Raw genomic sequence first — 53,206 nt, forward strand, 5'->3', positions numbered from 1 at the left:
GGACATCCAGTCGATCGCATTGACCATGACGCCCGGAACGGTACCGTTGTATTCTGGAACCAGCCAGAGAACGGCATCAGCGGCAGCCACTTTGGCTTTGAATTCTTTTACAGCGGCAGGAGCTTCATTCTCAATATCCTGATCGTAGAAGGGCAGGTCGCGAAGGCTCAAAATTTCAAGCTCAAAAAGGTCTTTATACCGTTTTTGAATATATTCGCCCAGCTTACGGTTATAGGATTCTTTGCGGATACTTCCGACAATAGCAGCTACTTTCATGGTTATTACCTCCAAGGATTCATTTGAAATATGTAAATCAGATTTGAATAGTACAATAAATATTATTATTTATTTATTATATTTAGTCAACATAAAAGTTTAGAATATAGGCAAAAAAATTCCCGGAAAAGACATTTGTCCCGGGGGAAGTAAGAGTCAGGGGCGATTGAGCTGCTCAAGCACCTGCTCCACTTTTTTCAGATGCATAGACATCCGTTCCTTGGCTGCAGCCGCATCGCGTTCCTGAACTGCGGCCACGATAAGGCGGTGCTCCTCCGAAAGCCGGCTTAGCTCGCTTTGGTCAGCGAATACCCATAATTTGCGGCTCTCCCGCATCACAGAACCCATGGATGAAAACAAGGATTCGAGGGTTCTTTGGAGCAGCGGGTTACCGGACGCTTCGGCAAGCGCGACGTGAAGCCGGATATCCGCCTGCTCCAGCGCTTCCTCATCTTCAAGCTTTTCCATTTCCTCGAGTATCGAGGAGAGTGCAGCCAAATGATGGTCGGACCGGCGCTCAGCAGCAAGCGACGCACTCTCCGTTTCCAATATGTAGCGAAGCTCAAGCCAGGCTTTGAGCTGAGGGAGATCGCTGATCTCCGGCAGCTGCCATATGGAGGAGGGCGGCGGACTTGTCTGAAGCACGAAGGTGCCTCCGCCATGCCGCACGTCAACCCAGCCATGAGCCTTTAACGACATGAGGGCCTCGCGAATGGTTGAACGGCCTACCTGGTAATTCACAGCCAGCTGCTCTACGGATGGCAGGCGGCTACCTATCGGATACTCGCCTTGGAGGATTTGATCCCGTATGGCATCGGCCACGACTTCGTAAGCTTTTTTTATAATCACAAGCGCACATCCTTTGTATGGTTGTCAAACCGGCAGCCCTGCGGTAAGCTCATCCCCAGCTCCTATCTCAAATGGGCGATAAAGAGAACCGCCGGCCTGGTTGCGGACAGGCTTTGCTGATAACGGATTTCCCGATATCAAGGGAAAATCTTTTCACAGCAGGATTGACACGTTATGAAAGCGAATTCTATAATAAAGTCATCAGATGACCTGATTAAAATTATACATGAAGGTTCCAAGAGAAACAATATCCCGGGAGGTTATATCCAGTGCTATCCTCAACTGTTCGAGAGCAACTGCAAGGCATTGTCGGGCCGAGCTGGTTTAAGGACGATACCGAATCCCTCGTCTCCTACAGCTACGACGCGACGCCGTTATATCAATCACTGCCGGACGGAGTTATTTTTCCATCGTCCACGCAGGAGGTATCCGCGATTATGAAGGTGTGCGCACAGAACAAGGTTCCCGTTATTGCCAGAGGAGCCGGCAGCAATCTGTGCGGAGGCGTCGTACCGGTACAAGGCGGACTTGTCATGGTGATGACGAGAATGAATCGGCTGTTGGAGATCGATCAGGACAATTTGACGGCAACGTTCCAAACCGGCCTCAATACGAAGCAGTTTCACAATGCGGTTGAGGCAACGGGATTATTTTACCCTCCCGACCCCAGCAGCATGATTATATGTACGATGGGGGGCAATATTGCGCTCGGCGCTGGGGGCCTTCGCGGATTGAAATACGGAACGACCAAGGACTATGTGATCGGGCTGGAAGCAGTGCTGGCCAATGGAGATATTTTACGAACAGGCGGCAAGCTGGTGAAGGACGTCGCCGGATACGATTTGACCCGATTGCTGGTCGGGTCCGGAGGAACGCTCGCCATCATTACCGAGGCGACGGTGAAGCTGGTCCCCAAGCCGGCCTTTCGGCGGTCCATGGTCGCCATTTATAGCGATCTGTCCTCCGCAGCACGCTCGGTTTCGCAGATTGTGGCCAACCGGATTACGCCGTGTACGCTGGAATTTATGGATCGCGCGACGATTCGCGTCGTCGAGGATTTTGCCCGCATCGGCCTTCCCGTAGATGCCGAAGCGATACTGGCAATTGAGCAGGATGGCGATGAGAGCCTGGTGGAGCGGGATTTGCAGCTGATCGAATCGATTTGCCGCCAGGAAGGCGCTATAGAGGTCAAGGTAGCCTCAACTCCGGAGGAAGGCGCCAAGGTCATGGAGGCGAGACGAAGCGCATTGGCGGCTCTGTCCCGTTTGCGCCCCACGACGATCCTGGAGGATGCAACCGTGCCTAGATCCAGGATTGCTGAGATGGTCTTGGAGGTTCAGCGAATTGCCGATAAGTATAACGTACAAATCTGCACGTTCGGCCATGCCGGCGACGGGAATCTGCATCCTACGGCGATGACCGATGCGCGCAATAAGGAAGAGATTCATCGGGTGGAGCAGGCCTTCGAGGAAATATTCGAGGCCGCCATTCGGATGGGAGGGACGATAACCGGGGAGCATGGCGTCGGCATGGTGAAGGCCCCGTATCTGGAGTGGAAGGTCGGCGCTTCGGGCATCGACATTATGAAGCGTTTGAAGGAAGCCTTCGACCCGGATCAGCTGCTGAATCCCGGCAAGCTGTTCGCCGAGACGCGCAAGCGGATTGTATTTAGCGATGCGTCCCATGGCGACCGCCACGAGGCTCAAGAAGAAACGGCTGCAGGAAAGCAGGAGGGCCGCTATCCGCAGAAGGAACAGACGGCGAAGCCGGCCGGTCAGGAGGAGGCGTAATATGGCGATGACGGAACGGGAAGCCTCTCACCAGCACAAGCTTGCGGAGAGGCTGAAGCTTACGCTGGACACGGACCAGCTGACCAATTGTATGCGATGCGGCTTCTGCCAGACGGCCTGTCCGACCTTCAATGAGACGGGGCTGGAGGCTGCGTCGCCAAGGGGACGAATTGCTCTCATGAAAGCCGTGTCGGACGGCTTTATGGAGCCCGACCGCCGCTTCCAGGAGCAGATGGACCTGTGTCTTGGCTGCCGTGCCTGTGAACCTGCCTGCCCGTCGGACGTGAAATACGGCCAGCTTATCGAGCAGGCGCGGGAGGCTATCGCTTCCGAAGCGCAGCACCCTTGGCACGTGAAGGCCATCCGCACCTTGTTCATGGAACGGCTGTTTCCTAACCATAGCCGGATGCGGCTGCTGGGAGGGATGCTTAAGCTGTATCAGCGCTCCGGCTTGCAGAAGCTGACGCAGAAAAGCGGAATCATGGGCCTGTTCCCCGAGCATATGAGGCAGATGGAAGCGATTCTGCCGGAAGGGTCCTCCGACGGCGTGATCCGCGCCTGGGAGAAGCTCGGTCTGCCGGCGGCCTGGGAAGCGACCGCAAGCGGCGAAGGCCGCATGCTGGTCATCCCTCCTGCCGGCGGCGTCAAACGCGGCCGCGTCGGGCTTTTTCGCGGCTGTATCATGGATGTGCTGTTCACGTCGACGAACGTGAACACGGTCCGGCTGCTCCGCGAGGCAGGCTTCGAGGTCGTCATTCCGACCTCGCAAACCTGCTGCGGAGCGCTGCACGCCCACGCGGGCGAAACGGCGTCGGCACGCCGCCTCGCCCGCGAGAACATCGACGCCTTCCGCGCAGCGGGCGTCGATTATGTGGCGAGCAACGCCGGCGGCTGCGGCGCGAGCCTGAAGGAATACGACCATCTGCTTGCCGCAGAGGAGTCGTATTCCACGGCGGCGGGCGAGTTTGCCCGCCGGGTCAAGGACATCGCCGAGCTGCTCGTCGATGAGGGGCTTCCGCTGCCGCTGAAGGCGGTGCAGCGGGAGAAGCCGCAGGTGGTCACCTATCAGGATTCGTGCCACCTGCGCAACGTCATGCGGGTCCAGCAGCAGCCCCGCACCCTTCTGCAGTCGATTCCGGGCGTCCGCCTGAACGAGCTGCAGGGCGCGGACCGTTGCTGCGGCTCGGCCGGTATCTACAATCTGACACAGCCGCAGATGTCTGCGGATGTGCTCGATCACAAGATGGAGCATGTGGATGCCACACAGGCGCAATATATCGTCACGGCCAACCCGGGCTGCCTGCTCCAGATGAAATGGGGCATTGTCCGTGCGGGCTGTGAGGATCGAATGAAGGCCGTGCATCTGGTCGACTTGCTGGCGGAATCTCTGGACGCGTCGGACGCCAAGAGCTAACCGGTATCCATATCCCAAGAAAAAAAAGCTTACCATCCGGTAAGCTTTTTCTGCTTTTGTCAAAAAAGTCAAGAAGCTTGTACCAGAATATCGGGCCTTAATCGCGAATAACTTTTAGTAAACGAGTAAGATTCTGCCGGAATACTGAATGTTTCATGATATTTCGGTGTATAATGGAACTATATGAACCTATTATAGTAATATATATCTATAGCAATATACCTATTTGAAGGAGGAAGAACGAATGGATCCCATTTCATCTCTGTCTGAACTTTTGGCGGAGCAAAAAGCATCATCGTACATCGAGATTCCGGGCGCAGTTTCCAGGACGTTCGGGCAAACGACATTGTCCACAACGCTGCCAATGAGCAAGCTGTTTTCCATTTATGAAGTGGATTTGGAAGTGCAGCGCGCCATTGTTCCACAAAATTTATCCAAGCTGATGGACTATATCATGCTGTACCTGGATCATCAGCAAGGCATTTATTTTCCGGGGATTATTCTTTCGGCGCGGGGTGCCGGAGAATATGATGCCGATCAGCAGGTATACCGGCTTCAAGCGATTGAAAAGCTGTATGTGGTAGACGGACAGCATCGTCTGGCCGCCTTCCGGAGAATTATGGAAACGCTGCAAAGCAATATGGCCCGCGCCAAGGACCGCAGAGAATACGACCGGATGGAAGAAATTACGGATAAGCTGAGCAAGCTGTACACGTTCCCGATGTCCACGATGATTTATCTGGATATTAACGCTCGCCAAGAACGCCAGCTGTTCTCCGACATCAACAAGCTTCCGCGTAAAATCGGCGGCAATCTGGCCGTGCTGCGCGAGCAGCGCAGATTTTACCATGTGCTGGCGACGCATTTGGCGGCTGAAGCCCCGGCGATGAAGCAAATTACGGTGGATATGTTTACGGAGCGGGGCAAAGGTCCGGAGTTTTTATTCTCCTACCACCTGCTGGTTGAAATCCTGTGCGGCCTGTTCGAAGGTCGGTTGAAATCGGCTGCCCGCAACAACGGCTACTATTTCAGCGACAGTGAGATTGAAGAGCATTTCAAGCTTGCTTCCTACTACTTCGACGTCATGCTTCGTTACTTGCCGGAGCCTGAAAAGGGCGAGCTGTGCTGGACGGAAAATCTGCAAATCGCGATGGCTCTGTTCTTCCATGACGAAGTGACCAAGACAGGGACCTTCAACCGCTACGCGCTGGAATATACGATGAAGATATTGCCTCATATCGATTGGAATGCGATCTACGTAGGCGATGAGAAGGATCGGCTGCCTAGACGTTCGCGTATCATGAAGGCTTACCAATACATTAAGGATTTCTTTCAGGAGCATCACGTGTTCTTGATTCGCGATAAGGAGGACGTCGGCTAATGGATGGACTTTGCCTTAAAATGACGATTCACCCGTTTTGTGAAAAATTCGGATTGGCCACAGTGGCTATTCAAGTGCAGGATTTGCTGAACTATACGACGATTGACCCGATGGTTCAACGCAAGCTTAGCGCCGGCCAACGCCGCAAAATATCCAATTACTTGCAGGAGCGGGAGCTGGACCGCGTCTTTTTCGGACCTGTTACGCTATCCCTGCGTGAAGTAAGCTCCCTTGCCAAAACGGACAAAGGCTTGTTCCTTCGTCCCGGCTCCAAGCTCAGCATTTTGGACGGCCAGCACCGGATTCTGGCTCTTGGCTATGTTAACGAGCAGCTGCTGAAGGAAGTGCGCAGCCATGAGAAGAAGGCGGCAGCTCTGAAAATCAAGCAGCGCCGTATGCCAGACAGTGAGGAAGTAAGGCTGGAGCTTGAGCAGATGGAAGGGCTTGTCGAGCAAATCGAACGCCGCCGTCTGGAATTGGTGGAGAGCGAGCTGGCTGTGCAAATTTACATCGGCTTGAGTGAAGAGGAAGAGAAGCAGCTGTTCGGCGATATTAACTCCAAGGTGCAGCTTGTCAGCAAAGAGCTCGGCCATTCGTTTGACAGCATCGATCCGCTGAACCTGGTGATTCAGCAAGTCGTGGATCATAATGTATTCCTGAAGGGTGCCGGTGTTGAACGCAGAGGAAACCTGACTTCCTATAATAAAAACTTCACTTCGTTCAGCTGGCTGTATTCCACAGCTACTATGCTGTTTACGGGAAAAATGCAGCCGTCCTACGAAATGGCGCGCAAAATCCGTCAGGACCCTTCGACGCATATTGAGATTCTTCATCAATACTTCAGCACACTCTTGCCATTAATGCCGGAGCAGCCTGGACTGCCTCAATACAGCTCGGCCAGCCGGGCCATGCAGGAAAGTATCGCCCTGTATGCTCATAGACATCTGTTTGTGGACGGGAAGTATACGAAGAACTGGACGTCCTGTCTGAGCATCTTTGAGGGCTTCGACTGGACTCACGAGAATGAGCTGCTGATTGAACGCTTCGGCACTCTCGATAACGGCAAGCTGAATCTGATTCATGAGAAGTCGCTGCGCAAGCACGGCAAGCTGGTACAGCTGTTCCGTGAAATGCACGGCGAGCCTGTCGATGCCGGAGACGAAGCATCGACAGCATAAACCCGTTAAAGCCAAAAATCCGTGAAGAAACGTTCCTGTTTCTCACGGATTTTTTTTCATTTTCTATAAGCCTATAAGCCGGTTTGGGCGAATATCACATCCGTTATTCTACGGCCAATCTCCTGTAGGTGCAACAGATTATTTCGCATCGGCCGCACAGCGGAAGCCCATATTGCCTGCGGAGCTGTCCGGCGTATTGGAGCTGCGCGCTGCGACCCGGTAACGGTTGCAATAGGATTTATGACATAAGTAGGAGCCGCCCCTCATGACGCGGGAGGTGCCTTTTTCCGGACCTTTAGGATTCGTGCGGGGCTCGTTAAGATGCCAGGTCGGGCTGAACCAATCAGCGCACCATTCCCAAACGTTGCCCGCAACATTGTACAGTCCGTAGCCGTTGGGCGGGAAGGAGCGGACAGGTGCAGTTCCGGCATAACCATCGCTCATATTGTTTTTCTCCGGGAACTTCCCTTGCCAAATGTTGCACAGATGCTCCGTGCCCGGTTTGAGAAGATCGCCCCACGGATAACGCTTTTGCTCCAGACCGCCCCGGGCGGCGTATTCCCATTCCGCCTCCGTCAGCAGCCGTTTGCCCGCCCAACGGCAGTAGGCATGGGCGTCGTTCCAGGAAACGTGGATGACAGGGTGGTCCATGCGGTCCTCGATGGAGGAATCCGGCCCTTCCGGATGGGCCCAGTCCGCCCCTTCGACATTCCACCACCAGGGGGTCCGCTGCACGACATGCTTTACATTCGCAGCCGTTTGCTCCGATACGAACAAATGGAACACGAACGACCAGCCGAACTTTTCTGCTTCCGTTTGGTAACCGGTCTCTTGAACAAACCGGGCGAATTCGGCATTGCTGACGGTGCAGGGATCGACGTAGAACGGATCTATGGTGACAGGTCGGACAGGCCCTTCGCCGTCTTGAGGGAACCCCTCCTGATCATCGGTTCCCATCAAAAACGTCCCGCCCTCCAAATAGATCATGCCTTCCAGAGGGTCCCGGGAAGAATGAGCCCCTGCATCCCCGGCGCTCTTTTGGAGACTGTCCAGAGATATCGTCTGCTTGTCGGATGGGACCTCATTTCGGCTGGTGGAGCAGCAGGATGGCTTGGATGTTTCGTTCATTGGGTTGTCCTCCTTAGAGTTTTTGCGTATGCAAAAACTAGCATCGAAAGCATACGCTAAGAGTTTTGTGAAGCAAAAACTGGCTACGAAAGCATACGCTAAGAGTTTTGTGAAGCGTATTCCTATTTAAAGCTCTGTAAGCTGATTGATGACCATAATAGCCGCACCGGTAACAAGCGCTTCCTCACCAAGATGCCCCAGGCTGAATACCACCTGATAAGCCGGGTAGTAATAGGTGTTGCGAATGGCGACCCGGGTAGCGATTTGAAAGAAGCTGGGATCGCTGCTGATCAGGGATCCGCCCAGAATCACCTTTTCCGGATGAAGGATGTTAATCAGGTTGGACAAGCCGATGCCGAAATAAGTGGCTGCCTGGGCGAAGATTTCTACTGTAAGCGGATCATGCTCCTTGAGGCCTTCCAGCAAGTGCATAAAATGAATGTGCTCCGGGTTGCTTTCCTTATAACGGAGGGAGGTTTCCCTTCCTTGCTTTAACCGGGAGCGCGCCTGCTGCTCCAATGCATGAATGGAAGCATAGGATTGCAGACTGCCGTAATTGCCGTGGTCATCGACTCGGGGCCCGTCCGTTTGGATAATCATTTGGCCGATGGAGCCTTCCATATCTACAGCCCCATATACAACCTTGCCGTTGGACATCATGGCAGAGCGTATGCCCACCCCTGCATGAACATAGAGCAAATGTCGGTAATCACGGTTCCGGTCGGACCAGGATTCACCCATGATAGCCGTGTTAGCCCCGTTATCCAGCAGCACCGGGAATCCCAGACGGCCCTCCAGATACCCGCAAATCTCTACGTTGCGCCAGCCGGGCGCCGAGAAATATAACGGCTCCAGAATGATGCCGGATGACCGGTCCAATGGACCGACTGCCCCGATTCCCATACCGAGCACAGCCTCGGCGGCGATATTGTGCTCCTTCATCATCCGCTCGGCTGCTTCGGCGATTTCCTTCAGCAGCCGGGAAGGCGTCATAGTCTCATCCATGACCCAGCTTTGTACACCAAGCTTGTTCATGTGCAAATCGCAAAGGATCAGCTTGGAGTTCATCCTCGATATATCCAGCCCGAATACATAGGCTGCCTGAGGATTGGTTTCGTATAATATGGGCCTGCGGCCTCCGGTGGATTCACCGAATCCGGCCTCTACCAGCCAGCCTTGTGCCGTCAGCTCCTCCAACGTACGGGTTAGCGTACTGCCCGTCATTTGGCTTTGCTCCAGCAGTTCGATCTTGGACACAGTCCCCTGTTTGCGGATCCGTTCGTAAATCTCTTTATGCTTGCGGCTGCCGATCCTTTCATGAATAGGTAACAAGCTCATCGATAACCTCCAACCTATCGAAATCAACCTTGGCTTTCTTTAAGCATAAATTATACACCAGTTGTAAAGGCTTAACCATAGCATAAGGCTTGCCGCCTGCTCCGGCAGCAAATGACCGGATTGTGACATCCTTATAAAGTTTGGTAAGATAGGAATAATGCGGTTCGGATGAGCAACGTCCGTAGTTTTTACTGCAATGGGTTCAAGCAAGTGGAAGGAGACAGGAGAACAACATGTCAGATTGGTATCGAAAAAGCTTCGGGGACGATTATTTGCTCGTCTACAAGCACCGGGATATGGAAGGGGCATACCATGAGGTAAAGCGGATGATTGAATGGCTAAAGCTGCCCCAGGAGTCCAGTGTTCTTGATTTATGCTGCGGGATGGGGCGTCATTCCATGGCGCTGCGCGACTTCGGCTACAAGGTGACGGGAGTCGATCTATCCAGTGTTTTATTAATGGAAGCGAACAAGCTGAATGTAAATAAAGAAGTGCGGTTTCTTCAGGGGGATATGCGGAATGTGCCGTTGACGGAGACGTTCGACGCCGTTGTCAATTTATTTACTTCGTTCGGTTATTTCGAGCATGATGAAGAAAACGAACGGGTGCTGAGAGAGATATATCGCCTGCTTGCGCCGGAAAGCAAAGGGAAATTTATTATCGATTATATGAATCCGGATTATGTGAAGCAGCACCTGGTGCCTTTTTCTTCGAGGATGGAAGGCGGCATTACCATTGAAGAGAACCGCAGGATTGAAGACGGCTTTGTTAAGAAAACGATTGTCGTCAGAGACTCGGATGCCGTGGAAAGAACTTATTTGGAGCAGGTGAAGCTGTACGGGCTGGAAGCGTTTCGGGAGATGCTTGACCGATCCGGCTTGGAAGTAACCCATGTTTACGGAGATTATCACGCTTCGGAATATGACCGCAATGAATCCAAAAGAATGATTTTTGTCGGTCATAGAAGAGGGTAGGAGCGAAGATATGAACTCATATACGATTCACAACGAGACATACATCCAGGTGAAAGTTCCTCTGCCCTTTCCTTTGCGCTGGGTCAACAGCTATCTGATTCGCGGAACGAACGGCTATACCCTGGTCGATCCGGGCCTGCATACTGAGGCATCGGTACAATGCTGGGAGGAGGTCTTGCGGGAGCTGAGACTGGACTACAGGGATATCGAGCAAATCGTGCTTACCCATCATCATCCCGATCATTATGGGCTTGCCGGATGGTTCCAGCAGCGTTCGGGAGCGCCTGTTCGGTTATCCCAGGCCGGTTATGACCAGGCTCGCTTGCTTTGGGGAGACAAGCAGCCGATGACCGCAGCCCTGCTCTCGCTCTTTGCAGCTCATGGGATGCCGCAGGAGCTGGCGGGACCAATGGAAGACAATCTGGATACCTTTGTCGAGATGGTGTCTCCTCAACCGGAGGTATCTTTTATCACGATCGGAGAGCCTTTCCGGCTCGGAGACTTGACGTATGAGACGATACATACGCCCGGCCATGCTTTGGGGCATATTTGCTTCTATCATGCCGATACGAAAGCCATGCTGTGCGGGGACCATGTTCTACCGCAAATATCCCCGAATGTTAGCTATTTGCCGGGTATCGACGAAAATCCGCTTGCCAGCTTCCTGCAAAGTCTGGAGCAGATGAAGCAGTACGAGGTCGAGTGGGCATATCCCGGCCACCGGGAACCGTTCGCAGCCTGGGGCAAACGTACTCAGGAGCTGATCAAGCACCACGAAGAACGGCTCGAGCATATGCGCGGTCAATTGGAGAGCCCTCAGACAGCATACCAGGTTTGCCGAAGGACCTTCGGCGACCGTCTGACTCTGCATCAGCTTCGTTTCGCATTGTCTGAAACCCTGGCGCATTTGATCCATTTGAATTCGGAGGAACGGGTCCGGCAGATAGAGATGGACGGAATGATCTATTATCAAACCTTATAGATAGCCAATAGCTGAATGGAAGCATCCAAGCCTTGAATGAAAGGGCTGGATGCTTTTTTTTACGTATCATGCCTACAGCTGAGTTCCCGAAACCGCTTCGAAGCAAGTCCCCGCATTGTGGCAGGGTTTTGTATGGATCGAATGGTGTCGATGTTTGTACTCTTCATGATATGGCAATAATTGAACCTATATCCCCGTCTTCCCTTAAATTCCGTTCAAGAAAAGCACAGCCAGCATCGTGAGGAGGCGTTTGCATGTCCATATTGAAGTGGTTCAGGACGAAACAAAAAGGTAACCAACCGGCCGGCGGACGACAAACTTCTTCCGCTCCGACGCCATCTCCGGAACGCAATTCGACCGCAACCGTTAACGGCAATATGGAGGATACGCTTCAATTCATTAACAAAGCTTTAGGCGAGAATGACGATTTTTTGATTCGGCGTTTTCATGTGTTTGGACGGTTTCAAGCGGTAATGATGTATTTTTCCAATATGATTAATCAAAATACGGTGAATACGGATATTTTAAAGCCGTTAATGCAGCCACCTGTCTATTTGGAGCCTAAGAGCATCGAAACTCATCAGCTCAAGGAGATCCTGCTGAACGACGTGATGTATCACAGTGAAGGGAAGCTCGAAAGCCATCTGGACAAATTGGTGGACGGCCTGGTGCGCGGGGAAACCGTGGTAGTAGTTCAGGGGCTTGACGAGGCGTTGTTAATCGGGACACGCAATATTGATAAAAGATCGATCGATCAGCCGGCAACGGAAATGGTCATCCGCGGTCCACGCGAAGGCTTCATTGAGCTCCTTGGGACGAATATTGCGCTGATTCGTTACAGGCTGCAATCGCCTGATTTTCGGATGCATACGATGGAAATCGGCAAAAGAACAAAGTCCAAGGTCGCCGTATGCTTCATGGACGGGATCACGAACCCGGAGCTTGTGCAGGAAGTGAAGAAAAGGCTGTCCAAGATCGATACGAGCTCAGTGCTTGATTCCGGCGTGTTGGAGCAGTATATCGAGGATAATCATCTGTCTCCATTTCCGCAAGTACAGTATACGGAGAGGCCCGATAAAGTCGTCGCCAATATGCTGGAAGGCCGTGTTGTCATCATGGTTGACGGTTCTCCAATGGCCTTGATGGTTCCGACGGTGTTCAGCCAATTGTACCAAACGGTAGAAGATTATAATGAAAGATTTCTGCTCATGAGCTCCATACGAATGGCGAGGCTCGTTGCCCTCGTCTTTTCGTTAATATTTCCGTCCTTGTATGTTGCCGTCATTTCCTTTAATCCCGAGCTGATTCCAACCGAATTTGCCGTAGCAGTAGCCGGCGGCCGTTCCGGCGTTCCTTTTCCGGCCATCATCGAAGTGCTGATTATGGAGATTTCCATGGAAGTGCTTCGGGAGGCGACCATCAGGCTGCCACAGCAGGTTGGCGGCGCCTTATCCATTGTCGGCGTACTCGTCATTGGGCAGGCGGCGGTATCGGCGGGATTTTCCAGTCCGATTACGGTCGTCATTATTGCGTTGACTACGATTGGCTCCTTCGCTACACCTGCTTATAACGCTGCGCTCGCTTTGCGTCTGCTGCGGTTTCCCCTCATTATCATGGCCGGGCTGTTCGGACTTTACGGCATTATGATCGGGCTGATTTTAATAGCCAACCATCTGCTCTCGTTGAAGTCCTTCGGAGTTCCGTATTTGAGCCCGCTTGTCCCCGGCAATTTCAAAGGGATGAAGGATCTTTTGTTCCGAAGTCCGCTTTGGTGGTTTAAAAGCAGGCCGGAGATGCTGAAAACAATCGATGATACCAGGACTGCTCCAAACATCATGGATGAGCTGAAGAACACTTCTGAGAATGTATTGGATCCATTGAACCAGAGAAAGAAGGAGCGGTAACCATGTTCTATCGTCAGATCACAAAGATTCAAGCGACAACGATTCTGGTGAGTACGATCATTGGAGTCGGGATTCTTCCCTTACCCCTGTTCGCCGTACGTGAAGCGGGGTCTGCAGCTCCATTGGTCACCTTGCTCGGGACATTGCTTGCTTTTACAGGCTTATGGCTCATTACCATTCTCGGCATACGATTTCCGAACCAGTCCATTGTGGAGTACAGCCCTGCTATCATCGGCAAATGGCCCGCAGCCGTCGGCAGCCTGTTGATCATCGGGTTCTTCGCTGTTTTGACTTCCCTTACAGCACGTGAATTCGGAGAGGTAGTCATTACGGCAGTATTGAAGAGGACGCCTTTGGAAGTGACCGTACTGGTCATGCTGCTGCTTTCTGCTGTCTCGACCCGGCAGGATATGAGAACCTTTGCTTACATCCATAATTTTTACTTCCCCATGCTTCTTGTACCGGTTCTTTTGATCGTTGCCCTTTCTTTAAAAAATGCGGATACCATTAATCTTCAACCTGTTTACGGAAATTTCTCCGGCAAGATCATATCGAGTATTTTTACCGTAGCCGCCTTGTTTCAGGGCTCCTTTATTATGACGATCGTCATTCCCTCCATGCGGCAAGCTCATTTGGCTATGAAATCCAGCCTTTGGGCTATCCTGATCTCCGGGGGGCTGTACATCACGATTGTAGCGGCAACGATCGGAGTATTCGGCGCCGAAGAGACCAAGCTGCTGCTCTGGCCTACCTTGGAGCTGGCCAAGACGACCTCGCTGCCTGCGAATATTTTGGAGCGGTTGGATGCGGCGTTTTTGGGGGTATGGGTAACGGCGGTGTTTACAACGCTATTTTCCAGCTATTACCTCACCATTCGATCCTTGAGCAATCTGTTCGGCTTACGCAACCATAATCTTTTTTCTTATTTTGTTCTGCCCTTCGTGTTTATTTTGGCGATGCTGCCCGAGAATATTTTGCAAATGTACGAAATTATTCAGAATGTAGGCCGGGTAGGACTTTTTGTAACGATTGCCTATCCGGGATTGCTGTTGATAATAGCTATCCTCCGCAAGAAAAGAGGGGATCAGGTTGGTCAAGGTGCCGATAAGAATCCTTAAGCTGGGCATCGGGCTGCTGCTTATCCTTCCTGTCTTGACCGGATGCTGGGACCGATTGGAGATCGAGGACAGAGCTATTGTGCTTGGGGTTTCGGTGGATTTGGCCGGTCCTGGGGCCGAGTCAGAGGAGGAGGAGGTTGCCCACCTTCACGACAAATTTCCAGCTCCTGAGAAAAGCATGATTCGCGTCGCGGCGCAGATAGCATTGCCCGGTAAAATTCCGCTTGGCCCCGGCGAATCCGGAGTTTCAGGCAAGGGTTCAGGGGACACCGTATGGGTCATTGATGTGGTAGGCCACACCATTGACGATGCGCTGATGAACTTGCAGCAGCAGCTCTCCGCGAAGCTCTTTTTCGGGCATTTGCGCGTGATCGTAGTATCGGATGCGTTCGCGCGAAAAGGACTGCAAAATTTGAATGATTATTTCAGACGCAACACGGAGGTCCGGCGAACGGCCTGGATGATGGTTTCCAAAGGAAACGCCGAGCAGCTGATGAGGGCCGCCCCGAAGCTGGAACGCGTTCCGACGCTGTACTTGTTGTCCACCCTGGATGGAGCTGTTAGGGCGGGCAAATTTCCGACGGATTTCGTTGGTGTTTTTTGGAGCAACGGCTCCAAGAAAGGGCAGGAAGCCTTCCTGCCTTATATTGAGCTGATGAAAGCGGGAAATGTGGAGCTCAAGGGAATGGCGTTATTTAAAAACGACAAAATGATAGAAACCACAGAGCCGTTCGACATCGCCGCTTACATGGGAATTAAAGGCCTGAATCCCGCAGGGTACCGGGCGTTTATTCGGCTGGATGATAATCCGGCCAAGACGGTTACGGTATTTGCCAGCAGCCGCAAATCCAAGTTGAAAGTCCGTATTGTAAACGGTATTCCCCATTTCCAATTGTCCGTTTTTACGGAAATCAATCTGGAGGAGAAAATGAGCGAGGCCATTTACACAAATAACTCGGCGGTGCTCAAAAAAATCGAGCAAGAGGATATGAAATCCTATAAGAAGGCTATTGAAGGATTGATAAAAAAGACCCAAAAATCGGGCTCGGACATTTTTGGCTTTGGCGAGTTTGTTAGGGCCAAGGAACCCAAATACTGGAATGAAGAAATCAATTCCGAAGAAAACTGGCAAAAAATGTATAAAGAAGTGACTGTAGATGTCGAAGTGGTATCAAGAATGCGCAGAGTTGGAATGAAGGCCAGATAAGCGGTGCCGGAAATCAAGACATAGTCGGATGGAGGGAAGGGGCCTTGCTGATTTCTTATTCGAGCTATCTAATCTACTCCGTCCCCCTATTGTTAATTACAGGGCTCTATATACTGGTTATCGATGTCAAAGGGTATGAGATGGAATCCTGGACAAAAGAACAGAAAGCGGCGCGTATCCTCGGATGGATCAATATTACCCTAGGTATTTTGTTAATAGGGGTCAATTGGTTCGTGGATTAAGCGAATCAGGGAGCCGGTAAGAGGACGGGCTGTCCGGACGGAAAGATAGAAGGAGGAACATATGTGTTGACAATCGGAAAGGGCTGGCTTCTCATAGGAGCGGCGTTATGGCTGCTGACAGGCTGTTCGGCGGAACATCATTCGGAGAAGGTTATGACGATGTCACCGAAGGATATGGACTCGCCGGTGCTGGCTGTTGATGTTACGGATCAAGGAACTATGAAGATCACGGGGCTGCAAGGTATCAGGCCGCTAGGGGATGCGGGGGAAAAGCAGGTTGTGCTGGTGGGGGAGGCTTTTGTCGCCCGCAACGGGCTTCCGCTTGGAGGCAAGCAGCTGCCGCGTGAGCTAAGTCTGCCGAGTCAACGGCCGCTCATCGCCTTGGTAAAAGGATCTGCGGAAGCGCTGCTGAATCAAGAGCGTGATATGGGGCCATGGCTGCCGGAGCTTCGGCTCTTGGATGACCTGATACATTCCTTTCATTCCTATCGGGATCACGGCCCTCGGGATCGCTTCCTTCCATCTGTTACTCCCGCCGGCGATTCAGGACAAGTCCTCGTTCAAACGGCCGTCATGCGGGGGGATAAACCGGAGGCATGGTATACCCGGGAGGAAATGCAGCTTTTATCTTGTCTGGACGGCCATCAGGGGATAGGAGTTCTTCCGGTTAAGGAGCTAAGCGGCTTGCACCGGATGGATTGCCGCGTCCAATGGAGCGGGAACGGCGATCTCAAATCACCCAGGCTTCATGCGAAAGTTACGGTTGTATTGAACGACGGTCCAGCCCTCGATAGCGGGGGGCGAGTGTCAGCGGAAGAAGCATTGGAGCAGCGGCTTACCGAGCTGCTCCGCCGCCAGCAGGCGCAGCGGATCGATCCATTGGATATCGGGCGAGTGATCAATTCGCAATACAGAGGAGTGTGGACAGCGGATCGTTGGCGAGCTGCATTAGCAAGAGCGGATATTCGCGTAGATGTTCGCATCACATCCTAGCCTTTGGTTAAGCGGCAAAGGCCAGAGCTGCCGGATAACGGAGCTTCTGGCCTTGTCCTGCGAGCTTACGGCTGGTCTCTATGCCCGGCTTGCTCTCTCTCCGCTTCCTTTTCCGCTTGCTTGCGGTGGGCGATACGGCTGCTTGCCGCGGCAGCGATGGCCCCGACAATATCATCCAGAAACGTATGCTTGTGCGGTCCGTTTTTGTCGTTAAGCATTTTCAAAATGCCGGGCTTTACCTTGTCCACGTAACCGAAATTTGTGAATCCGATACTGCCGTACACATTCACAATCGATAAGGCCAGCACCTCGTCACAGCCATAGAGTCCCTCGTCGTTCCATATCATGTCTTGAAGCGGAGGGAGCAGCTTGCCTTCTTCTGCAAGGATATCCAGCTGGATACCGGTTAATATGGCATTTTGGACCTCCCGCTTTTCAAGTACCCGCTCTATGCTCTCTATACATTGGTCTATAGACAAGTTTGGATAGTAGTCCTTTTGCAGGAAAAAGGTCAATTCTGCGATATCGTTCAAGCTTACTCCTCGCTTGGTTAACCATTCTTTTGCCGCTTCGGCGACTTTTTGCGAGTCGAGATTATATGGCATACAGGAAGTCCTCCTTGTGGAACAAATGGGATTGAATTAAAACTGAAAGTAGTTTTTGCCTTGTCGCTTGGCTTGATACATCGCTGCGTCGGCAGAGTTCAGCAAAGCGTCAGCCTCTTGACCATCCTCCGGGTAGACGGCCGTGCCCATGCTGCAGCGATGCGAACGGTATATGGATCAATGAAAAATGGCTGGTCGATCGCGTCCGCGATTCGCTTTGCAATGCCGTCGATCTCTATCGACATCACCTCTTCAAAGGAGTGATCCAGATTCAGGCTGGAACCCCGTTACATTCATGGGCCGTGCAACCTATTTTACCACAAGGTACGGATTCATTTCATTAAAGGGGAGGAACCCCGAATGAGGACAAATTGTTGTCATAAAACTTGTCTCCTCCTCGTATAGTGGGAATAAGAGAAAAAGGACAAACAACCCTTTTATTCAAGGAGGAATCATCCATGAAACAGTACAGATGGACGCAGTGGGCGGCGGTAGGAAGCATCGTAGTGCTGCTCACCTCGGGCTGCTCGGTTTTGGGAACGAAGGAACATTCGCAATCGATCGATCCTCCGCCTACCGGAGCCGATGCCAGTGCCATGACGGCCAAGCCCGTAACCGCACCGGTGATTCAGAACCCGATGCCCGTAACGGTATATGCCAAGGACAGCAACGGTTTGGTAGTGCCTGTATCGCTCAATGTAGAAAGATCGGTGGAGGTAGCCAAAAAAGCGCTGGAAGCGATGGTGGATGACGGACGCTCCAATTCCCAGCTGCCAACAGGCTTCACCCCGCTGATTTCCAAAGGTACGCAGATTAAAGGAATAGATATCGTGAAGGACCAGAAGCTGGCTATCGTCGATTTCTCCGAAGCTTTCACAAGCTATAACGTACAGGACGAGCGTAAAATATTGGAGGGAATTACCTGGACCTTAACCGGTTTCCCTTCCATCGAGAAGGTGCAGCTGCGCGTTAACGGAAAAGAGCTGAAGGAAATGCCGGAGGGAGGCACTCCTATGGACGAACCGTTGACTCGAGCCATGGGGATTAACCTTGAAAAGCCGGAAGATGTAGAGTATGGTCAATCCACACCCGTAACACTCTACTTCCTTGGCCAAAATCAGGATAATTACAAGTATTATGTCCCTGTAACCCGCCTTGTCAAACGTACGGATAATGTAGCCCAGGCCGTAGTTGAGCAGCTGATTGCCGGTCCCGATAGCAAAAAAGGGCTTTCGGCCGTCATGACGCCGGGGGCCGAGCTCAAGCAGGTGAAAAAAGCGGATGACGTTATAACGGTCGATTTTTCCGATAAAGTGCTGGGACCCGATAAGAAAGCCCCTGCGGATGCGTTAAAAGCGGTCGTTCTTTCCTTAACCGAAAATACAGGCGCTGCGACCAAGGTTCAGATTACCGTCAACGGCGACAGCAAGGTCAGCGCCAGCGATAACCAGAGCTACAGCAAGCCGGTCCTCCGTCCAGCCACGGTCAATCCGCAGAAAATGTAGCGTAGCGAGAAGAGGGCCGAGAGGCTCTCTTCTTTTGCCTTATGGCCCTGTTTATTGCGGACAGGACGGACCTCGGTGAACTACGTACCCTGGCAGCCGGAGGGTACAATTGGAAGTCGATGAGCCACTCTGGTACAATGGTGGATGTCAGAAAACCCGGAACCGGGGCTTTGCCTGAATTTTGTTCCCTATGAGCGGAAGGAAGGGCGAGTTCGCGTTGTTTCTTTGGGGGAACTGCATATAGCATGAAGGAGGCAATAAAATCAGTATGAGAAGCGACGGGAGAGCAACGAACCAAACACGTCCTGTTACTATTACGACCCATTACAATAAGCACGCCGAAGGCTCGGTGTTGATTGAGGTAGGAGATACGAAGGTCATTTGTACGGCTACCGTCGAAGAGAGAGTTCCTCCTTTCATGAAGGGTCAAGGGAAGGGCTGGGTCACAGCGGAATATTCGATGCTGCCTCGGGCTACCCAAGTCCGTAATCAGAGGGAGTCCGCCAAGGGGAAGCTTGGGGGACGGACGATGGAGATTCAGCGTTTGATCGGCAGAGCCCTGCGTTCCGTAGTAAATCTGGAAGCTCTCGGAGAACGCTCGATTACCCTGGATTGCGACGTGATTCAAGCTGACGGGGGGACCCGCACTACCTCCATCACCGGATCGTTCATTGCAATGGCTTATGCCATCGATAAAATTGCCAGGGAAAAGCATTTGCCGAAATACCCGATTACCGATTTTCTCGGTTCCGTCAGTGTAGGGATAGTGAATGGCGAGCCATGTCTGGATTTGAACTATGAGGAGGATTCCAAGGCGAAGGTCGATATGAACGTCGTCATGACCGGACTCGGCAAATTCGTTGAGATTCAAGGAACCGGCGAGGAAGCTCCGTTCTCCCGTCAGGAGCTCGATGAGCTGCTGGCCTTGGCGGAAACCGGCATTCAGTCGATGATCGCCGAGCAAGTAACCGCTTTGGGACCGGACATTTCCGAGCGCATCAGGAGAGCTGCACATGAAGAATCTCGGGTCTGAGATCGTCGTTGCTACCCGGAATGCGGGGAAAGTCAAGGAGCTCGAGCCGCTGTTCCGGCAAAAAGGGATTGAGGTCAAAAGCCTCCTCGATTATCCGGATATGCCGGACATTATCGAGGATGGAGATACGTTCGCCGCGAACGCGCTTATCAAGGCCCGCGCCATAGCCTTGCATCTGGGGATTCCGGCGCTTGCCGACGATTCCGGCCTGTGCGTAGACCGATTGAATGGCGAGCCCGGCGTCTATTCAGCCCGTTATGCGGGGGAGCCCTCTAATGACGAGGCCAATAACAGGAAGCTGCTCGAAGAGCTGTCCAAGCTTCCTCGCTTCGACGGGGAGCAGACGAGATCATTGAGCCCGGCGCGTTTCGTATCGGCGATCTGCCTGGTGGATGCCGGAGGGCAAGTGGTCAGCGCAGTGGAAGGCAGCTGCGAAGGCGAGATTCTTTCCTCACCGCGGGGAGATAAAGGGTTCGGCTATGATCCTCTGTTCTACATCCCGGCAATGGATAAGACCATGGCTGAGCTGAGTATCGATCAGAAGAACGCCATTAGTCATCGCGGAAGGGCTATACAGGCGTTATGGGATGATCTTGAGAATAAGTAAGAACGGCAAAGGACCGGCGCGTTCCTGCGTGTGATTCATGCAGGAACGGAACCGATCCTTTTCATCGTTCAGTGCTTTGCAGGCGTTTATTAGAGCCATCAGTCATTGGCCTCATCTTACGGTAACTTTATAATGACGCAGCCAGGTATCCACCTGCGCGAGATAAGCGAACAGCTGCGGACCGGTCATCAGCTGGCCGAACCAGGGGAGATCGAACTGGCTGGCGTCCCCTTCCGCCAATGCGCGGATTTTGGGCGCGTCAATGAATTGCAGGATCGGCGAGCCGGGATCATCCAGAATGTCGAGCACCCATCTTTGAACCGCCGCCAAATAGCTGGGATTATGAGTTTTGGGATACGGGCTCTTTTTACGTGTCAGGACGTCGTCCGGCAGCACGCCGCGGAGCGCTCTGCGAAGGATGCCCTTCTCCCTGTCCCCGGACGTCTTGATCTCCCATGGAATGTTCCAGACATATTCGACCAGCCGATGATCGCAGAAGGGAACGCGGACTTCGAGACCGACGGCCATGCTCATCCGGTCTTTCCGGTCAAGCAGGGTCGGCATGAAGCGGGTAATGTTCAGATAGGACATTTCCCGCATCCGGTTCTGCTGCTGATCCTCGCCCGCAAGCCTCGGCACCTCGGACAGCGCTTGGCGGTAGCGCTCCTGCACGTACTGCTCGGGCTTAACCCAATTGACCAGCTCGGGTGAAAGCAGGCTAACGCGTTCCCGGGTTGCCAGGGACCAGGGGAACGTATTGGCGTTTAAGGCTTCTGAACGATGAAACCAGGGATAGCCCCCGAATACTTCATCGGCGGCTTCGCCGGAAATGGCCACAGTCGCATCCTTTTTGATTTCACGGCAGAACAAGTACAAAGAACCGTCGACATCCGCCATTCCTGGCAGGTCACGGGCGAACACGGCCGTCTTTAATGCTTCTACCAGCTCCGGCGTATCGAATTCGATATAGTGGTGCTCGGTGCCGAGAAATTCAGTCATTCTTTGTATCCATGGGGCATCCGAATTAGGCTGAAATGCATTGGCTTTAAAATGCTTGTCGTTATCTACATAATCGATAGAATAAGTATGAATTGTGCCCATATTATGCTCTTGGTAATAATTGGCTGCGAACGTCGTCAATGCGCTGGAATCCAGACCCCCTGACAATAGGGTGCAGATGGGAACGTCCGATGCCAGCTGACGCTCTACCGTATCCTTGAGCAGCTCGTGTATCCGTTCGGCGGTGGTATCGACATCGTCTTCATGCGGCTTGCTTTCAAGCTTCCAGTAGGCGCGGATTTGCATGCCGCTGCGGTCAACCGTCATGCAGTGTCCCGGTTTCAGCTCAAACATGTTGCAATAGACCCCGTGCCCGGGCGTACGCGCCGGTCCGACTGCGAAGATTTCGGCGAGTCCCTCGCCGCTGATTTGAGCGGAAAAGTCCGGATGTGATAAAATCGCTTTGGGTTCGGACCCAAACAGCAGGCGCCCGTTCGAATAGGAATAGAAAAGAGGCTTAACGCCCAGTCTGTCCCGCACCAGGTATAACGATTGCTCGAGCGAGTTCCATACGCCGAAGGCAAAGATGCCGTTTAACCGGTCCACGCATGCGCGTCCCCATTCGATATAGGAGACGAGAAGCACCTCGGTATCGCAGGTTGTATAAAATTTGTGGCCGCGCTGCTCCAGTTCCTTTTTGAGCTCGGGAGCATTGTACAGCTCGCCGTTATAAACGATAGAGAACGTGTTGTCTCCGTATTTGCGGACCATGGGCTGTGCGCCGTTAGCCGGATCCATCACGCTCAAGCGGCGATGTCCTAGCGCGCAATGCTGTGTAATCCAAGTTCCGGAGGCGTCAGGCCCTCGATTCGTCATTGTATCCGTCAACTGCTCGAGAATAGACGGATACTGAGTCAAGTCTTTTTGCCAATCAATCCATCCCGTTATTCCGCACATGGCCTTCATCCCTCTCCTGTTGTTTCTGTTCTGCAAAATGACAAGCTTTTCGACAGCGACAGCATGATGCTAAAGGTTATGCCAGGCAGAATCGTAAAATGTCTGTCCTTCCAAGAGGAAAAGATAGACAAAAATGAAAATACCGTTTACACTATGCGTTAGCGGTCCAAATTCAAGAATCGATGCAAGATGAATAGAACAAGTGCGATTATCCCACTCTAACCTTATGGAGGCACGAGGGGAAGAAGTTGTTATCAAGCGACGCTTCTGTTTATCTTCTTGGCCAATACGGCCTTATGCGGTGCTAACGGATATCGGGCTAAAGGATGATTTAACTCAAAGTTGCCGGAAAGCTGTAAAGCCTACCGAACCGATCAAGAAGAAGAGGTGGTCATACGTTATGAAGAAGACGAAGTTATCCAAAGCACAAGTCCAATACAAAGAGGCCAAAGAGCACTTTGAGAAAGTGAACGAGGCTTTTCAAAATAAGCTGGCTACCGTTCAGCTGCTGGGTGTTGTCAACCAGGAGAAGGTAGAGGAGCTGATCGAGCAGACAGGTCTTCATACGGCTCTGAACGAGCTGGGAGCTGCCGAGAAAGCACTTCTCGCATGGTCTCATGAAGCGATTCAGAACGAAAAGGATTATTTGCAAAATAAGGATGCCGTGGACAAGATGTATGCCTTTATCGATCAGGATCCAAACATTAAAGCCAAATTAATCCAAGCGGCTATGAAAATTTATTAATACGTTAGCACGTTTGACAGCGGGAGGACGTTCCTTCCGCTGTTTTTGCTGTTGGGTTACCGCTGATTTTGCTTTCCGTCCCCGAATGGGGTACACTGACGTTCATAAGAAATTCCTTTTTATAGAGGCTTTGGTTTAGAAGTCGGTTAGGTGGTGTGCTTTTGTCCGGAAAATCGAAGGATAACGTGATTCTATTTCCTAAAACAGTTGAATTTTATCAGTTTGAGCTAACCCGGATGCTGGAGACGGAGCGATATGGCGAAGCCATTGAGCTGCTGAGCTTTCTGCTCTCCTGTCAAAGTCCGGATGAGAGAGCGAGTGAGGAGTGGCGGGCCCTGCTGCAATGGCTGCAGACCATGTTTCCCGATGCCCTTGCCGCAATGCCGGATGGAGAGCAAGAGGACTATACCGAGCAGGATTTGCTTCGGGAGCATGTGGCCGCAAAGGCAAGAGAGGACAGAGGCTATACGGACAAATTGCTCGGGATGCTGAGTGAGTCCGGATCCATGGAGCATCAGCTGCTTGCTTTGGGACAATTGGCGCTTCTGGACGATCCGGGCATTAACGGGAGGCTGGTTGAATGGCTGGGTTCGGAGGAACGGCATCCCATGATTCAGTATAAAACATTGCAAACGCTAAAGCTTCGCGGAATGTCCGGCATGCTGCGGCTGCCTAAAAACGGGGAGACGCTTTTTGTCGAAATAGAGGATACGCCGTCCGATTTCGATCAATTCCCGCCGCAGATCAACGAAATTTTGGAACGGATCCGGGAAAACAGCCAGACAGGCCATCCGGCCTTGGCTTATTTTGCCGAAGAGACCTGGAACGAATTTCTGGCTTTCGTATACGGCACCCCGATTTACAGGCAGATGCTTCTGATGGAAAACGAGAACGTTGACGCCTGGGCCGCCGCATTTCATCTGGTCCTGCTGGAACGGGTTTTCGACAGTGGGGACCGGGAGGAAATATTCGAGCTGTATGGCATTACCAATGAGCTGATGTTCCAGTGGGAACAGGCATATCGCATCATGCAGCAATTTGCCGCGGCGACGTTTACGGCGAGACTTCATGATTGAATATTTTTTTCGATGAACTGCAACTTGAAAACATGAAGGTATATGTTATAATAGAATGGTTATATTGACGACCTTGGGACAAGCATAACACCCTTATTCGTCAGAACGTGAAAATTGTGATGGATAATTTTTGGAGGGGAAAGCATAAAATGAAAGCAAGCTGGGAAAAAATAGAGAAGAACGTTGGAGTTCTTGATATTGAAGTGGACGCGGACAAAGTTGCCGACGCACTGGACAGAGCATTTAAGAAAGTAGTAACGAAAGTCAACGTTCCGGGTTTCCGCAAAGGGAAAGTGCCTCGTCAAATCTTCGAAGCTAAATTTGGCGTTGAAAGCTTGTATCAAGATGCTTTGGATATCGTAGTTCCTGAAGCTTACGTTGAAGCGGTGAACGAGACAGGAATCACTCCTGTAGACCGTCCTGAAGTAGACGTTGAGCAATTCGGCAAAGGCCAAGCTTTGAAATTCAAAGCTAAAGTTATCGTTAAGCCAGAAGTTGAGCTTGGCGAATATAAAGGTCTTGAGCTTGAAGCGCAAGATGCTGAGGTAACCGCAGAAGAAGTAAACGAAGAGCTGAATAAATTGCAGCAGCGTCATGCTGAGCTGGTTCCTGTTGAAGAAGGTCCTGCGCAAAACGGCGATGTTGTATCCATTGACTTCGAAGGCTTCGTTGACGGCGTAGCATTCGAAGGCGGCAAAGCTGAGAAGTATTCTCTTGAGCTTGGCTCCAACAGCTTCATTCCTGGTTTCGAAGAGCAAGTGGTAGGCTTGAACAAAGGTGAAGACAAGGACATTACCGTAACTTTCCCTGAAAACTACCATTCCGAAGAGCTGAAGGGGAAAGAAGCAGTCTTCAAAATTCACCTTCATGACATCAAACGCAAAAACTTGCCGGCTCTTGACGACGAGTTTGCAAAAGACGTCAGCGAATTCGAAACTTTGGAAGAATTCAAGCAAGATCTTGAAAGCAAGTTGAAGCAGCGTAAAGAAAGCGAAATTCAATCTAAAAAAGAAGCGGATGTAGTTGAAAAAGCAGCTGCAAACGCAACAGTGGATATTCCGCAGGTAATGATCGAGAACGAGTGCGAGCAAATGCTCAAAGAGTTCGAGAACCGTCTGTCCAGCCAAGGCATGAACCTTGAATTGTACTACCAGTTCACAGGTCAAAACGACGACGTGCTGAAAGAACAAATGCGCGGTGACGCGGAAAAACGCGTTAAGAACAACCTTGTTTTGGAAGCTATTGCCAAGGCGGAGAACCTGGAAGCTTCCGAAGAAGAGCTTAACAACCAACTGCTACAAATGTCCCAATTGTACCAACGCTCTGCAGATGAGCTTCGCGCGATTCTGGAAGCAAACGGTAACTTGGATAGCATGAAACACGATATCGTTATTCCTAAAACCGTTGGCTTCTTGGTTGCTAACAGCAAATAATAAGCATCACATAGGAGGTAAGGCACGTGTCCATATGCGTGCCTTTCTCTATAGGCAAGGTTTCGTACCCTTGTCTTTAAGTTTAATACATATTGTAACAACGGTTTGTCCGTGGCATCCTGCGCTTTTGCGGCATAAGGAATCGGACACGCTTTGGCTCTTCCACATTCAACATACGACCAACGTTGTAATGCAAGTACATAGGATACACCTTGACTCTGCGATGATTTTCTGCGGCATGGAATGGCAATGCTAAGCATAGGCTAGTTTTTTTATGCTGAGCATGCGGGAGATTCGCGAAATGTTATTAAACGTGCTACAATGTATTTTGCAAGTCAATTTTTGAGCAAAGGGGTTGGAACAATGGGTCTGATACCTATGGTTGTTGAGCAAGAAGGACGCGGGGAGCGCTCCTATGATATTTATTCCCGCCTATTGAAAGACCGCATTATCTTTATCGGCAGTGCCATTGACGATGATGTTGCCAACCTCGTTATTGCGCAGTTGCTGTTTTTGTCCGCGCAGGATGCCGAGAAAGACATTTCTCTGTACATCAATTCACCGGGCGGTTCGGTAACTGCCGGAATGGGTATATATGATACAATGCAGTTCATTAAACCCGATGTATCTACCATCTGTGTAGGTATGGCGGCAAGCATGGGCTCCTTGCTGCTCACCGCAGGGGCAAAAGGCAAGCGTTTTGCGCTTCCGAACAGCGAAATTATGATTCATCAGCCGCTTGGCGGCGTAAGAGGCCAGGCATCGGATATTAAAATCCATGCAGACTGGATTATTAGAACCAAGCAAAAGCTGAATCAAATTTATGTAGAACGTACGGGGCAGCCGCTTGAGAAAATTGAGCGGGATACAGACCGTGACAATTTCATGAGCGCTGAAGAAGCCAAGGAATACGGGCTTGTTGATGCGGTTATCACTCGTAACGAATTGAATGGATAAGGAGTGATTGCATGTTTAAATTTAATGATGAAAAAGGTCAGCTCAAATGTTCCTTTTGCGGAAAATCTCAGGAGCAAGTACGCAAATTAGTAGCTGGACCAGGCGTCTATATATGTGATGAATGTATCGAGCTTTGTACGGAAATTGTTGAGGAAGAGCTTGGACATGAGGAAGAGCTGGACCTTAAGGATGTACCGAAGCCAAAAGAAATCCGCGCTATCCTGGATCAATACGTTATCGGACAGGATCAGGCGAAAAAATCGCTTTCCGTTGCAGTGTACAACCACTACAAGCGGATCAATTCCCAGCAAAGCAAGCTTGAGGAAGTTGAGCTTCAAAAAAGTAACATCGTCCTGTTAGGTCCTACAGGCAGTGGTAAAACACTTCTTGCTCAGACTTTGGCCAAAATTTTGAACGTACCTTTCGCTATTGCCGATGCTACGTCTTTGACGGAAGCCGGCTATGTAGGGGAAGACGTTGAAAATATTTTGCTTAAGCTGATCCAGGCGGCGGATTACGATGTTGAAAAAGCGGAACGCGGCATTATTTATATCGACGAAATCGATAAAGTAGCACGTAAATCCGAGAATCCTTCCATCACACGTGATGTTTCCGGTGAGGGTGTGCAGCAGGCGCTGCTGAAAATTTTGGAGGGCACGGTTGCTTCCGTTCCTCCTCAAGGCGGCCGCAAGCATCCGCATCAGGAATTCATCCAGATCGATACGACGAACATTTTGTTCATCTGCGGTGGTGCATTTGATGGTCTGGAGCAGATCATCAAGCGCAGAATCGGTAAGAAAGTGATCGGCTTCGGTACCGACGGGCATAAAACGGATTTGAAGCCAGGAGAATACCTGTCGATGGTGTTGCCTGAAGACTTGCTCAAATTCGGTTTGATTCCCGAGTTCGTGGGCCGTCTGCCAGTCATTTCTACTCTGGAGCCGCTTGATGAAGCTGCGTTGGTACGGATCTTGACTGAACCTAAAAACGCGCTCGTGAAGCAGTATCAGAAGATGCTGGAGATGGATAACGTTTCTCTTGAATTCAACGACGAAGCCCTCGAGGAAATCGCGCGCGAAGCCATTAAGCGCAATACCGGCGCCCGCGGCTTAAGAGCGATCATTGAGAGCATCATGCTGGATGTCATGTATGAAGCTCCTTCCCGCACGGAGGTTTCCACTTGCGTTGTAACGAAAGAGTCGATCCAATCCAAGATCACTCCGGAAATTACAAGCAAGGACGAGAAATCCGTTAAGAAAAAAGAAGAGAGCGCATAAATAACTAAACCATACGACCTCCAATCCGGGAAAAAGCCATTAATTGGCTTTTTCCTAGAGCGGAGGATGTTTGGTATCATGGGAGAGATCGAATACATGTTTCACAGAACAGAGACTATCCCGGTTAGAGTTGGGGATTTAACGATCGGCGGCAGCAATGAAGTCATTATGCAGAGTATGTGCACAACCAAAACGGCCGACGTCAAATCGACCGTTGCGGAAATTCATCGATTGCAGGACGCAGGCTGCCAGCTGGTTCGTGTCACGGTCAACAACAAGGAAGCTGCTGAAGCGATTAAGGACATCAAGCGTCAAATTCAAATCCCGTTGGTAGCAGATATTCATTTCGACCATCGTTTGGCGCTTATGGCTATCGAGAACGGAATCGATAAAGTTCGCATTAATCCGGGCAATATCGGACGCCGCGAAAAGGTTGAAGCTGTCGTTAAAGCCTGCAAAGAACGGGGAATTCCTATTCGGATCGGGGTTAATGCAGGTTCGCTTGAAAACCATCTTCTGGAGAAGTACGGCTACCCGACACCGGAAGCTATGGTAGAAAGCGCATTGTACCATATCGGCATCCTCGAGGAGCTGGATTTCCATGATATCATCGTCTCTTTGAAAGCCTCCGACGTTCCGATGGCTATTGCTGCTTATACGCAAGCTGCCTCGGCGTTCAGATACCCTTTGCATTTGGGCATTACCGAAGCCGGGACCTTATTCTCCGGTACGGTGAAAAGCTCCGCCGGCATTGGTGCCCTGCTCAGCATGGGGATCGGCTCTACGCTTCGTATCTCGCTTAGCGCGGATCCGGTAGAAGAGATTAAGGTAGCCCGGGAGCTGCTCAAGACGTTCGGTCTGATCAGCAATGCGGCGACCCTGGTATCCTGCCCTACCTGCGGCCGTTTGGATATTGATTTGTTCTCTATTGCTAATGAGGTGGAGGATTACATCTCCAAGATTAAAGTGCCTATCAAGGTTTCTGTCCTTGGCTGCGCCGTAAACGGACCTGGCGAGGCAAGGGAAGCCGACATCGGGATCGCTGGGGCTAGAGGCGAGGGGATGCTGTTCCGTTACGGTGAAATGATCCGGAAAGTGCCCGAAGCCGAATTGCTTAGTGAGCTTAAGAAGGAAATTGACATTATCGTAGAGCACTATGAGCGGACTGGAGAAATTCCGGGCAGAAACAAACATTCAGCACATGCTTAATAATAACAAGACAAAGCAATGTTTCTCTTCGCAGAGACATTGCTTTTTTAATTTTTACATGAATATCATTTCAATGCGGGTTCCATGAATAGGTTTTCTTCTGGATACAAATAACAAGGAGAGTGCTTCTAACTATTCAGGAGGAAAGTTCTATGAATCAAACAACGAAATGGGTTGTTATGTATTTTGTCGCTATTTGCATGCTGCTTGGACCAACCGGTATGGTTCGGTCGGAGGGAGAAGGGGCCGGTCCGAAGAAAATAGCGATTGTTATTGATGATCTTGGCAATGATATGCAGGGCACGAAGGAAATTATGGAACTGCCGGTACCTTTCACCGTTGCCGTTATGCCGTTCTTACCCACAACCAAACGGGATGCGGAATGGGCTCATTCCCTCGGTCATGATGTGCTTGTACATATGCCCATGGAGCCGGTCAAAGGCAAGAAAAGCTGGCTCGGCCCAGGCGCCCTAACGACCGATTTATCCGATGAGGAGATCCGGCGCCGCGTCATAGCGGCTATTGAAGAGGTTCCTTACGCAATAGGCATTAATAACCATATGGGGTCTAAAGTGACGGCAGATAAAAGAATGATGCGCATTGTGCTGGAGGTGTGCAAGGAAAAGCATATGATCTATCTGGACAGTAAAACAACTCCCAAAAGTGTAGTCCCGATGGTGGCACAAGATCTGAATTTCCGCACGTTGGAAAACAACATTTTTATGGACGACATTTACACGCGCGAGCATATTGTAAAGCAAGCCCTGAAGGTTCTTAAGCATGTGGACGACCACGATACTACCGTTGTCATAGGTCATGTAGGGCCTCCAGGGAAGCATACCGCGGCCGTCTTGAAGCAGACGATTCCGTCGATTCAGAAAAAAGCGCAGTTTGTTACGATTTCGAAGCTGGTCTCCTAGAGGGGCCAGCTTTGTATGCCATACAGAGTTTCTCGACATGATGGAGTTCAAGCCTGGGGCCCCTTGCCAAGTATTGAATAGCTCGAAGTCTGAGACCAGTTGTTTTCACCGCCGTATTTTGTCATGAATGATCCGTTCAGTCCGTGGCTGCTGAAGGTAGTTAAGAATTCCGTCGGCGATGGCTTGAGCCAGCTCCTGCTGCCTCTGCGGCTCGGTCATTTGAGCGCGGTCCTGCGCATTGGAGATAAACCCCATTTCACAGATAACGGCAGGGACCTGAATATGCTTTAATATATAAAACGGCTTGCCATGCGTGACGTGTCCGGACGTGCCGTACAGCTGATTCAAGGAATTTTGGAGACTGACGGCCAGCCTTTTGCTCGCATCGGACTTTTGATGCAGCACGATAGCGCCTCGTTTACTGCTCTTAGAGGACCAATTCACATGAATACTGACGACGGCTTTGGGACGGATTTCGTTGGCCAGGTGGCTTCGTTGTGCCAGATCCTTCAGATGCCGGGATCGGGACCGGAACCAGCGGTTCTCTCCGCTTAAGGCATAGTCCTCTATGCGGTTCATAAGTACCACCTTTCCCTTTTGCCGCAATAGGTCATAAATCAACCTCGATATTTCCAAATTAATATCCTTCTCATAAAGTCCTCCGTACAGAGTACCGCTGTCGACTCCGCCGTGACCAACATCGATCAGCACGTCCACATTGGAGACGATCGGATTTTTCGCAGCTTGATGATGGTCTGATCGTGCGTCTAATGGCTGATTGGAAGTGAAGAAGATCACGGAAAATAAAAGCAGGAACACGGCCAAGCGTCGCATAAAACTACACTCCTTAAAGTTTTCGTAGAAAACTGGCATCGAAAACATAGACTTTACGATAAAACTTCCCTCTTATGGTTCTCTCCCATTACGTTCTCATACGGTCCAGAAAACTTTCTCATAACCGTATGAATCCGCCCTTTTAAGGGGAATACTACCAGGTATATGGAGCTTATTCGTTTGGTGCGGAAGGCGAACTTGATCACATAGGAGGGGTTTTAATGAATATCAGTGTTATCTTGATGATTATTCAACTATTTTTTGCCGTTGTCATCGGTATGTATTTCTGGAATTTATTGCGGAATCAGCAATCCAATCGAACTGCTGTGGATAAGGAGTCGAAGAAAGAGCTCGAGAAGCTGAGAAAGCTTCGCTCCATTTCCTTGAATAAACCACTGGCCGAAAAAACGAGACCCAGCACCATGGGGGATATCGTAGGGCAAAAGGAAGGGCTTCGCGCCCTGAAAGCGGCATTGTGCGGGTCCAACCCGCAGCATGTTATCATTTATGGACCTCCGGGAGTAGGGAAAACGGCTGCGGCGCGTGTCGTTCTGGAGGAAGCTAAGAAAAATCCGGAATCTCCCTTCCGCCAAGAGGCGAAATTTACGGAGATTGATGCGACGACAGCCCGGTTTGACGAAAGAGGGATTGCCGACCCGCTGATCGGTTCCGTTCACGATCCGATTTATCAAGGAGCGGGAGCCATGGGAGTGGCCGGGATTCCGCAGCCGAAGGCCGGCGCCGTGACCAAAGCGCATGGAGGAATCTTGTTTATTGATGAGATCGGCGAATTACATCCGCATCAAATGAATAAATTATTAAAGGTGCTTGAAGATCGTAAGGTGTTTTTGGAGAGTGCTTATTACAACTCGGAGGATATGAATATCCCGGGATATATCCATGATATTTTTCAGCATGGACTGCCGGCGGATTTTCGCCTTGTAGGCGCGACGACGCGTAATCCCCAAGAGCTGCCTCCTGCCATACGCTCCCGTTGTATGGAGATATACTTCAGGCCTCTAACACCGGACGAAATCGGTACAATTGCTTTGAACGCTTTGAAGAAAATCGGTTTGCCGGAAAACGGGGCCGCCGTGGAGGTCGTCAAGAAGCACGCGACCAACGGCAGGGAAGCAGTCAATATTATTCAGCTGGCGGCAGGGATGGCTTTGACAGACGGCCGTAAAGAAGTATCGGCTTCCGATGTGGAATGGGTGATCAACAGCTCGCAAATTCCTCCAAGACCGGAACGCAAGATCGGGTCGAAGCCGGAAATCGGCTTTGTTAACGGACTCGCCGTCTATGGGCCGAACCTGGGGACACTGCTCGAGATCGAGGTTACAGCTATTCCGGTCGTTCAGCCGGGCAGCGGCAAATTTACCATCACGGGTGTCGTAGATGAAGAAGAGATGGGCGGAGGGGCCCGCACGATCCGCAGAAAAAGCATGGCGCGCGGCTCCGTTGAAAATGTGCTTACCGTATTGCGCAGATTGGGCATCAATCCGTACAATTACGATCTGCACATCAACTTCCCGGGAGGCACTCCGATAGACGGTCCTTCCGCAGGCGTATCGATGGCAACGGCCATAGCGTCAGCTATCAAGCAAATTCCGGTGGATAACCATATCGCCATGACCGGTGAAGTGGGCATTCATGGCAAGGTGAAGCCGGTGGGAGGCGTTGTCGCCAAAGTAGAGGCCGCATTCCAGGCAGGGGCCACCAAAGTCATTATCCCCAAAGAAAATTGGCAGGAAATATTCGGGGGTCTTAACGGGCTTGAGGTGATTCCGGTTGAATCGGTAGATGAAGTGCTGCACCATGCTTTAGGAATTGAAGTTTCCACGCTAACCGAAGCCTCCGGAATACAGCCGGATGTGATGCCGCCTGCATCGGTAACTGTTTTGCACGCTGATGGGCTAGAGTAATCATCTGCCTTCAGCGTTTCTTTTTTGTCGGTGCGAGATAAGTTGACAAGCCGATTGGTGTTTTTAAATCAATTTTGCTAAAATGTTAACTACAGCAATTGGTAATGCTGGCGAAGCAAGGTCGCTTAAAAAGGCGGATTGTTGCGAAGTCAACTTTGCTGAAAGCAAAGTTCACAGGAGGTGCTCCAGGATGGGACCGAACAAATTAAAGGTGCGGCGCTTGCCGTTGCTTCCTTTGCGGGGATTGCTCGTTTACCCTAGCATGGTGCTGCATCTGGACGTAGGCAGAGAAAAATCAGTAAAAGCACTGGAGAAGTCCATGGTGGATGACAGCATGATTCTTCTTTGCTCCCAATCGGAAGTTAACATTGAAGAGCCTACAACAGAAGACATATATCGCATCGGAACGATTGCCAAGGTAAGGCAGATGCTGAAGCTTCCTAACGGCACGATCCGGGTATTGGTCGAGGGAATCGTTCGTGCGGAAATCAGCGAATTTTTAACGAATGAGGAATACTACGAGGTTCAAGTCAAGGAGCTGCCTGAACAGGAAACTTCAGATCCGGAAATCGATGCACTGATGCGTACCGTTCTTACCCAGTTTGAGCATTATATTAATTTGTCCAAAAAGGTAACCCCGGAGACGTTAGCCGCCGTATCCGATATCGATGAGCCGGGCCGGCTGGCTGACGTGATTTGCAGTCATTTATCGTTAAAAATTAAGGACAAACAAGAAATTCTTGAAACCATTGATGTTAAGGACCGGTTGGAAAAGCTGCTCAGCATACTTAACAACGAACGTGAAGTATTGGAGCTTGAGCGCAAAATCAGCCAGCGGGTCAAGAAGCAGATGGAGAAAACCCAGAAGGAGTATTACCTTCGTGAGCAAATGAAGGCGATACAGAAGGAGCTGGGGGATAAGGAAGGCCGTGCAGGCGAGGTGGAGGAGCTGCGCAGCCAGCTTGCAGAAACGGATGTTCCGGAGAAGGTCAAGGAAAAAATCGAGAAGGAAATCGATCGGCTGGAGAAGATGCCGGCGACCTCGGCTGAAGGCGGCGTGATCCGGAATTATATCGATTGGCTGCTTGGCCTTCCATGGTCGAAGTTCACCGAGGATGATCTGGACATCAACCGCGCCGAGCAAATCTTGAACGAGGACCATTACGGGCTAGAGAAGCCGAAGGAACGTGTGCTGGAATACCTGGCCGTTCAGCAGCTGGTAAAGAAGCTTAAAGGGCCGATCCTGTGTCTTGTAGGGCCTCCCGGGGTAGGTAAAACATCGATCGCCCGCTCCATCGCACGGTCTTTGGGACGGCAATTTATCCGTATCTCGCTAGGGGGCGTACGGGATGAAGCGGAGATTAGAGGACATCGCCGCACTTATGTCGGTGCGATGCCTGGCCGTATTATTCAAGGGATGAAAAACGCAGGCTCCGCCAATCCGGTGTTCCTGCTCGATGAGATCGATAAAATGGCGATGGATTTCCGCGGAGACCCGGCGGCGGCGCTGCTGGAGGTTCTTGATCCGGAACAAAACAGTACGTTCAGCGATCATTACATCGAGGTCCCTTACGATCTGTCCAACGTTATGTTTGTCACAACGGCCAATGCGGTGCATAATATTCCGAGACCGCTTCTTGATCGTATGGAGGTGCTCTATATTCCGGGCTATACCGAGATCGAAAAGCTGCATATCGGACGCAATTATTTGCTGCCTAAACAGCAGAAGGACCATGGTCTTAAAGACGATCAGCTGGTAATTGAGGAGCCGGCGCTTATGCGGATTGTACGAGAGTATACGCGGGAAGCGGGAGTCCGCAATTTGGAGCAGCAAATTTCCGCGGTATGCCGCAAAGCGGCCAAGAAGGTCGTATCGGGTGAAGGTGAGAAGGTCATCATTGGCTACGATGATGTCAAGGAATACCTTGGACCACCCAAATTCCGCTTTGGCGTAGCCGAGGAATTCGATCAAATCGGTGCGGTTACCGGCCTTGCCTGGACGGAGGTCGGCGGCGATACCCTCGTCATCGAGGTTACGGTCATGCCGGGTAACGGCAAGCTGACGCTGACGGGCAAATTAGGCGATGTGATGAAGGAATCGGCGCAGGCAGCATTCAGCTACACCCGTTCCAGAGTGGGGCAGCTGAACATTCCGGCGGACTTTCATGAGAAGTTCGATATTCATATTCATATTCCGGAAGGAGCTATTCCTAAGGATGGCCCTTCGGCCGGGATAACGATGGGGACGGCGCTGATCTCCGCCTTGACGAATATTCCTGTTTCCCGCGAAGTGGCGATGACAGGAGAGATTACGCTGCGCGGCCGCGTGCTCCCTATCGGCGGGCTGAAGGAAAAAAGCCTTGCCGCTCATCGGGCGGGCATTCGCAAGGTCATTATCCCTAAAGATAATGAGAAGGATATCGAGGAAGTACCGGAAAGCGTGCGCAAGGAGCTGACCTTTGTTCCAGTTTCACATATGGATGAAGTGCTTGAGCATGCATTGGTCAAACCCGTAGGGGTATAAAGAGGCGATTTCGGCCTCGATGAAGGAAAGAGTGAAGGAAAACATGAAGGTCAATCAGGCTGAGTTTATTATCAGCGCGGTTGGTCCGAATCAGTATCCTGCGGACGCCTTGCCTGAGATTGCTCTGGCAGGGCGTTCTAACGTAGGAAAGTCATCACTGATCAATCGGATGATCCAGCGTAAAAATCTGGCTAGAACAAGCTCTAAGCCGGGAAAAACACAGCAATTAAATTATTATAAAATTAATCAGGACTTATTTTTCGTCGATTTGCCAGGTTATGGCTATGCCCAGGTTTCCAAGTCCAAGCGTGAAATTTGGGGCAAGTTTATCGAGATATACTTGCTTCACAGAGAATTCTTGAAGCTGGTGCTGCTCGTTATCGATTTGCGGCATCCGCCTTCCAAGGATGATCAGGCAATGTATGCTTGGCTCAAACACAACGGAGTGCCTCTATGTGTCGTCACGACCAAGGCGGATAAAATATCCAAGGGCCAGTGGCAAAAGCACGTGAAGATTGTTAAGGAAACCTTGCAGATGGACAAGAACGATCCTTTCGTGTTGTTCTCGTCCGAGCTCGGAATAGGCAAGGACGAGCTTTGGGGCGTCATTGAGAGCAAGATCCGTAACGGCGAAGCGGCTTCAACTCCGGACGAGGAGCCTGTAGAAGTCCAGCCGGAATAATCCTGCCAACTATCCTGTAAAGACAAGTTACCCACCGCAGCGGGCTTGCTTTTATAGGATAGTTTTTTTATTTAGAAGGACCACTCACACCAAAAAGAAAAGCCTAACCCTGATCCATAAGGTCTGGACTATAAGGAACTTTGACTGGCCGTTATCGAATATAATATGTCCCAGGGAAGTTGATAACTTTATAAGGGAAACAGAGGGATTTATATGAAAAGGTTGAATCCTTCCGTGATTAAAGCAGTTTTTTCTAAAATTCACCGGAATTCAATGAATGGATGGCAGGAATATTAAATATTTATGTAGTATAATGTATATAGAACAAGAGAATATAGGTTTGGCTTTATGTTTCGAAAACAAAGAATCGAGGGATTTTTATGGCAATTAGGTTAGCGACCAAATACGTCAAAACCTGCCTACAGTTAACGGAAGCCGAGATGGCCATGTTTATTCAGATGTTTGTCGATCATCAAGCCTCCTTGCAGGTGAAAGTGCTTGAAAATGGAAATCAAGAGGTGGTTTTGCTGGACAACGAAGCGGGACAAGAGATCGTCCTCTCGTTCGAAAGACAGTTCAACATGTATGTTTGCCGTGGTACATGCAGCATCACGGACAAAAATCTGGTTCAATTGATGAGAAAGGCCGTTTCAACCTTTAAAGGAAGTGCCATTGTTCACCGAATTTATGAATCTTATACGATGATTTATGAATATGACCGGGGCACGGTAATGAAAATTGTGGAACGCAAAGGGCAAACCGATCGTCTGATCTACGAGTATAAGGATACTGTCGGAATGCTGGAGAAAATGTTCCGTAAAGTGGAGGTAGAGCAAGAAATAATGACCATAAAATCTCAGATCAATGAATTGCTCGACCTGAGAAACGACATACAAGAAGCAGCCGTACGCGAACAAATTGATGACCGTCTTCGTAACCTGACGCATCGCTTATTCGTACTCGAAGCTTAACTATATAGAAGTCAAAGGGCTTTTCCGTTGATGCGGAAAAGCTCTTTTAATTTTGTCTCGATAAACATATAGGCGTTATTTCCCCGAAAAAAATCCATGGCTCCAATACACCTGAGACAAGTCTGTAACATATGTTAGACAATGTGCAGCGCTCGCAGCAAAGAAAACTAGGCATTGGCAAAAAAAAGTATTGCTTTTATTCGGAATAGATGTTATTTTTATTTTCGTTGAAAACAAAATAGGAACCAGGATTCACTCAGGACATTGAATGTTGCGAGAGATTATTCCCTCGAGAAGTGAATGACGTAGGTCCTAGCGGATGAAATTTTTCAAACATTTTATTCCTAGGAAGGGGGACCGAAAGATGGAATACTCAACTTTCGGAAGACACGTTGCTGTTGATACTTGGGGAGTTGATTTTGAACTTCTCAACAATGCAGAATGGTTACAGGCGCAAATGGTAGAAGCTGCGGAGGCATGCGGGGCAACTGTGATGTCTGTTCAATCCAAGCAGTTTGAGCCGCAAGGTGCAACAGTGCTAGTATTATTGTCGGAAAGTCATCTCTCCATTCATACTTATCCTGAGAAAGGTTTTGCCGCATTGGATTGCTATACTTGCGGTGAGACAGTAGATCCTCAACTTGCTATTGATTATATGATTTCGGTTCTGAAGCCGGCAACGGCGCATGCAAAGAAGCTTGTTCGCGGCATGGGCGAATTGACAGTAGAGACACCGGAATTAAAGCTAGCTCAAATGACAAAATAATAACGTTAAATGGTAACCACGGAGAAATCCGTGGTTATTTGTTTGCCTAGCCCCCCATACAATGAATAAGTAAAGCTTGTATTACGTTTTAACCGAAGCTTGAGGAAGCTCATTGGACTTGGGGGGAGTTCGGGATGAAACGAAAACGCAAATGGATTATGTACGCCATCTTGGTTTTTTTTGTTGTTTGGCCGGTATATCAGATTATAGGTATGGTAGGTGCTCATTCGGAAAAGCAGGATGCGGGCAAGCTCCTTTACCAGGTTTCGTTGTTTCAAATGGAGCTGTTAAGCAGCTACTTGCACGATATTGAGAAGGTGAAGGATACGGAAGGGTTGAATCCCTTACGTCAAGCGATCTATACGGCCAACTTTACGCATCAGCATCTTGTGCTTGCATATGGCGAAGATCAGCTCACCCCGCTTGAAAGCTTGTCGCAGCTGATGCAATACGTTCTCCGCCTGCAAATAGGGGGTCAGCGTCCGCTCAAGGGCGAAGAGGTTCAGGCTTTGCTGGAGGTGCGCAAGCAGTTCGATGACCTGTACGATGCCTATGGGAAGCTCCTATCCTCCCGCGGGGATGTAGTAGGTTCTCAAAATCAAAGGCTGCAAAAAGATGATAAAACGGTGAACGAATTGCTCCGTAAAAAGCTGCTTCAATAGGGTGAAACATGCGTATATTGTATAAACGAAACCATTTTAGCTGAAAATATAGAAAATAGTTCCGGTTGATAAGCTTTGCTTTCACATATTATACAAAAAATTTGTCGGAGCGGCTTGTCAAACTGTGCTATAATGGGATCTAGATTAAGAAGAGGAAGGCAGGTGACACATATGCATATCGTTGTGGCGGGCTTGAACTACCGAACAGCACCGGTAGCGATCCGCGAGAAATTTACATTTTCCGATGCAGATCTGGCGCCGGCTCTGAAAGAGCTCAAAGAAACGAAAAGCGTAATGGAATGTGTCATTGTGGGCACCTGTAACCGTACGGAGCTGTATGTAGTTGTCGATCGGGAACATTTGTGCGATCATTATTTGCGTGGCTTCATTGAAAAATGGTTTGGCGTTCCGCGCGAGCAGTTCAATAAACATCTGTATGTTTATGAAAACGAGAAGGCGATCAATCATTTATTCCGCGTGACGAGTGGACTGGATTCCATGGTTATCGGGGAAACCCAAATTTTGGGCCAAATTCGCAATGCATTTTTACTATCCCAGCAAATGAAAACTACGGGGATTTTATTTAATACCTTGTTTAAACAGGCGATCACCCTGGCCAAACGCGCGCATACGGAGACGGGCATCGGGGAAAATCCGGTCTCGGTCAGTTATGCCGCTGTTGAGCTTGGTAAACGCATTTTCGGAAGCTATGACCACAAGAAGGTAATGATCATCGGCGCAGGCAAGATGAGCGAGCTTACCGTGAAGCACCTTTATTCCAACGGCGCCGATAAGGTGATTGTCGTCAACCGCACTTTGAGCCGCGCTCAAGAGCTTGCCGGCAAGTTCCAAGGAGTGGCCAGCTCCATGGATAAGCTGCTCGACTATCTGGAGGAAGTGGATATAGTTATCAGCTCCACGGGCTCCTCAGAGATCGTATTAACGAAGGATCAGGTTGCGGCCGTGCTTCAGAAGCGCCGTTCGCGCCCTTTATTCATGATAGATATTGCCGTTCCAAGGGATTTGGATTCTTCCATCGGAGAACTGCCTAACGTATTTTTGTACGATATCGATAATTTGCAATCCATCGTGAACAACCATCTGCAGGAACGCCGCAAAGCGGCTCTGGTCATCGAGGATATGATAGAAGAGGAGATGGCCGTGTTCGAGCAATGGACGCGTACGCTGGGGGTTACACCGTTAATCCAGGCGCTGCAAGCGAAAGCAAGCTCCATCCATGAAGAAACTATGGATAGCCTGATGAAAAAGCTTCCCGATCTGGATGAGCGTGAGCTTAAAGTGATTCGCAAGCTGACGAAAAGCATTGTGAATCAAATGCTGAGAGACCCAGTGATTCGGATTAAAGAGATGGCTGCTGAACGTGACGGGGAAGAAGCGCTCGATTATTTCACCAAAATATTTGCACTGGAAGATCAACTGGCACAGCAAGAACAAGTGGAGAAGAACGTGAACCGTCAACAGGAAGTGAGCGAGACTCGTGATCGTTGGAAGGAAGAAATTTTGACGAAGGTTTCATTGAAGCCTGCCGATGCCTTGGCTAAAACGTAGTTTGGAGAGGTGCCATGGTCGCGAAAAGCTGGTTGTACGATGTCATTATTTATATATACGCCCTGAGCCTGCTGTTTTACTTCTCGGACTTTGTAGGTCCGAACCGAAGCGCAAAACGGATGGGGACAGGGTTGCTTTCTTTTGTTTGGGTTCTGCAAACGATGTATTTGGTTGTTAACCTGGTTTGGCATGACCGTTCGATGGCATTTTCCATGTTTGAAACGCTGTTTATGCTATCCTGGCTGCTTGTAACGGTTTCGCTTGTAGTGAACCGTTTTTTTCGTATCGAGCTGTTTGTGTTTATTGTAAATATGATAGGGTTTACCGTACTGGCGCTTAATTTTTTCAGCAATCCGAAGGTTTCGCCGACATTGGCCAACTGGAATGTGAGCGATGAGGTGTTGTTCATCCATATCAGCTTCTCGCTGGGAAGCTATGTAGCCTTTGTTGTGTCCGGTGTTTTCTCGGGCATGTACTTATTCTTACATCGTCAATTAAAGGAGAAGAAGTGGTCGAAGCTTATGCAGAGACTTCCCAGCCTGGATAAGACGGATTATTACTCCTTCGTATCTGTTGTCATCGGGACACCGCTATTGCTGTTCGGCATGTCGCTCGGGGTTGTCTGGATCTCCTTGCAGCATGATTTGTCCTTGTTCTTTGATCCTAAAGTTATCAACTCATGGTTTGTCCTGCTTGCCTATATCTTTTATCTGTTCCAGCGCATTCTGCTCAAGACGCCGGGTTATAAGCTGGCATTGTGGAATCTTGCCGCATTTTTTATTATGGCTTTAAACTTTGTGTTCGCTAACTTCTATTCCTCGTTTCACCAGTGGTCTTAATAGTTCGGGCAAAGCGAGGGGGCAAAGCAGTGAAATGAAGAGAAGAAAAACGTACTACCCGTTGATGCTTCAGGCAGAGGACAAGCCGTGTGTTATAATAGGCGGTGGATCGGTAGCCGAACGGAAGGCTGAGGCTTTGCTTGAGGCAGGGGCAAGGGTAACCGTCATCAGCCCCTCTTGTACGCCCCGATTGGAAGGCTGGGCTCAGGACGGAACTATAAATCACATCCCATCAACCTATCATCCCGGAATGCAGGAGCTGGCCAATGCGCTGTTAGTTTTTGCCGCTACGAATCGTTCGGAAGTGAATGCAGCCATACGTATGGAAGCGGAAGCGATGGGCAAGCTGGTCAATGTGGCGGATGATTCGGAAGGGAGCGGGTTTATTGTGCCCGCGACAGTTCGCCGCGGGAGGCTGCTTATTGCAGTTTCGACAGCGGGAGCAAGTCCGGCAGCAGCCCGTAAAGTGAAGCAGCAGCTAGAGGAGACGTTCGGCGATGAGTATGAGGCGTATTTGGACCTGCTTCAGGAATTGCGGGTGTTTGTCCAAAGCATCGTCGAGGACACGGCCGTACGCCAACAGTGGTTCCGGCATATGCTGGAATGGGAGCTGCTCCCGTTAATCCGTTCTGGACGGCTTGAGCCTCCGGATCGTCTGAATTTGATGGAGATCATTCACAAAGATCCGACAACAGAAGGAATGGAACGGGTTAAAGATTGGCTTCAAAGCCGGTTACCTTCTACGGGAGGGACATAGCATTTAAAGCATCCGCTATGAAAGAGGAAACGCTCTTGGCACCAAATATTATTTTGATCATGGAGAGGGCTGACATACATGCGCAAAATCGTAGTAGGAACCCGGCAAAGCGCTCTTGCATTAACCCAGACCGGTCAGGTCGTAGAGCAGCTGCGCGAGCTGTCCAAGCAGCTTGGGATCGAATGCGAGTTTGAACTGAAAAAAATCGTAACCAAAGGCGACCGCATTCTGGATGTGACCTTATCCAAGGTGGGGGGCAAAGGCCTCTTTGTCAAAGAGATCGAGCAGGCGATGTTCGACGGAGAGATCGATATCGCGGTACATAGTATGAAAGATATGCCGGCGGAGCTGCCGGAGGGATTAAGGATAGGCGCGGTTCCGCGCCGCGAGGATGCTAGAGATTGCCTGATTTCCCGTGAAAGCCGCGGATTGGACGAACTTCCTCAAGGAGCCAAGGTAGGGACCAGCAGCTTGCGCCGTTCCTGTCAGCTGCAGAACTACCGTCCCGACTTGCAGATTGAATCCATTCGGGGCAATATTGATTCGAGATTGAAGAAGCTCGAGACGGAAGGCTTTGACGCCATTCTGCTGGCGGCCGCAGGCTTGCACAGGATCGGCTGGCAGGATCGGATCAGCGTCTATATTCCAGCTGAGATTAGCTTGCCTGCAGTAGGGCAAGGAGCACTATGCATCGAGTGCCGCAGCGACGATGAGTTCGTCCTTGGACTGCTCAAGCACTACAATCATGAGCCTACCGCTTTGGCCGTAGCGGCTGAAAGAAGCTTTCTTGCCAGATTGAACGGAGGCTGTCAGGTACCTATCGGGGCTTTTGCAAGCCTCGGGGATGAGGACGGCAATCCGGCTATTACTTTGACCGGAATGGTAGGCTCGCCGGACGGCAAGCTGCTTTTGAAAGAAACGATGACAGGCACTGACCCGGACAAGCTGGGCCGCCACGTAGCGGAGGCTTTAATTGGTCAGGGAGCCGAAGATATATTGGCGACAGTGAGGAGTTGAGCCGAGGTGAGCAAAGGTGTCGTATATCTCGTAGGAGCAGGGCCAGGAGACCCTAAGCTCATTACGGTACGGGGACTGGAGGCGATTCAACGAGCCGATGTCGTCGTATACGACCGGCTGGCAAGTCCTAGATTGCTGAAGCATATGAAGCCGGGCGCCGAGAAAATTTTTGTCGGCAAGCTGCCCGATAAGCACATGATGAAGCAATCGGAAATTAATCAGCTGCTTGTTGATTTAGCGCTGCAGGGCAAGACGGTAACCCGCTTGAAGGGCGGGGATCCGAGCGTCTTCGGACGTGTGGGAGAAGAAGCGGAGCTGCTCGTGGATAACGGGATTCCGTTCGAGATCGTACCGGGAATCACATCTGCGATCGCGGTGCCTGCTTATGCGGGAATCCCGGTGACGCACCGGGATTTTACCTCCTCTTTCTCGATAGTGACCGGGCATGAATACCCGAATAAAACCTATAGCAGCATCAATTGGGATAATTTATCGCAAGCGTCGGGCACGCTCATTTTTCTTATGGGCGTAGCAAATCTGGAATTCATATGCAGCCGTCTGATCGACGGCGGCAAGTCGCCCTCCACTCCGGTCGCGCTGATTCGCTGGGGAACCTGGATGGATCAAAGAACGTTAACGGGTACCCTAACGGATATTGTCGACAAGGTCCGCGCAGCCAACTTCCAATCTCCCGCCGTCATCATCGTAGGGGAGGTTGTGAAGCTTCGCGAGAGGCTGGCTTGGTTCGAGAAGAAGCCCTTGTTCGGGCGGCGTATTCTCGTCACTAGAGCAAGGAGCCAGGCGAGTGAGCTGGTCCAGCTGATTGAGGAGCTTGGCGGCGAGGCGATCGAATTTCCTGTTATCAGGACCCAGCCTCCTTCGAAGCCGGAAGCACAGCAGAAGCTTGACGACACGCTTACTCAGCTATCCCGTTTTGAGTGGATCTTTTTTACAAGCGTCAACGGGGTGGACTATTTCTTCCAGCGGCTGCAAAAGAACCGTGTCGATGTAAGGACAATGAGCAGCGCCCGGATCGTGGCCGTAGGACCAAAGACAGCGGAAGCATTGGCGCAGCGGGGGTTAGTTGCCGAGGAGTTGCCTGCCAAGTTCCAGGGAGACGAGATGCTCGCCGCCTTTGCCAAGGAGCTGAGACCAGGTCAGCAGGTGCTGCTGCCTACGGCCGATATCGCGAAGGAATACATCCCGGCGACATTAAGACAAATGGGTCTTCAAGTAACGGAAGTAGATGTCTATGAAACGGTTCTCGATACGAGCGGAGGCTCGGAAATCATTGAGCTGTTGGAACAGAATACAATCCATACCATAACGTTTACAAGTTCATCGACCGTAACGAACCTCATTATCGCTTTGCAGCAGCTAGGCGCAGACAAGCCCCTTGAACTGCTGCAGCCATGCAAGATTGCCTGTATCGGGCCTATGACGGCCAAGACCGCGGAGGAAGCGGGCCTTAAGGTAGACTACCTGGCCGAGGAAGCAACGGTTGCTTCTTTGGTCCAAAGCATGTACAGCCAGGCATAATAGGGAACAATCAAGATAAAGGTTAAGGAGGAAGCAGCATGGGATTTCCTATGGTACGCAACAGAAGATTACGCGGCTCCAAAGCACTACGCAATTTGGTAAGAGAGACAACTTTATCGGTTCATGATCTGATCTATCCTATTTTCGTTACACACGGCTCTCAAATCAAAGAAGAAATCAGCTCTATGCCGGGTGTATACCACTTTTCGCTGGATACGCTGGAGCAAGAGCTGAAGGAGATTACGAGCTTGGGCATTGAGGCCATCATGCTGTTCGGCGTTCCCGAGCATAAGGATGCTCACGGCAGCTCGGCATATGACGATAATGGCATCGTGCAGCAAGCGACACGCCGAATTAAAGAGCTCCATCCTGATCTGCTCGTGATGGCCGACAACTGTCTGTGCCAGTTTACAGACCACGGCCACTGCGGCGTCGTTCATGTTGACGAGAAAACGCAATGCGCCGAGATTCTTAACGACGAGTCGCTGGAGCTGCTTGTCCGTACGGCGGTATCGCAAGCGAAAGCGGGGGCTGACGTTATCGCTCCTTCGAATATGATGGACGGGTTCGTAGCGGCTATTCGCCAAGGCTTGGACGAAGCAGGGTTTGAGAATGTGCCGATCATGTCCTATTCGGTTAAATACGCTTCGGCATACTACGGACCATTCCGTGAAGCTGCACATTCGGCGCCTCAATTCGGTGACCGCAAAACGTATCAGATGGATCCGGGAAATGCACGCGAAGCGCTTCGTGAAGCGGAGTCCGATGTGCTTGAAGGCGCGGATTTCCTGATGGTGAAGCCTGCTATGGCTTACATGGATATTATTCGCACCTTGCGCGATCAGTTCGAACTGCCGCTCGTTGCTTATAATGTCAGCGGTGAATATTCACTGATTAAAGCGGCCGCGCAGCAGGGCTGGGTAGACGAACGTTCTATTGTTATGGAAACGATGATCGGCTTCAAGCGCGCAGGCGCCGATTTGATTATTACCTATTTTGCTAAAGACGTAGCCCAATGGCTGAAGGAACAGCAATAGTACGGGGTTCGGGAAGAAGCAAGAGCTTTTCATACTGACTGCGGTTAGTGGAAAAGCTCTTTTTTTCTCGCCGCGTCGCGGTTCTTGTCATACTTTTGTCGGATTCTACGATAGGCAATCGGTTGTTAGAGGTTGCCAAATAGGGCATAATGTTAATAGATCATAGGAGTTCGCGGAAAGAGGTATAGAGGATGAGCTATAACGATAATTTCATTAAAGCCTGTAAGAAGCAGCCTGTAGATACGCTGCCGGTTTGGTATATGCGTCAGGCAGGACGTTCGGACCCGGATTACCGTAAAATTAAAGAAAAATATAGCCTTCTTGAGATTTGCAGGCAGCCTGAGCTTGCTGCGGAAGTCACGATGATGCCGGTCGAAAAGCTTGGCGTCGACGCGGCTATTTTGTATTCGGATATTATGAATCCGGTTGCCTCGATCGGGATTGATTTTGACATCGTTAAGGATGTTGGACCCGTTATCCATAACCCGGTCCGTACGGCAGAGGATGTGGACAGACTTCGCCCGATTCAAGTGGAGCAGGATTTATCCCATATTATTAAAACGATCGAAATTCTTGTGGCGGAGCTTAAAGTTCCTCTCATTACATTCGCCGGTGCACCATTTACCATCGCCAGCTATTTGGTCGAAGGCAGGCCATCCAAGTCCAAGGACTATCTGCACACGAAAGCTCTGATGTATGGAGCGCCCGATGTTTGGTTTAAACTGATGGATAAGCTTGGAGATATGATCATTACCTATTTGAAGGCACAGATTGCCGCAGGAGCCAAGGCGGTTCAGTTGTTCGACAGCTGGGTCGGGGCTTTGTCTCCGAGAGACTTCCAAACCTATGTGCTGCCTACGATCACTCGGATTTTTGCCGAGCTCAAGCACCTGGAGCAGCCTAAAATTTATTTCCCTGGCGTAAGCTCCGGTGAGCTTCATTCCAGCCTTGTTAACATCGATGCCGATGTCATAGGGTTGGATTGGCGTGTGCCTATTTCCGAAGCTCGCAAGAGAATCGGATCGAAATTTGCGGTACAGGGCAATCTGGACCCTACGGTTCTGACCGGACCGCTGTCGGTGATCCAAGAGCAGGCCAAAGCTATCATTGATCAGGGAATTCAACAGCCGGGCTACATCTTTAACCTGGGCCACGGGGTATTCCCGGAAGCGTCTATCGACAAGCTGAGAGAATTGACGGAATTTGTACACGAATATTCTCGCAAAGCTATCGCCCAATCGAAACAAGGAAGTGGTGTCTAATGACCAAACAGCGAATCGGCGTGTTAGTCATGTCCTACGGAACTCCAGAGAGCCTGGATCAAGTAGAGGCTTATTATACTCATATACGCAGAGGGAATCCTCCTAGCCCTGAGCAGCTCAAGGAGCTGACTGACCGGTACGATGCTATCGTGGGCGGATTTTTCCCGTTAAGAGAAAATACGAACAAGCAAGTGCAGGCTTTGGAGCAAATGCTGAACGAACGACATCCGGACAAAACGTTTGTATGCTACCAAGGGTTAAAGCATGCGTCGCCTTTTATTGAGGACGGCGTGGAGCAAATGGTCAAGGATGGCATCGAGCAGGCGGTAGGCGTTGTGCTTGCTCCACACTACTCTATTATGAGCGTAGGCGGATATATCAAGCGCGCTCAAGAGAAGGCCGAGGAGCTTGGCGGACTGGACATTAAGTTCGTTAAGAGCTATCATTTGCACCCGAAGCTTATCGAAGCCTTGTCCAAACGCGTGACCGAAACCCTGCAGCGTTTTGCAGGTACGCCGAAGGAGGAAGTCCGGGTTATATTCACCGCGCACAGCCTGCCTGAAAAAATAGTAGAGATGAGAGATCCTTATCCGGAACAGCTGCTCGCCACCTCCAAAGCAATTGCGGAGCAAACAGGAGTGACCAACTGGCAGTTCGGATGGCAAAGCGCGGGTCAAACGGCTATGCCGTGGCTTGGACCGGACATTCTGGATGTGCTTCATACCATTACGAAGGAAGAGCAAGTGAAGAATGTGCTCATCTGCCCGATCGGGTTTGTATCCGATCATCTGGAGGTATTGTACGATCTCGACATCGAGGCCCAGCAGGTAGCCAAAGAGCTGGGAATCCATCTGGAACGTACACCGTCCCTGAATACCGATCCATTGTACATGGAGACGCTCAGCGACGTCGTGTACGAGCATTGCAACGGAAAGTAACAGGTAGAGCGGATGGCTGAACCAAGAAAGGTGTTCCCATCCGCCTTTTATTAGGATCCTAATAGACGGTGAAATGGGGTATTGAAATGAGCATGCGCAAACGTTCCGACGAGCGGTCGGCCAAAGCATTCGCGGAAGCGAAGGAAGTCATTCCCGGAGGTGTGAATAGTCCGGTTCGCGCCTTCAAATCGGTTGGATTAACTCCTTTATTTATGGAACGCGGACTGGGTTCACGCGTTTATGACATTGATGGCAACGAGTTTATTGATTACATAGGCTCCTGGGGGCCGCTGATCGTTGGTCACTCCCATCCGGACGTTGTCCAGGCTATCAAGCAGACGGCGGAGAAGGGTTCCAGCTTTGGAGCGCCTACGGAACTGGAAACCGAGATGGCCAAGCTCGTTATCGAGCGCGTTCCCTCTCTCGAAATGGTGCGTATGGTGAATTCCGGAACCGAAGCGACGATGAGCGCCTTGAGGCTGGCCAGAGGCTATACGAAGAGAGCCAAGATCGTCAAATTCGAGGGCTGCTATCATGGTCATGCCGATTCCCTCTTGATCAAGGCAGGCTCCGGCGTAGCTACCCTAGGACTTCCTGACAGTCCAGGGGTTCCGGAGAGCGTTGCCGTAAATACAATAACCGTTCCTTATAATGATCTGGAATCGGTTCAGCTGGCCTTTGAAAAATTCGGCGAAGAGATTGCCGCTATCATTGTGGAGCCTATAGGAGGCAACATGGGAGTTGTCCCGCCGCTTCCGGGTTTTCTGGAGGGCTTACGCGATATCACCCGCCGTTACGGCAGCTTGTTAATCTTTGACGAAGTAATGACCGGCTTCCGCGTAGGTCTTCATTGCGCCCAAGGCTTGTACGGCATTGACCCTGATTTGACCTGTCTGGGTAAAATCATCGGAGGGGGTCTCCCTGTCGGTGCTTATGGCGGGAAGCGCGCCATTATGGAGCAGATCGCACCAAGCGGTCCTATCTATCAGGCGGGAACTTTATCCGGTAACCCGCTCGCGATGGCGGCAGGCTATACCACATTGAAGCTTCTAGGTGAGCCTGGGGTATATGAGGAGCTTGAACGCAAATCCGCGAAGCTGGAGGAAGGGTTCACTCGCAATGCCAAGGAGCTTGGGATTGCAAGCACGATCAACCGGGTTGGCTCCATGATCTGCCCCTTCTTCACGGATCAGAAGGTCATTGACTATGAGACGGCAAAAACCTCGGATCTGAACCGGTTTAATCGCTACTTTGCCGCGCTGCTTGATTTGGGAGTCAGCATCGCTCCTTCTCAGTTTGAAGGCATGTTCGTATCTACGGCGCACACGGACGAAGATATCGATCAGACAATTGCCGCTCATTATGAAGCACTGAAACAGCTGTAAGTCTAAAGATGGAATCCAAGCTTGTCCGCTGCTTATTATACTAGGCAGAGGGCAAGCTTTTTTGCTATCGCATATATCCATTCCAAGCCCCCGAAAGCACCTGAATCAGCAGCACCGAAGGTCAAGAGCTCTCTTTATATGGGGTATTGGTCGGATCTAGAATAGGAAAGCACTGTCACGCCATATTGCTCGTAGAACCTCTCTGGAAGAGCAGAAGGACTTCCTTAAGCGTGAATAACAAACAAGACGCCTCCTGGTCTAGGAAGCGTCTTGTTGTTTCTAGCCTTCTATTCGGTTTTAGTTGGAACAGGAGTCCCCGTTGCCGTCGTTGAAGGCGTCGGTGACGGTGCCGCACTGCCGCTCGCAGAAGTTCCCGGAGTAGCCTTACCTGCGGAATCGGATGATGTACCTGACGTCCCGCCGGTATTCGGTTTCGCGGATGGCTCCTGCACCTGATTATTGTTCGCTGGAGGTGTAGGAGTAGGGTTCGTAGCCGGCGATGGCGTCGGCGTTCCTTGCGGATGCGACGTACTGGCTCCGCTGTTGCCACTATTGCTGTTATTACCGGATGGCTGCCCCGTTGGCGGAGTTGTTGCCTCTGCGCCGTTGTTGTTCGAAGAGCCAGGCGATGGGGTCGGCGTAGTTTTCGGCGGAGCTGTCTCCTTATCTCCAGGTGTTGCTTTCCCGCCGTTCGTTTCTTTGGCATCCGTATCTTTACCGGCAGGAGGCTTGGTCGTGCCCGGTGTACTGGTGCCGTTTTTGTTGGTTCCCGCATTGCTGCCCGTATCCGGCTTCGTCGGTTCCCCTTTGTTCGTGTTTGTCGAAGGGGTAGATGATGGAGTCGGAGTAGGTGCCGGCGTCGGGTTGTTTTTTTGCTTGGCTTTCAATTCAGCCTGCTCTTTCAAAAAATCCGGATGGTCATACGAACCGCCTGGATCGATCTTGTCGATTCCGTCCCATACCCGGTTCGCGACTACGTTCTCAGGATGATCGTAAACCAGGAAGGCCGAAGGCAGGCGCCGTTCACCATACCGGCTGGAAGGCTTCGTGACCAGCTCGCCGTTATAGACCAATTCGGAGGAGGCTCCGCCATCCAGAAATCCCGCATTGATAACGTCGTCTTCCATAAACAAATCCTGAACTTCCTTCAAGGTAGCCCCAACGCTGTGGGTCTGGCGTCCGTCGATGACGATGAAGATGACGGTTCCGTCCGCCTTTTGTCCTACCGCCGTTCGCGGTGCTCGGCTGCCGTCATTAATAGGAAGCGGCTTTCCGTTAGCAATGACACGAGGGTAGAACGATGCGGCTTCCGAGATGCCCATCTCCTGCAGCTCGAAAATATTATATTTTCCGATAATGAGTGTCCCGTCTTTCGTAAATCCGACAATATGCTGCGGGACGCTGCCGTCCTGGTCCGTATAAATGACCTCGCCGCCGGAGATAATGGCGCCAAGAGCGGCAAACCCGTTGCCGAGTCCTTCGGGATCGTTAAATCCGCCGGCGTTGACACCGGCTACCGCCCCGGTCCGTTTGACCATGGAGGTGATTTTCTCCCCTTCACCAGGCTTTTCCGGGGTCATGATCCGTATCGATTTGGGATCGTAAACGTACATCCGCTTACCTTTCCACAGCTTGCCGGAAATATCTTCTACTTTTACCAGCTCATCGATAGAACGTATTCTTTTAGTTGTTGTTGCAATCATACCGGGTAGCTGCTTTTCAACCGCATTTTCTTCAACGAAGGTATGTAGCTGCTTGACCAGATCGTCACGCATTTCCGTGCCGACAAACATCCAGGCCCAGTCCCGATGCTGTGTGATGATGACGGTTTGAGCCATCCAGATCCGAATATCCGTTCCCGGCTTCGTCAGGAATAAAAAGCTCGATGTCATGAACGTAATAATGGCGATAAGCATCAGCGACTTCTTCAGCCAGCTCCAGTCGCGAAGCTGCTGCCTCGTTGCTTCCAAGAAATGTATGGCAGTGCTCACTTTGTCCACTCCTGTTTTAATAATGAACATAAACGGTTTTTAACTCTATTATTCTACCATATCCCGTTCCAATATGATAGACGAACCCCAAGCCGCGAAGTTGCAGGGTACCATGAAGATTTGCCGGCAATTTGTTACAATAAAGCCATGAAAGGAGCAAGGTGAATGATTCCGTGGCAGAAAAAAGGAGAATGGCTTGAACTCAGGCTTCCGAGAGTATTGGAGACGGAGGAGGAGCTTAAAGAGTACCTAAGTCTTTCGGATAAATATTTGAAGCAATTAAGTCAGTCAGGAGGGGTATCCATCAAAGGCCCCCGGGTCCGGCTTCGCCTGTTTCCGAATGAACCGATAAACCATATGCATCCATGGGCACCGTTAGAAGTGTTGTACGAGGATCATTTTTGCCTGGTTGTCCAAAAGCCGCCGGGAATGAAGGTGCATGGAGACAGTGCCGCGAGTACGAATCAGGCTGCAACGCTTGCGGATGCAGTAGCCAGCTATTATGAATCAACGGGGCAGTCCTGCAGGGTGCGGCACATTCATAGATTGGATGAAGATACGACGGGACCGGTCCTGTACGCCAAGCATGAATGGCCGCAGCAGATATTGGATGCCGCAATGCGGGAGAAGCGGATCGGGCGCCAATACGCGGCCATAGTGCAAGGCAGGCTCAAACAAAAAAAGGGCACAATAGATGCCCCCATCGGTAGAGACAGGCACCATCCCGCACGCAGACGGGTCTCACCGACAGGGGAGTGGGCCGTGACCCATTACGAAGTGGTTGAACAATGGGGTGAAGCCGCTCTGGTTAGACTGCAATTGGAGACAGGCCGCACTCATCAGATTCGGGTCCATATGAGCTATTTGGGCCATCCGATTTGGGGCGATCAGCTATATGGCGGCACGACTCAGCATATAAACCGGCAAGCTCTTCACGGAGAAAGACTAGGATTTCCCCACCCTCTGACGGGGGAGCAGCTTGACATTGAATGCCCCTGGCCCGAGGATATGAGCAGCCTTTACGATATCCTGCAAAAAATATAGTCATGCTCTTCCCGCGCAAACCATATAAATCTATAGATAAGTAAAAATGACTATCTCACGATGCGGTTTGCGAGACTAGTTCATAAGAGGGAGGACAAAACATTGGCTGAACAGCAAAGCGGATTGCGATTTGATATCTATGAGCGAGTGCATTTGTCGGAAGGTGTGGCAGGGATCAAGGAGCTGGAGGGCATTGAGCTTGCCCCGCATATTCAAGTGCTTCCACAAGGGGATCAAGCTCTTTTGCGAGGCAACCTGCTCTTATCCGGGACATATGTGGACGAACAGGATGCGGTGAACCGTACCTTGGAGCATCTGATTCCGGTCGAAATTACACTTCCTATGAACCGCGTGCAGCGGATGGAAGACATAGCGGTAGAGATTGAAAATTTCGATGTGGAGCTGTTATCGACAAGGAGCTTGAATATCACCGGCGTCTTGTCTCTAAACGGACTTGAGGTCGTGTCGCCATCGGTCGGAGATATTTGGGGCGAAGCTGAGGAGGAAGTCGTCTTTGTACACGAGGTGCAGGGACAGCAGCGGGAGCCGGAAGTACCCGAAGCGCCGGCAGCGGTTCAAGAGGAAGTTGAACGTCAGGAAGAAGAAGTCTCATTGACGGTACAGATCGAGCCAAAGGGCGGGGAACAGGAGGAATGGACTTCTCCCTCTTTGGCGTTTGCCGCTGCGAATCCTATTGAAGAGAAGATAGTCGCAGAGACGAAGGAGCCAAAGCCTGAACAGGCACAGCAAGCAAGACAAGATCAGCGGTCGTCGGCTCAGGAGAGCGGTTCTCTTGCCGCATTGGAGGTGCCGGAGGAAGCGGTGCCTGTCTCAGAGCCGGTGGCAGTCGAAGCGGCTTCAGAAGCAGAAAGCAGCGAGGATAAGAGCAAGGAAATGAAGATTGGGATCTCGGGCAAAAAAGGGGAAGCGGAAGAACCGGCCAAACCGTTTGGTCTGACCTCCTTGCTGCAGAGCCAGGCATCGGTGAAAGCACCGGAGGGCAGGCAGGAGGAGGAAGCGCCCGCAGTCGACCCGCCTCAGGGAGAGAAGGTCGAATGGAAGAGACTGCTCGCAAGCCCCAAAGGGGAGCAGAAGGAATTCAAACGCCTTCGACTCTGCATTGTCCAGAAGGAAGAAACCTTGGAGAGCATTGCCAAGCGCTATGATCTGAATCCCCGTGAAATCGCACTGTTCAATAGGCTCGGCGATACCGATTTAACGGAAGGCCAAATAGTTTATATTCCGAAATAATCCAAGAGACTGGAAAAAACACCTCGAACTTCCCTGGAAAACGGGTAGTGTGCACCCCTTAGAATAGACATTGGAAAAACCCCCTGGTTAATCCGATGAATTCTAAGGGGTGTATT

Annotated in this window: 48 protein-coding genes (1 of these 48 running past the window's edge); 38 read left to right on the plus strand and 10 right to left on the minus strand. The window is 50.8% G+C overall.

The annotated features are described in order from the left end of the window. Both ABEA66_RS09970 and ABEA66_RS09975 read right to left on the minus strand, forming a co-directional pair. Positions 1–276, minus strand: the beginning of a protein-coding gene (locus ABEA66_RS09970) for an NADPH-dependent FMN reductase (RefSeq protein WP_079909979.1). Its footprint begins 285 nt before the window's first position; 276 of the gene's 561 nt are visible here — the first part of the coding sequence; it begins with the start codon at positions 274–276; its stop codon lies off the left edge, out of view. A 156-nt stretch (positions 277–432) separates the two neighbouring features. After that, positions 433–1,125, minus strand: a complete 693-nt coding sequence (locus tag ABEA66_RS09975) for a FadR/GntR family transcriptional regulator (RefSeq protein ID WP_256865307.1) — start codon at positions 1,123–1,125, stop codon at positions 433–435. 269 nt (positions 1,126–1,394) lie between these two features. Between ABEA66_RS09975 and ABEA66_RS09980 the strand changes: the two genes are divergently transcribed. The 4 genes from ABEA66_RS09980 to ABEA66_RS09995 all read left to right on the plus strand — a co-directional run bounded on the left by ABEA66_RS09980 (position 1,395) and on the right by ABEA66_RS09995 (position 6,888). Further along, positions 1,395–2,915, plus strand: coding sequence for an FAD-binding oxidoreductase (locus ABEA66_RS09980; protein WP_079909980.1), 1,521 nt, complete (start codon positions 1,395–1,397; stop codon positions 2,913–2,915). Position 2,916: 1 nt separating this feature from the next. Next, positions 2,917–4,329, plus strand: a complete 1,413-nt coding sequence (locus ABEA66_RS09985; RefSeq protein ID WP_377741201.1) for a (Fe-S)-binding protein — start codon at positions 2,917–2,919, stop codon at positions 4,327–4,329. A gap of 244 nt (positions 4,330–4,573) precedes the next feature. Then, positions 4,574–5,710 carry a DGQHR domain-containing protein gene (locus ABEA66_RS09990; RefSeq protein ID WP_079909981.1) on the plus strand — a complete coding sequence of 379 codons (1,137 nt, stop codon included), beginning with the start codon at positions 4,574–4,576 and terminating at the stop codon, positions 5,708–5,710. Further along, the gene (locus ABEA66_RS09995; RefSeq protein ID WP_079909982.1) at positions 5,710–6,888 is read left to right on the plus strand and encodes a DNA sulfur modification protein DndB; all 1,179 of its coding nucleotides are present in this window, start codon (positions 5,710–5,712) and stop codon (positions 6,886–6,888) included. Before ABEA66_RS09990 ends, ABEA66_RS09995 begins: the two co-directional genes overlap by 1 nt. 138 nt (positions 6,889–7,026) lie before the next feature. On the opposite strand, the gene ABEA66_RS10000 is transcribed toward ABEA66_RS09995, so the two are convergent. After that, the gene (locus ABEA66_RS10000) at positions 7,027–8,016 is read right to left on the minus strand and encodes a formylglycine-generating enzyme family protein (RefSeq protein WP_345587442.1); all 990 of its coding nucleotides are present in this window, start codon (positions 8,014–8,016) and stop codon (positions 7,027–7,029) included. A gap of 126 nt (positions 8,017–8,142) precedes the next feature. After that, positions 8,143–9,354, minus strand: a complete 1,212-nt coding sequence (locus ABEA66_RS10005) for an ROK family transcriptional regulator (RefSeq protein WP_079909984.1) — start codon at positions 9,352–9,354, stop codon at positions 8,143–8,145. A 233-nt stretch (positions 9,355–9,587) separates the two neighbouring features. On the opposite strand from ABEA66_RS10005, the gene ABEA66_RS10010 reads away from it, so the two are divergent. The 7 genes from ABEA66_RS10010 to ABEA66_RS10040 all read left to right on the plus strand — a co-directional run bounded on the left by ABEA66_RS10010 (position 9,588) and on the right by ABEA66_RS10040 (position 16,774). Continuing rightward, positions 9,588–10,328, plus strand: a complete 741-nt coding sequence (locus ABEA66_RS10010; RefSeq protein WP_345587443.1) for a class I SAM-dependent methyltransferase — start codon at positions 9,588–9,590, stop codon at positions 10,326–10,328. A gap of 10 nt (positions 10,329–10,338) precedes the next feature. After that, positions 10,339–11,310, plus strand: coding sequence for an MBL fold metallo-hydrolase (locus ABEA66_RS10015; protein WP_079909986.1), 972 nt, complete (start codon positions 10,339–10,341; stop codon positions 11,308–11,310). A 254-nt stretch (positions 11,311–11,564) separates the two neighbouring features. Continuing rightward, complete coding sequence (locus tag ABEA66_RS10020; protein ID WP_345587444.1) at positions 11,565–13,214, plus strand: spore germination protein; 1,650 nt, start codon at positions 11,565–11,567, stop codon at positions 13,212–13,214. 2 nt (positions 13,215–13,216) lie between these two features. Continuing rightward, on the plus strand, positions 13,217–14,332 hold the full coding sequence (locus ABEA66_RS10025) for a GerAB/ArcD/ProY family transporter (RefSeq protein WP_345587445.1): 1,116 nt from the start codon (positions 13,217–13,219) through the stop codon (positions 14,330–14,332). After that, positions 14,313–15,539 (plus strand): Ger(x)C family spore germination protein, encoded by a 1,227-nt coding sequence (locus ABEA66_RS10030; protein WP_256865308.1) that lies wholly within the window; start codon positions 14,313–14,315, stop codon positions 15,537–15,539. Before ABEA66_RS10025 ends, ABEA66_RS10030 begins: the two co-directional genes overlap by 20 nt. Positions 15,540–15,583: 44 nt before the next feature. Further along, complete coding sequence (locus ABEA66_RS10035; protein ID WP_079909990.1) at positions 15,584–15,781, plus strand: CLC_0170 family protein; 198 nt, start codon at positions 15,584–15,586, stop codon at positions 15,779–15,781. Positions 15,782–15,844: 63 nt separating this feature from the next. Further along, the gene (locus ABEA66_RS10040) at positions 15,845–16,774 is read left to right on the plus strand and encodes a Ger(x)C family spore germination C-terminal domain-containing protein (RefSeq protein WP_345587446.1); all 930 of its coding nucleotides are present in this window, start codon (positions 15,845–15,847) and stop codon (positions 16,772–16,774) included. A gap of 65 nt (positions 16,775–16,839) precedes the next feature. Here the strand turns inward: ABEA66_RS10040 and ABEA66_RS10045 are convergent, their stop codons facing one another. The 3 genes from ABEA66_RS10045 to ABEA66_RS10055 are packed head-to-tail and all read right to left on the minus strand — an operon-like array spanning position 16,840 to position 17,624. Further along, the gene (locus ABEA66_RS10045; protein WP_225948219.1) at positions 16,840–17,379 is read right to left on the minus strand and encodes a phosphatidylglycerophosphatase A family protein; all 540 of its coding nucleotides are present in this window, start codon (positions 17,377–17,379) and stop codon (positions 16,840–16,842) included. Between the two features lie 36 nt (positions 17,380–17,415). Continuing rightward, positions 17,416–17,529, minus strand: a complete 114-nt coding sequence (locus tag ABEA66_RS10050) for a diguanylate cyclase domain-containing protein (protein WP_345587447.1) — start codon at positions 17,527–17,529, stop codon at positions 17,416–17,418. Beyond that, positions 17,478–17,624, minus strand: coding sequence for a hypothetical protein (locus tag ABEA66_RS10055; protein WP_179135937.1), 147 nt, complete (start codon positions 17,622–17,624; stop codon positions 17,478–17,480). The genes ABEA66_RS10050 and ABEA66_RS10055 overlap by 52 nt, the downstream gene beginning before the upstream one ends. Before the next feature lie 213 nt (positions 17,625–17,837). Here ABEA66_RS10055 and ABEA66_RS10060 point away from each other — a divergent pair, with 213 nt between their 5' ends. The 3 genes from ABEA66_RS10060 (at position 17,838) to ABEA66_RS10070 (ending at position 20,524) form a co-directional block, all read left to right on the plus strand. Next, positions 17,838–18,884, plus strand: a complete 1,047-nt coding sequence (locus ABEA66_RS10060) for a GerMN domain-containing protein (RefSeq protein WP_345587448.1) — start codon at positions 17,838–17,840, stop codon at positions 18,882–18,884. 268 nt (positions 18,885–19,152) lie between these two features. Then, positions 19,153–19,917, plus strand: a complete 765-nt coding sequence (rph, locus tag ABEA66_RS10065) for a ribonuclease PH (protein ID WP_079909995.1) — start codon at positions 19,153–19,155, stop codon at positions 19,915–19,917. Further along, complete coding sequence (locus ABEA66_RS10070) at positions 19,898–20,524, plus strand: XTP/dITP diphosphatase (RefSeq protein WP_079909996.1); 627 nt, start codon at positions 19,898–19,900, stop codon at positions 20,522–20,524. The genes rph and ABEA66_RS10070 overlap by 20 nt, the downstream gene beginning before the upstream one ends. 111 nt (positions 20,525–20,635) lie before the next feature. On the opposite strand, the gene asnB is transcribed toward ABEA66_RS10070, so the two are convergent. Continuing rightward, a complete protein-coding gene (gene asnB, locus ABEA66_RS10075) occupies positions 20,636–22,480 on the minus strand; it encodes an asparagine synthase (glutamine-hydrolyzing) (protein ID WP_345587450.1) in 1,845 nt (614 codons plus the stop codon). Positions 22,481–22,880: 400 nt separating this feature from the next. Here asnB and ABEA66_RS10080 point away from each other — a divergent pair, with 400 nt between their 5' ends. From ABEA66_RS10080 to ABEA66_RS10110, 7 genes are all read left to right on the plus strand, one after another. Continuing rightward, positions 22,881–23,225 carry a hypothetical protein gene (locus ABEA66_RS10080; RefSeq protein WP_079909998.1) on the plus strand — a complete coding sequence of 115 codons (345 nt, stop codon included), beginning with the start codon at positions 22,881–22,883 and terminating at the stop codon, positions 23,223–23,225. Positions 23,226–23,386: 161 nt separating this feature from the next. Next, the gene (locus ABEA66_RS10085; RefSeq protein ID WP_345587451.1) at positions 23,387–24,301 is read left to right on the plus strand and encodes a hypothetical protein; all 915 of its coding nucleotides are present in this window, start codon (positions 23,387–23,389) and stop codon (positions 24,299–24,301) included. 149 nt (positions 24,302–24,450) lie between these two features. Continuing rightward, positions 24,451–25,734, plus strand: coding sequence for a trigger factor (gene tig, locus ABEA66_RS10090; protein WP_345587452.1), 1,284 nt, complete (start codon positions 24,451–24,453; stop codon positions 25,732–25,734). Positions 25,735–26,097: 363 nt separating this feature from the next. Then, positions 26,098–26,691 carry an ATP-dependent Clp endopeptidase proteolytic subunit ClpP gene (gene clpP, locus ABEA66_RS10095; RefSeq protein WP_079910001.1) on the plus strand — a complete coding sequence of 198 codons (594 nt, stop codon included), beginning with the start codon at positions 26,098–26,100 and terminating at the stop codon, positions 26,689–26,691. 11 nt (positions 26,692–26,702) lie between these two features. After that, positions 26,703–27,968: an ATP-dependent protease ATP-binding subunit ClpX gene (gene clpX / locus ABEA66_RS10100; RefSeq protein ID WP_079910002.1), complete on the plus strand. Its 1,266-nt coding sequence runs from the start codon at positions 26,703–26,705 to the stop codon at positions 27,966–27,968. A gap of 96 nt (positions 27,969–28,064) precedes the next feature. Beyond that, complete coding sequence (ispG, locus tag ABEA66_RS10105; protein ID WP_192702883.1) at positions 28,065–29,177, plus strand: flavodoxin-dependent (E)-4-hydroxy-3-methylbut-2-enyl-diphosphate synthase; 1,113 nt, start codon at positions 28,065–28,067, stop codon at positions 29,175–29,177. Between the two features lie 221 nt (positions 29,178–29,398). Next, entirely contained in the window at positions 29,399–30,097 is a 699-nt protein-coding gene (locus tag ABEA66_RS10110; RefSeq protein WP_256865324.1) for a divergent polysaccharide deacetylase family protein, read from the plus strand. 105 nt (positions 30,098–30,202) lie between these two features. Here the strand turns inward: ABEA66_RS10110 and ABEA66_RS10115 are convergent, their stop codons facing one another. Continuing rightward, a complete protein-coding gene (locus ABEA66_RS10115) occupies positions 30,203–30,931 on the minus strand; it encodes an N-acetylmuramoyl-L-alanine amidase family protein (RefSeq protein WP_345587453.1) in 729 nt (242 codons plus the stop codon). Positions 30,932–31,152: 221 nt separating this feature from the next. Here ABEA66_RS10115 and lonB point away from each other — a divergent pair, with 221 nt between their 5' ends. From lonB to hemL, 15 genes are all read left to right on the plus strand, one after another. Then, positions 31,153–32,856 carry an ATP-dependent protease LonB gene (gene lonB, locus ABEA66_RS10120; protein ID WP_345587454.1) on the plus strand — a complete coding sequence of 568 codons (1,704 nt, stop codon included), beginning with the start codon at positions 31,153–31,155 and terminating at the stop codon, positions 32,854–32,856. 190 nt (positions 32,857–33,046) lie between these two features. Further along, a complete protein-coding gene (gene lon, locus ABEA66_RS10125) occupies positions 33,047–35,380 on the plus strand; it encodes an endopeptidase La (RefSeq protein ID WP_345587455.1) in 2,334 nt (777 codons plus the stop codon). Between the two features lie 43 nt (positions 35,381–35,423). Next, positions 35,424–36,062, plus strand: a complete 639-nt coding sequence (gene yihA / locus ABEA66_RS10130) for a ribosome biogenesis GTP-binding protein YihA/YsxC (RefSeq protein WP_345587465.1) — start codon at positions 35,424–35,426, stop codon at positions 36,060–36,062. A 380-nt stretch (positions 36,063–36,442) separates the two neighbouring features. Continuing rightward, positions 36,443–37,033, plus strand: a complete 591-nt coding sequence (locus ABEA66_RS10135) for a non-ribosomal peptide synthetase module (RefSeq protein ID WP_179135962.1) — start codon at positions 36,443–36,445, stop codon at positions 37,031–37,033. 364 nt (positions 37,034–37,397) lie between these two features. Beyond that, positions 37,398–37,799, plus strand: coding sequence for an adenosylmethionine decarboxylase (gene speD / locus ABEA66_RS10140; protein WP_079910005.1), 402 nt, complete (start codon positions 37,398–37,400; stop codon positions 37,797–37,799). A gap of 134 nt (positions 37,800–37,933) precedes the next feature. After that, positions 37,934–38,461 (plus strand): S-adenosylmethionine decarboxylase, encoded by a 528-nt coding sequence (locus ABEA66_RS10145; protein ID WP_079910006.1) that lies wholly within the window; start codon positions 37,934–37,936, stop codon positions 38,459–38,461. 171 nt (positions 38,462–38,632) lie between these two features. Then, positions 38,633–40,030: a glutamyl-tRNA reductase gene (gene hemA, locus ABEA66_RS10150; RefSeq protein WP_079910007.1), complete on the plus strand. Its 1,398-nt coding sequence runs from the start codon at positions 38,633–38,635 to the stop codon at positions 40,028–40,030. A 14-nt stretch (positions 40,031–40,044) separates the two neighbouring features. Then, positions 40,045–40,869 (plus strand): cytochrome C assembly family protein, encoded by an 825-nt coding sequence (locus ABEA66_RS10155; RefSeq protein WP_079910008.1) that lies wholly within the window; start codon positions 40,045–40,047, stop codon positions 40,867–40,869. Between the two features lie 34 nt (positions 40,870–40,903). After that, complete coding sequence (locus tag ABEA66_RS10160; RefSeq protein ID WP_079910009.1) at positions 40,904–41,626, plus strand: precorrin-2 dehydrogenase/sirohydrochlorin ferrochelatase family protein; 723 nt, start codon at positions 40,904–40,906, stop codon at positions 41,624–41,626. Between the two features lie 78 nt (positions 41,627–41,704). Continuing rightward, positions 41,705–42,643 carry a hydroxymethylbilane synthase gene (gene hemC / locus ABEA66_RS10165; RefSeq protein ID WP_079910010.1) on the plus strand — a complete coding sequence of 313 codons (939 nt, stop codon included), beginning with the start codon at positions 41,705–41,707 and terminating at the stop codon, positions 42,641–42,643. Between the two features lie 6 nt (positions 42,644–42,649). Continuing rightward, entirely contained in the window at positions 42,650–44,182 is a 1,533-nt protein-coding gene (gene cobA / locus ABEA66_RS10170; protein WP_345587456.1) for a uroporphyrinogen-III C-methyltransferase, read from the plus strand. Positions 44,183–44,220: 38 nt separating this feature from the next. Continuing rightward, a complete protein-coding gene (gene hemB, locus ABEA66_RS10175; protein WP_079910012.1) occupies positions 44,221–45,219 on the plus strand; it encodes a porphobilinogen synthase in 999 nt (332 codons plus the stop codon). A gap of 191 nt (positions 45,220–45,410) precedes the next feature. Then, on the plus strand, positions 45,411–46,481 hold the full coding sequence (gene hemE, locus ABEA66_RS10180) for a uroporphyrinogen decarboxylase (RefSeq protein WP_345587457.1): 1,071 nt from the start codon (positions 45,411–45,413) through the stop codon (positions 46,479–46,481). Next, positions 46,481–47,419: a ferrochelatase gene (gene hemH / locus ABEA66_RS10185; RefSeq protein ID WP_345587458.1), complete on the plus strand. Its 939-nt coding sequence runs from the start codon at positions 46,481–46,483 to the stop codon at positions 47,417–47,419. Before hemE ends, hemH begins: the two co-directional genes overlap by 1 nt. 86 nt (positions 47,420–47,505) lie before the next feature. Beyond that, positions 47,506–48,804 carry a glutamate-1-semialdehyde 2,1-aminomutase gene (hemL, locus tag ABEA66_RS10190; protein WP_079910015.1) on the plus strand — a complete coding sequence of 433 codons (1,299 nt, stop codon included), beginning with the start codon at positions 47,506–47,508 and terminating at the stop codon, positions 48,802–48,804. 287 nt (positions 48,805–49,091) lie between these two features. Here hemL and ABEA66_RS10195 read toward each other — a convergent pair whose 3' ends face one another. Continuing rightward, positions 49,092–50,795, minus strand: a complete 1,704-nt coding sequence (locus tag ABEA66_RS10195) for a phosphodiester glycosidase family protein (protein ID WP_256865311.1) — start codon at positions 50,793–50,795, stop codon at positions 49,092–49,094. A 165-nt stretch (positions 50,796–50,960) separates the two neighbouring features. On the opposite strand from ABEA66_RS10195, the gene ABEA66_RS10200 reads away from it, so the two are divergent. Further along, the gene (locus ABEA66_RS10200; protein ID WP_079910017.1) at positions 50,961–51,839 is read left to right on the plus strand and encodes an RluA family pseudouridine synthase; all 879 of its coding nucleotides are present in this window, start codon (positions 50,961–50,963) and stop codon (positions 51,837–51,839) included. 102 nt (positions 51,840–51,941) lie between these two features. Continuing rightward, positions 51,942–53,090, plus strand: coding sequence for a LysM peptidoglycan-binding domain-containing protein (locus ABEA66_RS10205; RefSeq protein ID WP_345587459.1), 1,149 nt, complete (start codon positions 51,942–51,944; stop codon positions 53,088–53,090). Positions 53,091–53,206 lie beyond the last annotated feature (116 nt).

This window comes from Paenibacillus vulneris, assembly GCF_039543185.1.
Lineage (GTDB): Bacteria > Bacillota > Bacilli > Paenibacillales > NBRC-103111 > Paenibacillus_S > Paenibacillus_S vulneris.

Coding starts and splice junctions, on each gene's coding strand:
- hemB (WP_079910012.1), top strand. CDS start 44,221: ATGGGATTTCCTATGGTACGCAACAGAAGATTACGCGGCTCCAAAGCA.
- ABEA66_RS10200 (WP_079910017.1), top strand. CDS start 50,961: ATGATTCCGTGGCAGAAAAAAGGAGAATGGCTTGAACTCAGGCTTCCG.
- ABEA66_RS10015 (WP_079909986.1), top strand. CDS start 10,339: ATGAACTCATATACGATTCACAACGAGACATACATCCAGGTGAAAGTT.
- clpP (WP_079910001.1), top strand. CDS start 26,098: ATGGGTCTGATACCTATGGTTGTTGAGCAAGAAGGACGCGGGGAGCGC.
- ispG (WP_192702883.1), top strand. CDS start 28,065: ATGTTTCACAGAACAGAGACTATCCCGGTTAGAGTTGGGGATTTAACG.
- ABEA66_RS10000 (WP_345587442.1), bottom strand. CDS start 8,016: ATGAACGAAACATCCAAGCCATCCTGCTGCTCCACCAGCCGAAATGAG.
- ABEA66_RS10050 (WP_345587447.1), bottom strand. CDS start 17,529: ATGGGCACGGCCGTCTACCCGGAGGATGGTCAAGAGGCTGACGCTTTG.
- ABEA66_RS10025 (WP_345587445.1), top strand. CDS start 13,217: ATGTTCTATCGTCAGATCACAAAGATTCAAGCGACAACGATTCTGGTG.
- ABEA66_RS10070 (WP_079909996.1), top strand. CDS start 19,898: ATGAAGAATCTCGGGTCTGAGATCGTCGTTGCTACCCGGAATGCGGGG.
- yihA (WP_345587465.1), top strand. CDS start 35,424: ATGAAGGTCAATCAGGCTGAGTTTATTATCAGCGCGGTTGGTCCGAAT.
- hemH (WP_345587458.1), top strand. CDS start 46,481: ATGACCAAACAGCGAATCGGCGTGTTAGTCATGTCCTACGGAACTCCA.
- ABEA66_RS10145 (WP_079910006.1), top strand. CDS start 37,934: ATGAAACGAAAACGCAAATGGATTATGTACGCCATCTTGGTTTTTTTT.
- ABEA66_RS10045 (WP_225948219.1), bottom strand. CDS start 17,379: ATGCCATATAATCTCGACTCGCAAAAAGTCGCCGAAGCGGCAAAAGAA.
- tig (WP_345587452.1), top strand. CDS start 24,451: ATGAAAGCAAGCTGGGAAAAAATAGAGAAGAACGTTGGAGTTCTTGAT.
- ABEA66_RS10010 (WP_345587443.1), top strand. CDS start 9,588: ATGTCAGATTGGTATCGAAAAAGCTTCGGGGACGATTATTTGCTCGTC.
- ABEA66_RS09995 (WP_079909982.1), top strand. CDS start 5,710: ATGGATGGACTTTGCCTTAAAATGACGATTCACCCGTTTTGTGAAAAA.
- lonB (WP_345587454.1), top strand. CDS start 31,153: ATGAATATCAGTGTTATCTTGATGATTATTCAACTATTTTTTGCCGTT.
- ABEA66_RS10080 (WP_079909998.1), top strand. CDS start 22,881: ATGAAGAAGACGAAGTTATCCAAAGCACAAGTCCAATACAAAGAGGCC.
- ABEA66_RS10155 (WP_079910008.1), top strand. CDS start 40,045: ATGGTCGCGAAAAGCTGGTTGTACGATGTCATTATTTATATATACGCC.
- hemL (WP_079910015.1), top strand. CDS start 47,506: ATGAGCATGCGCAAACGTTCCGACGAGCGGTCGGCCAAAGCATTCGCG.
- hemC (WP_079910010.1), top strand. CDS start 41,705: ATGCGCAAAATCGTAGTAGGAACCCGGCAAAGCGCTCTTGCATTAACC.
- ABEA66_RS10020 (WP_345587444.1), top strand. CDS start 11,565: ATGTCCATATTGAAGTGGTTCAGGACGAAACAAAAAGGTAACCAACCG.
- ABEA66_RS10115 (WP_345587453.1), bottom strand. CDS start 30,931: ATGCGACGCTTGGCCGTGTTCCTGCTTTTATTTTCCGTGATCTTCTTC.
- ABEA66_RS09990 (WP_079909981.1), top strand. CDS start 4,574: ATGGATCCCATTTCATCTCTGTCTGAACTTTTGGCGGAGCAAAAAGCA.
- ABEA66_RS10005 (WP_079909984.1), bottom strand. CDS start 9,354: ATGAGCTTGTTACCTATTCATGAAAGGATCGGCAGCCGCAAGCATAAA.
- asnB (WP_345587450.1), bottom strand. CDS start 22,480: ATGTGCGGAATAACGGGATGGATTGATTGGCAAAAAGACTTGACTCAG.
- rph (WP_079909995.1), top strand. CDS start 19,153: ATGAGAAGCGACGGGAGAGCAACGAACCAAACACGTCCTGTTACTATT.
- hemE (WP_345587457.1), top strand. CDS start 45,411: ATGAGCTATAACGATAATTTCATTAAAGCCTGTAAGAAGCAGCCTGTA.
- ABEA66_RS09985 (WP_377741201.1), top strand. CDS start 2,917: ATGGCGATGACGGAACGGGAAGCCTCTCACCAGCACAAGCTTGCGGAG.
- ABEA66_RS10055 (WP_179135937.1), bottom strand. CDS start 17,624: ATGTCGATAGAGATCGACGGCATTGCAAAGCGAATCGCGGACGCGATC.
- ABEA66_RS10160 (WP_079910009.1), top strand. CDS start 40,904: ATGAAGAGAAGAAAAACGTACTACCCGTTGATGCTTCAGGCAGAGGAC.
- lon (WP_345587455.1), top strand. CDS start 33,047: ATGGGACCGAACAAATTAAAGGTGCGGCGCTTGCCGTTGCTTCCTTTG.
- hemA (WP_079910007.1), top strand. CDS start 38,633: ATGCATATCGTTGTGGCGGGCTTGAACTACCGAACAGCACCGGTAGCG.
- ABEA66_RS10110 (WP_256865324.1), top strand. CDS start 29,399: ATGGTTCGGTCGGAGGGAGAAGGGGCCGGTCCGAAGAAAATAGCGATT.
- clpX (WP_079910002.1), top strand. CDS start 26,703: ATGTTTAAATTTAATGATGAAAAAGGTCAGCTCAAATGTTCCTTTTGC.
- speD (WP_079910005.1), top strand. CDS start 37,398: ATGGAATACTCAACTTTCGGAAGACACGTTGCTGTTGATACTTGGGGA.
- ABEA66_RS10060 (WP_345587448.1), top strand. CDS start 17,838: ATGAAACAGTACAGATGGACGCAGTGGGCGGCGGTAGGAAGCATCGTA.
- ABEA66_RS10135 (WP_179135962.1), top strand. CDS start 36,443: ATGGCAATTAGGTTAGCGACCAAATACGTCAAAACCTGCCTACAGTTA.